The sequence below is a fragment of the Gracilimonas halophila genome (genome assembly GCF_042684365.1).
Lineage (GTDB): Bacteria > Bacteroidota > Rhodothermia > Balneolales > Balneolaceae > Gracilimonas > Gracilimonas halophila.
In genome coordinates this window covers 230,687-277,831 of record NZ_JBHULI010000022.1, presented here as the reverse complement: position 1 = coordinate 277,831, position 47,145 = coordinate 230,687, and the positions used below count along the sequence as shown (strand labels likewise).

Annotated in this window: 38 protein-coding genes (1 of these 38 running past the window's edge); 24 read left to right on the top strand and 14 right to left on the bottom strand. The window is 43.1% G+C overall.

Going from position 1 to position 47,145, the window contains the following annotated elements; genetic code table 11:
* The 4 genes from ACFSVN_RS06255 to ACFSVN_RS06240 form a co-directional block, all read left to right on the top strand.
* A partial coding sequence (locus tag ACFSVN_RS06255; protein ID WP_390300128.1) for a hypothetical protein occupies positions 1–217 on the top strand: 217 nt, incomplete at its 5' end.
* Between the two features lie 723 nt (positions 218–940).
* On the top strand, positions 941–3,844 hold the full coding sequence (locus ACFSVN_RS06250) for a TonB-dependent receptor domain-containing protein (protein ID WP_390300126.1): 2,904 nt from the start codon (positions 941–943) through the stop codon (positions 3,842–3,844).
* 27 nt (positions 3,845–3,871) lie between these two features.
* Positions 3,872–5,308, top strand: coding sequence for a tetratricopeptide repeat protein (locus ACFSVN_RS06245; protein WP_390300124.1), 1,437 nt, complete (start codon positions 3,872–3,874; stop codon positions 5,306–5,308).
* Positions 5,309–5,374: 66 nt separating this feature from the next.
* Complete coding sequence (locus tag ACFSVN_RS06240) at positions 5,375–6,946, top strand: calcineurin-like phosphoesterase C-terminal domain-containing protein (RefSeq protein WP_390300122.1); 1,572 nt, start codon at positions 5,375–5,377, stop codon at positions 6,944–6,946.
* Positions 6,947–8,500: 1,554 nt separating this feature from the next.
* On the opposite strand, the gene hemN is transcribed toward ACFSVN_RS06240, so the two are convergent.
* Both hemN and ACFSVN_RS06230 read right to left on the bottom strand, forming a co-directional pair.
* A complete protein-coding gene (gene hemN / locus ACFSVN_RS06235) occupies positions 8,501–9,853 on the bottom strand; it encodes an oxygen-independent coproporphyrinogen III oxidase (protein WP_390300160.1) in 1,353 nt (450 codons plus the stop codon).
* A 1,264-nt stretch (positions 9,854–11,117) separates the two neighbouring features.
* Positions 11,118–11,687, bottom strand: a complete 570-nt coding sequence (locus ACFSVN_RS06230; RefSeq protein ID WP_390300120.1) for a DUF420 domain-containing protein — start codon at positions 11,685–11,687, stop codon at positions 11,118–11,120.
* Between the two features lie 282 nt (positions 11,688–11,969).
* Between ACFSVN_RS06230 and ACFSVN_RS06225 the strand changes: the two genes are divergently transcribed.
* The 14 genes from ACFSVN_RS06225 (at position 11,970) to ACFSVN_RS06160 (ending at position 29,529) form a co-directional block, all read left to right on the top strand.
* Positions 11,970–12,614 (top strand): cytochrome c3 family protein, encoded by a 645-nt coding sequence (locus tag ACFSVN_RS06225; RefSeq protein WP_390300118.1) that lies wholly within the window; start codon positions 11,970–11,972, stop codon positions 12,612–12,614.
* A gap of 2 nt (positions 12,615–12,616) precedes the next feature.
* On the top strand, positions 12,617–15,697 hold the full coding sequence (locus tag ACFSVN_RS06220) for a TAT-variant-translocated molybdopterin oxidoreductase (protein ID WP_390300116.1): 3,081 nt from the start codon (positions 12,617–12,619) through the stop codon (positions 15,695–15,697).
* Positions 15,698–15,724: 27 nt separating this feature from the next.
* Positions 15,725–17,152, top strand: coding sequence for an NrfD/PsrC family molybdoenzyme membrane anchor subunit (nrfD, locus tag ACFSVN_RS06215; protein ID WP_390300114.1), 1,428 nt, complete (start codon positions 15,725–15,727; stop codon positions 17,150–17,152).
* A 5-nt stretch (positions 17,153–17,157) separates the two neighbouring features.
* Positions 17,158–17,703 (top strand): DUF3341 domain-containing protein, encoded by a 546-nt coding sequence (locus tag ACFSVN_RS06210; RefSeq protein WP_390300112.1) that lies wholly within the window; start codon positions 17,158–17,160, stop codon positions 17,701–17,703.
* 43 nt (positions 17,704–17,746) lie between these two features.
* The gene (locus ACFSVN_RS06205; RefSeq protein ID WP_390300110.1) at positions 17,747–18,736 is read left to right on the top strand and encodes a c-type cytochrome; all 990 of its coding nucleotides are present in this window, start codon (positions 17,747–17,749) and stop codon (positions 18,734–18,736) included.
* 25 nt (positions 18,737–18,761) lie between these two features.
* Positions 18,762–19,973 carry a hypothetical protein gene (locus tag ACFSVN_RS06200; RefSeq protein ID WP_390300108.1) on the top strand — a complete coding sequence of 404 codons (1,212 nt, stop codon included), beginning with the start codon at positions 18,762–18,764 and terminating at the stop codon, positions 19,971–19,973.
* An 11-nt stretch (positions 19,974–19,984) separates the two neighbouring features.
* A complete protein-coding gene (locus tag ACFSVN_RS06195; RefSeq protein ID WP_390300106.1) occupies positions 19,985–20,518 on the top strand; it encodes a transposase in 534 nt (177 codons plus the stop codon).
* Between the two features lie 7 nt (positions 20,519–20,525).
* On the top strand, positions 20,526–21,356 hold the full coding sequence (locus ACFSVN_RS06190) for an SCO family protein (protein ID WP_390300104.1): 831 nt from the start codon (positions 20,526–20,528) through the stop codon (positions 21,354–21,356).
* A complete protein-coding gene (gene coxB, locus ACFSVN_RS06185) occupies positions 21,356–22,300 on the top strand; it encodes a cytochrome c oxidase subunit II (protein WP_390300102.1) in 945 nt (314 codons plus the stop codon). The genes ACFSVN_RS06190 and coxB overlap by 1 nt, the downstream gene beginning before the upstream one ends.
* Position 22,301: 1 nt before the next feature.
* On the top strand, positions 22,302–24,005 hold the full coding sequence (ctaD, locus tag ACFSVN_RS06180; RefSeq protein WP_390300100.1) for a cytochrome c oxidase subunit I: 1,704 nt from the start codon (positions 22,302–22,304) through the stop codon (positions 24,003–24,005).
* Positions 24,006–24,075: 70 nt separating this feature from the next.
* Entirely contained in the window at positions 24,076–24,726 is a 651-nt protein-coding gene (locus ACFSVN_RS06175) for a cytochrome c oxidase subunit 3 family protein (RefSeq protein ID WP_390300098.1), read from the top strand.
* A gap of 28 nt (positions 24,727–24,754) precedes the next feature.
* Positions 24,755–25,072: a cytochrome C oxidase subunit IV family protein gene (locus ACFSVN_RS06170; protein ID WP_390300096.1), complete on the top strand. Its 318-nt coding sequence runs from the start codon at positions 24,755–24,757 to the stop codon at positions 25,070–25,072.
* A 131-nt stretch (positions 25,073–25,203) separates the two neighbouring features.
* On the top strand, positions 25,204–26,079 hold the full coding sequence (locus ACFSVN_RS06165; RefSeq protein ID WP_390300094.1) for an MBL fold metallo-hydrolase: 876 nt from the start codon (positions 25,204–25,206) through the stop codon (positions 26,077–26,079).
* A gap of 60 nt (positions 26,080–26,139) precedes the next feature.
* The gene (locus ACFSVN_RS06160; RefSeq protein WP_390300092.1) at positions 26,140–29,529 is read left to right on the top strand and encodes a DUF4175 family protein; all 3,390 of its coding nucleotides are present in this window, start codon (positions 26,140–26,142) and stop codon (positions 29,527–29,529) included.
* Between the two features lie 68 nt (positions 29,530–29,597).
* Here ACFSVN_RS06160 and ACFSVN_RS06155 read toward each other — a convergent pair whose 3' ends face one another.
* From ACFSVN_RS06155 to ACFSVN_RS06110, 10 genes are all read right to left on the bottom strand, one after another.
* A complete protein-coding gene (locus ACFSVN_RS06155) occupies positions 29,598–30,347 on the bottom strand; it encodes an HAD hydrolase family protein (RefSeq protein ID WP_390300090.1) in 750 nt (249 codons plus the stop codon).
* 52 nt (positions 30,348–30,399) lie between these two features.
* Positions 30,400–30,894: a cupin domain-containing protein gene (locus ACFSVN_RS06150; protein WP_390300088.1), complete on the bottom strand. Its 495-nt coding sequence runs from the start codon at positions 30,892–30,894 to the stop codon at positions 30,400–30,402.
* Positions 30,895–30,940: 46 nt separating this feature from the next.
* Positions 30,941–31,963, bottom strand: coding sequence for a vWA domain-containing protein (locus tag ACFSVN_RS06145; protein WP_390300086.1), 1,023 nt, complete (start codon positions 31,961–31,963; stop codon positions 30,941–30,943).
* An 87-nt stretch (positions 31,964–32,050) separates the two neighbouring features.
* A complete protein-coding gene (locus tag ACFSVN_RS06140) occupies positions 32,051–33,274 on the bottom strand; it encodes a DegT/DnrJ/EryC1/StrS family aminotransferase (protein ID WP_390300084.1) in 1,224 nt (407 codons plus the stop codon).
* A 59-nt stretch (positions 33,275–33,333) separates the two neighbouring features.
* Positions 33,334–34,356 carry a Gfo/Idh/MocA family protein gene (locus tag ACFSVN_RS06135; protein ID WP_390300082.1) on the bottom strand — a complete coding sequence of 341 codons (1,023 nt, stop codon included), beginning with the start codon at positions 34,354–34,356 and terminating at the stop codon, positions 33,334–33,336.
* A gap of 97 nt (positions 34,357–34,453) precedes the next feature.
* Positions 34,454–35,416 carry an alpha/beta hydrolase family protein gene (locus ACFSVN_RS06130; protein WP_390300080.1) on the bottom strand — a complete coding sequence of 321 codons (963 nt, stop codon included), beginning with the start codon at positions 35,414–35,416 and terminating at the stop codon, positions 34,454–34,456.
* Positions 35,417–35,458: 42 nt separating this feature from the next.
* Complete coding sequence (locus ACFSVN_RS06125) at positions 35,459–35,959, bottom strand: DinB family protein (RefSeq protein WP_390300078.1); 501 nt, start codon at positions 35,957–35,959, stop codon at positions 35,459–35,461.
* A gap of 79 nt (positions 35,960–36,038) precedes the next feature.
* Complete coding sequence (locus ACFSVN_RS06120) at positions 36,039–37,247, bottom strand: acyl-CoA dehydrogenase (protein ID WP_390300076.1); 1,209 nt, start codon at positions 37,245–37,247, stop codon at positions 36,039–36,041.
* Positions 37,248–37,583: 336 nt separating this feature from the next.
* Positions 37,584–38,756: an acyl-CoA dehydrogenase family protein gene (locus tag ACFSVN_RS06115; protein WP_390300074.1), complete on the bottom strand. Its 1,173-nt coding sequence runs from the start codon at positions 38,754–38,756 to the stop codon at positions 37,584–37,586.
* 136 nt (positions 38,757–38,892) lie between these two features.
* Positions 38,893–40,896, bottom strand: a complete 2,004-nt coding sequence (locus ACFSVN_RS06110; RefSeq protein WP_390300072.1) for a peptidylprolyl isomerase — start codon at positions 40,894–40,896, stop codon at positions 38,893–38,895.
* Positions 40,897–40,976: 80 nt separating this feature from the next.
* Between ACFSVN_RS06110 and lexA the strand changes: the two genes are divergently transcribed.
* Positions 40,977–41,633, top strand: coding sequence for a transcriptional repressor LexA (gene lexA, locus ACFSVN_RS06105; RefSeq protein ID WP_390300070.1), 657 nt, complete (start codon positions 40,977–40,979; stop codon positions 41,631–41,633).
* A gap of 21 nt (positions 41,634–41,654) precedes the next feature.
* Here the strand turns inward: lexA and ACFSVN_RS06100 are convergent, their stop codons facing one another.
* Complete coding sequence (locus ACFSVN_RS06100) at positions 41,655–41,891, bottom strand: hypothetical protein (protein ID WP_390300068.1); 237 nt, start codon at positions 41,889–41,891, stop codon at positions 41,655–41,657.
* 137 nt (positions 41,892–42,028) lie between these two features.
* Here ACFSVN_RS06100 and rplU point away from each other — a divergent pair, with 137 nt between their 5' ends.
* The 4 genes from rplU (at position 42,029) to ACFSVN_RS06080 (ending at position 45,380) form a co-directional block, all read left to right on the top strand.
* Entirely contained in the window at positions 42,029–42,547 is a 519-nt protein-coding gene (gene rplU / locus ACFSVN_RS06095; RefSeq protein WP_390300066.1) for a 50S ribosomal protein L21, read from the top strand.
* Positions 42,548–42,573: 26 nt separating this feature from the next.
* Complete coding sequence (gene rpmA / locus ACFSVN_RS06090; RefSeq protein ID WP_390300064.1) at positions 42,574–42,831, top strand: 50S ribosomal protein L27; 258 nt, start codon at positions 42,574–42,576, stop codon at positions 42,829–42,831.
* A gap of 70 nt (positions 42,832–42,901) precedes the next feature.
* The gene (locus ACFSVN_RS06085; protein ID WP_390300062.1) at positions 42,902–43,555 is read left to right on the top strand and encodes a fumarylacetoacetate hydrolase family protein; all 654 of its coding nucleotides are present in this window, start codon (positions 42,902–42,904) and stop codon (positions 43,553–43,555) included.
* A 1-nt stretch (position 43,556) separates the two neighbouring features.
* On the top strand, positions 43,557–45,380 hold the full coding sequence (locus tag ACFSVN_RS06080; RefSeq protein ID WP_390300060.1) for a M23 family metallopeptidase: 1,824 nt from the start codon (positions 43,557–43,559) through the stop codon (positions 45,378–45,380).
* Between the two features lie 7 nt (positions 45,381–45,387).
* Here the strand turns inward: ACFSVN_RS06080 and ACFSVN_RS06075 are convergent, their stop codons facing one another.
* Entirely contained in the window at positions 45,388–45,765 is a 378-nt protein-coding gene (locus ACFSVN_RS06075) for a RidA family protein (RefSeq protein WP_390300058.1), read from the bottom strand.
* Between the two features lie 137 nt (positions 45,766–45,902).
* On the opposite strand from ACFSVN_RS06075, the gene ACFSVN_RS06070 reads away from it, so the two are divergent.
* A protein-coding gene (locus tag ACFSVN_RS06070; RefSeq protein WP_390300056.1) for a tetratricopeptide repeat protein crosses the window boundary here: on the top strand, positions 45,903–47,145 show its 5' portion. Its footprint extends 74 nt past the window's final position; 1,243 of the gene's 1,317 nt are visible here — the first part of the coding sequence; its start codon is at positions 45,903–45,905; its stop codon lies beyond the right edge, outside the window.

The window sequence follows — 47,145 nt, the reverse complement described above, 5'->3', positions numbered from 1 at the left end:
TACCCTGCGGCGGCGCCATAACATCTCCATTTGTATCGACGAGCCGGAGGGCAAGGGACAGGGATTGGGATTGGGTTTTGTTGATACGGGCAACCAAGCCTGCCTCGCCCATCCATCAGACGGCTCCTTGCAAGATTGGATTACCCGGCCTTTAGATCAGCCGTCGGATGGGGTTGTGGATTCAGGCTATGCAAGATCCTTCAGGTTTACAGGATGACGACCTAAGGTGGGGTGTTCAATATTCAATATCCAACACGGAATAATGAATATCCAAGGGGGTTATCTATCCGCGTGATCCATTCATCCGTTCAATCCGCGATTCTCAAATGAGGAAGCCACCACTACCATCTAGGTCTTAATTATCTCCCAAACTCAATATCGTCGTCATCCCGAGTGCGTACCGGTTTGCTAAGGACCGGAGTATTGAACACGAGGGATCTCAAAGTGTAAGCTTGCAGCCAGTTCCAGCATTGAGATCCTTCGCAGTAAACTTCCCAAGCTTACATTAAACCCCTCTTCGCTCAGTCCGGCACCTCCCTCAAGGGAGGACTTTGGGGGGTGATTTTTAGTACCGAGTCCTTATAAACTACCTGTTGAATGGAGCCTCAATAAAATTCTCCCCTTGCGCTGGCGTCCCGACCATCGGGGAGGGGAGTTCAATCCAAAAAGTTGTTCCTTTTTTGGATTTCGTGGGGTGTGCGGATACGGGCAACCAAGCTCACTCATCCCCGGATCATGAGCATTGTCTTTATTCATAGAGCTTAAAGCTTTACCCATCGAAACCAGTCAGTTAACAGACACAGATTACTATTCATGAGCTTATGGGAGATTGGTAACAGGCAGGTCTTATTAAGGCAAAGCTTTCATAAAGGCCAGTTAATCTGTGCATAACAAGAGTAGGATAGTTTGGCAACCTATTACTTCAAACCAAACTTAATAAATGATGTCAAAACTATCTTACTTACTCTTGTGTTGTGTATTTCTCTTTACACAACCTGATCTCCTCGCATTTAACAATCCGGTAACCGGTACCATAACCGATGCTACAAATGGTGATCCTTTAGTGGGGGCAACCATTGGTATCCAAGGTACAAATATAGGTACTTCCACAGATATTGACGGAAACTTCTCTCTCGATATTCCTGCTTCCTTTTCCGATGAATCCATACAGTTAGTGGTACGATATGTGGGATATAAAACTCAGTATATCTCTCTTGATGAATCCTCCCGGAATACTTTTTCCATCCAAATGGAGCCCGATTTCGTGGGTGGTGATGAATTGGTTGTCACCGGACAGGGAATGAATATGGAAAAGCGTCGGCTGTCTACCAATATAACTTCTATCAGTGAGAGTGAGATTCAAGCCGCTCCCGCTAATCGCATCGACCAGATCCTGCAATCCAAGATCCCGAATGCCCAGTTTAATATGACAAACGGACAGCCGGGTTCGTCCTCAATTATCAGGGCTCGCGGGGTGGTTTCAGCTTTTAATAATTCCACTCCCATAGTCTATATAGATGGGGTCCGTATTGATAACCTGAATACGGCAGCAACCCTTGGAGGCGGCTCTTCCAGTGGAGCAGCAACCAGTGCTCTCGCTGATATCCCCATTGAAAATATTGAACGCATTGAGTTCATCAACGGTGGTGCCGCTACTACTCTTTATGGTTCTGATGCCGCCAACGGCGTAATCCAGATCTTCACCAAGAAAACAGGATATGGCCGACCTCAGGTCACATTCAGCTCACAAGTGGGCAGCACTACTCCAACCGAAGATTTCCTTCACTTTGATCGCACTTCTGATCTGCTGTATCAGAATGGACTATTCCAGAAATACAATGTTGCTGTAAATGGCGGTGACGATAATTTTGGGTATAGCTTTGCCGGTGGTATTACAGACGACGAAGGCTTCCGCATCAATAATCAAAATGCCAGCCGAAAAGTGGACTTCCGTTCCGGTTTCCAGGCCAAACTTTCTGATGCTTTTACCTATCGTAGTTCTCTCGGTTATGCCCGAAACGACTTCAACCGTGTTCGCAACGGAAACGCCGGCGGTTATACCGGGCTGTGGTTTGCTGAATCAGGGGCTTCTCTTTTTACCGGGCCCGGATTCAATCCGGTACTCAATGAACTTTCTGACACCGAATTCGAAGATATGCAAGCTTTCGTACAGTTAGCTGAAGACCTGCAGCAAAATGAAACATCGATCAACCGGTTCCAGACTTCTCAGATCTTTGAGTATCAGCCCTTGCAAAATCTTGCCATCAAATCTACGGTGGGCCTTGATTATCGTGTGCAGGATGAGAATATCATTACCACCAATGAATACTTGAATCACGTTGATGCACTGGCACCCGAAAACGGACTGTACGACCGTGGCAGTATCCGTAAATTCAACCGTACTTTCCTGGGATTAACGGCTGAGATTACCGGTCAGCATAATCTCGAGGTCGACGACTTCTCTTTTGTTACCACTGTAGGCGGGCAGTTTTTTAGAGATGAAGATCATCAGGTGCTTTACACCGGAACCAATGTCCGGGATGGTGCCACTTCGATCTCTCAGGCTGCTACCACCGAAAGCAATGAATACCTATCCGAGGTGGTCAACTTTGGATTTTATCTGCAAGAGAATGTAGGGTTCAAAAATCGATATTTTGTAGAATTCGGACTTCGTGGCGACGGGAACACCGCTTTTGGTGAAAATGTTGGTATGCAGTTTTATCCCAAAGCCGGACTTTCTTACCTGGTCAGTGCAGAGCCTTTCTTCCTTGACCTGTTTGATAACTCTGTATTCTCTTATATGAAACTGAAAGCCAATTATGGAGTGGCAGGTAACTTCCCGCAACCTTTTGCCCACGAACGAACCATTGCATTTGATGGATTTCTGGGAGAGCAATCAGCTACTTTTGGTCAACAGGGCAACGATGATCTCAGCCCGGAGAAAACCTACACCTATGAAGCCGGTGCTGACTTTGGCTTTGTGAAAGACCGCATCCAGTTCAATGTAAACTACTACTACACCGAAACCAGGGATGCTCTTTTTTATGTACCCATTTCGCCAAGTCAGGGTGAAGGAACTCAACTTCGCAATGTGGGCACGATAGAAAATAAAGGCCTTGAACTGGCAATGACTGTCATACCGGTGATCAATCAAGACTGGGATGTACGCGTTAAAGCAGCATTCAACACCCTGCATAATGAGGTGACCGATGCCGGTGGAGCCGGTGCATTCAACATCAATGGATTCAGCTCCCGAACCATCCAAACTGTAGTAGAGGAAGGGTATTCGATCGGGTACTTGCGCGGCAACAAAGGTACTTTTGAGAACGGCGTCATGACCTCAACTGAAGCTCTTGCTTTCCTTGGGTCAACCATCCCCGATTATTTTGGAAGTGTATCTCTTGATGTGAGCTACCGAAACCTGAACTTTTTTACGAACGGTGATTTCCAGCTTGGTGCCTATGCTCATTCCTTCGACCGTCAATTCCGTTTCAATTATGGTGTTGGCAACGAAGGTATTCCTGATGCCGAGATCCAGGCTAACGGTACATCTAACTGGCTGAACTTTACGGATCAGTTTGTTGAGAAGACCGATTTCTTCAAGGTCAGAACCATCGGACTCAATTACACTTTTGGATCTGAACTGCTTGGGAACCTGGCCAATAGTGCTACCCTCGGTTTTACCGTGCTCAACCCGTTGAATTTTGCCGGCTCCAGCTTCGATCCCGAGGCTACACAAAGTGGTGCCGATCAGGGACAGAACAGTGCCACCACCGGTGGTATCGCTTATGCAGCGGAATCAGCTCCCCGACAGTTTCTCGGTACGTTCAAAATCAATTTCTAAACACATTTTAAATCTACTTCCAATATTATGAAAACTACTCAATTTATTATCGCCGGTTTGCTTGCATTTACGTTACAGGGATGCGGGTTAGATGCCATCGAAAATCCAAACGTTACAGAAGACAAGTTCGTAGAAACACCTCAAGCCTCAGCTACCTGGGTGAACGGTGCCCGCGCTGAAATGGCCTCCAGCCTCAGTGTGATCGTGGAGCTCACCGAACTTACCTCTGACAACTATTTCAACAACCGAACACTGAGCAGTAAGGTATTCGATATCCCACAGATTGTCTATACCGACCTGGATGTAAACCGTATTCAAACTGCTGTTCACAATCTGCGCCGAACAGCTGAATTCGGGCTTGAGACTGTCATTCCTCAAGACAACAGCGCCACCGACGAACAGCGCGCTGAGCTTTATTTCTATCTCGGAGTATCTCACCTTTTTGCAGGTGAATACTTCGTAGGTTTACCGGAAGAAGCATACGGCACTGTGCTGGAACCTTCCGCTCATTTTGATGCAGCGATCGAGGCTTTTGATGAAGTAACTTCCCTTTCCGGTGATACCGACTTGGTTCAGGCTGCAAATCTGGCCAAGGCTCGCATCTCATTTCATGAGGGCGATGTAACTTCATTACGTACCCAGGCTGAAGCGGTGATCAATGCTGCTCCGGCACTGAACTATCAAGTGGAGTATGACGGCATCAACGGCCCTTCCAATGGATTTCAAAACTTCCTGTACAATTCTTCTCAGGATGAATTCGCGCCATTACCGCGACTCGACTTCCTGGATCCAAAATATTACAGTGAAGACGGTGCTGGACAAGATCAAAAACCGATCAGTTTGTTTAAGATCGAAGAGGCTTATCTGATGCTGGCCGAGGCTGATCTCGCTGATGGTGACCTACCCGGCACGCGCACCCGGCTTAAAGACCTGCTTTCTGATGTGATCGCCAATCGCCCGGTAGCTTCTTTTGATGATTCCCGCGAGACCCGCTCCGGAGGTAACCGTGATGACTATCCATTAAGCGATACCGTTCAGGTTCGCTTTGCTCCCGGAGCTCCTGCCGTTTCCGGATTGATCCTCGATCGACAGGATGGCCTCGTTCAGGTGCCTGTGGTTTCAGGAACCAGCGTTACTGCGCAGGATATTGACAATGCAGCTACAGAAGATGAACTGCTTGAACTGATTTACCTTATGCGACAAGAGATTTTCATCTCTGAAGGCCGGCGTGTCGTTGACCTCGGTATTCGGTATCCGGTTTCTGAACAAGAAATGACCGGAAATAACAATATCGATTCCAATAGCCCGTACCTGCAGGCGCAAATCCCCGGTTTCATTCCTTTAGGTATGCAAATGGATGATTTTTCAGTAAATGAAGCTCAAGGCATCGTCACTATCGATGTAAACATAAACCGTGTGCTGGTTCAAAACAAAACAAATGATGCCATCCTCCCACTTTGGTAAACAACTTTCTAACGAGCGACAGTACTACACTGTCGCTTTTCTTTTTACCCTAAATTTATTTTCACTATGAAATTTACAACCATTTTTGGCCTGATCGGACTCTTTGGTCTGTTCAGTTTTTCCGTAAACGCCCAGGATGCTTCCATCAAAGTTTCCGGAACCGTGTTTCACGACACTAATAATAATGGTGTCTTTGATACTTCCGAGGAAGGGATCTCAGGGATAATGATCTCCAACCAAAAAGATGTAACACTCTCAGACTCAGAAGGAGCCTATACCCTGTCGCTTTCTCCCGGACAATCCCTGATGGTCGTCAAACCCTCCGGCTATAACGTACCCTTGGATGAATTCAACATTCCTCAATTCAGTCATGCCTATGCCCCGGAAGGCTCTCCGGATTCACTCTCTTTCGGCGGACTTCCGGCAACAAATGACTTCCCCTCCACTGTCAATTTTCCTCTAACCAAGGCTGAAGATGAATCCACATTCAACGCGTTGGCTTTTGGTGATCCCCAACCGCGAAATGATCAGGAATTGGATTATGTGCGGGATGAATTTGTGAATCAAGCGGCCGGGGAAGATGCTGACTTCATGATGATCCTCGGCGACATCATGTATAACGACCTGTCCCTGTTTGATCGCCACAAAGAGCTGATGGCGCAAACCGACATTCCCATATGGCATGTGATCGGAAATCATGACCTCAATTTTGATACCGATGATAATACTAATGCCCGGGATACTTATAAAAGACAACTCGGAGCAAATTATTATGCTTTTCAATATGGCAAGGTCACCTTCATTGCCCTTGATAATATTGACTATCAGGGTGAAGGAAATCGTCCGAGCTATATCGGTAACATTTGGGGTGATCAATTGACCTGGCTAGAGAACCTACTTCCGAATATCCCCGAAGATCACCTTATAGTATTGGGTACACATATTCCAATCTATTCCTGGGGAGGAGAAACGCCAAATGTTAACACCCTGAATCGTGAATCTCTGTTTGAGCTGCTGGAAGATCGTGAACGGGTGCTGTCGCTGGCGGGACATCTTCACATGACCTATCATCACTTTTTAGATGAAAAAGCAGGATGGACCAATGATGGAACATTTCATCATTTGATTACCACAGCTGTGTCAGGAACCTGGTGGGGCGGGCCAAAAGATGAGCACAATGTCCCTATTACCACCCAGCGTGACGGTAATCCCAATGGATACCATCGTTTTACTTTTAAAAACAATGAATATGAAGAACAACTCATTGGGCTGAACGAAGATGAAGACACTCAACTTCGTATCGAAACACCAATGCATGATGTAACTGCAGCAGATTCTCTGCAAGAGTTGGTTGTGAATGTTTTTAATGGGAACATGTATAATAAGGTATGGTACCGGGTCAATAATTCGGACTGGACTGCCATGAGACAGGAAAACCGCCCTTCTCCATATTACAAGTACTTATTAGCAGAATTTTCGGGTGACTGGAACTCTTCCCTTTCGGCCATCCCAACCAATCATATCTGGGTTGCAGACCTGTCTGACCTACCGAATTCGGATCTTTATCGATTTGAAGTCAAAACCACAGATATATATGGTAAAGAATGGCGCATCACGAAAGTGATAGAAATAAAGTAGTACAAATATTTTTTTAGCTAGAGGATCGGTCTATTGAAAGGGGCCGGTCTTTTTTTTACTCACCAAAGAGTTCCTTCCCCCTTGGTAAGGGGAAGACAGATGGGGTCGTGGATAGAGCAGCAAAGCTTAATTTAACCGTTGGGAACGAGTTAGAATGGGTAGGGGTGATAAATATTGGTAAACGAGGTATTTCTGATCCGGTGGCCCCAAAGGGTCCTCTCCCTCGTTCCAAACGAGTTCGGAACATTCCCTCTCCAAAGAGGGATAGGTTTTTGCTTGCTTAGAGAGCATATACCCTGGCTATGTAATAACCATTTCCCGTAACCCTGTGTCCCTTTGGAGGGACAGCAAGAACAGCTCGACTGTTGCTTTCGGGGAGGACCGGAGGTTAGCCAGAGAAAACCAAGCCTACCCCGCCCATTCATCAGACGGCTCTTGATAAGATTGGATTGCCCGGCCTTTGGATCAGCCGTCGGATGGGGTTCTGAATTCGGAATTTGCAGGATCCTTCTCCCGAATCTTCGGGACAGGATGACTTCGGTTTAAATTGATGCAGTCCACAGCAACCACCCAGACTTAATTCACCTCTTTCCGTTTTGAACCATGATTTACAGGATTATGGGATATTCTTGATTTTTCCATACCCATCATGCTAACCCTTGAATCAGGAAAATCATGGTTCATAGGATGCAGCCACAAACACCCATGCCTTCCATTACCCAAGCGAAGGGTTTACCACTAACAAATCTGCAATGGGATGCACTCGATCAACCCTTCGCAGATACGGGCAACCACGCCTGCCTCGCTCATCCATCAGACGGCTCTTGGCAAGATTGAATTAACTGGCCTTTAGGTCAGCCGTCGGATGGGGCTTATAACCGAACAGGTCTACTTTTGATGCCTTGGCACCTTTGACCCACCCCTTGATCCCCGCCCGAGCGGGGAAGCTCTTTGGGGAGTACTTGTATTGAATTATAGATTTCAGCCAATGGTAACACAGCTTTTACTCTATATCCAAACCCACCACAGCGTCTTCCTCTCCCGGGAGAGGAAACAAAGGTGAGGGTGGGTGGCAAAAGCAACATAACCAAGCCATGGCAACCTCTCACACCCTCCGCCCGACTTCGCATTCGCTCAGACCGGCACCTCCCTCAAGGGAGGACTTTGCGGAGTTGTTAAAGCCGACTGGTTTACCATAGATACCTTTATTGAATTCAATATCCGAAAGTCTCCCCTTGAGGGGAGAGGGCCAATCAGTTCACTGATTTGACCGTGGGGTGTCCGTTTAGGACTCGTTAGTTTTGTTTACGAAGGGATCAGGATCATCCGCGCAATCCCTCAATCCGCCCAATCCGCGATTCTCAAATGATACAGCCACCACAACCTCCCATGTCTTAACTATCTCCTAAACTAACCAAGGAGTCTTCTCCCCTAAGTTTAGGGGAGAAACAAAGAGGGGGTGCAGATACGGGTAACTAAGCTCGAATCCAACACCGGGCGTATGCGATACGCTCTTACTTGATAGTGAGGCGTGAAACGAGTTTTGTATTTGAATCAAACCGTCTGGGAAAACAACTTTTCTTTTGGCTTGTTCTTATGCAGCTTCAGGTCAAAAGCCATGCATACATTTCTTACAAATGGAATGCCGGTTTCGGTTACCCTGATGGTTCTTCCGGAAATCCGGATCAGTTCATCTTCTTCAAGTTCTGACAAACGGGTTTTGATCTGCCTGAATTGGTGTTCGCTTCCGTCAAATTCAGTTTCGAAGCGACACATAACATTCAGGATCTGACGGCGGATCATAAGATCGGTTTCGTTCAGTATATGTCCCCTGAATATGGGGATCTCTCCCCTCTCAACCCGTTGCTCATAGTCTTTGATGTTCTTTTCATTTTGAGCGAAACTGTACCAGCTGTCACTGATGGCTGACATCCCCAGCCCGATCATCACCTTGGTGGCCCCGGCGGTGTAGCCCATGAAATTCCGGTGGAGGTTTCCGTACTGCATGGCTTCATATAATCCGTCAGACCTCAGCGCAAAGTGGTCCATCCCGATCTCCACATATTCATTCTCATAGAACATGTGCTTACCCAATTCATAGAGCCCCCGTTTTTCGTCATCTTTGGGAAGGTCCTCATCATTGAATCCGCGCTGACCGTTGCCTTTGATCCACGGCACATGCGCATAGCTGTAGAAAGCGATACGGTCGGGGCGTAATTCATTGGTCTTTTCGATGGTATCCCGGATGCTCTCTTTGATTTGATGCGGAAGCCCAAATACCAGGTCATGATTGACCGAGGTATACCCGATCTCTTTTGACCATTCGTGTACACGCTTCACAGTATCAAATGGCTGAATCCGATTGATGGCAAACTGTACATGAGGATCATAATCCTGAACGCCATAGGAAACCCGGCGAAAGCCCAGATCATATAAAGCCTGCAAATGCTCTTTCGTGGTATTATTGGGATGACCTTCAAAACTGAACTCAACCTGTTCTGCTGTCTCAGCCTCATCCAGTATTCCATAGATGAGTCGCTTCAGGTTGTCGGGACTAAAGAAAGTCGGAGTCCCTCCTCCCAGATGTATTTCTTTTATGATCGGAGTTATAGGAAGGAGTTCAGTGTACAGCTTCCATTCCTTCAGTACGGTTTTGATGTAAGGGTCTTCTACCGAATGTCGCTTGGTGATCTTTTTATGACATCCGCAAAAGGTGCACAGGCTCTCACAAAATGGAAGGTGTATATATAAGGAGATGCCATCATCGTAAGACTCAGCAAATGCTTTGATCAACGTCGACTCCCAATCCCCGGGATCCAAGCCGGTTTCATCCCAATAAGGGACAGTCGGGTAGCTGGTGTATCGCGGCCCGGGAACATTATATTTTCGTATCAATTGGGTATTCATCATGCCTCATAGTTTTGGGTGAGGATGATACCGGATGTTTGTTAAGATTTGGTGAAAAGGAAATTTTGAATGCTGAATGAGGGAATGTTAAATGGAGGATTAATAAGGGCAGTTGTTTTTTTCTGATCCGGTTGCCCAAAGGGTCCTCTCCCTCGTCCCGAACAAGTTCGGAACTTTCCCTCTCCAAAGAGGGACAGCAAGAACAGCTCGCCTGTTGCTTGCGGGGAGGACCGTAAAGTCAGCCATCGGATGGCGTTCGGGATTCGGAATATCCAATATCCAAGGGGTTTTGATCATCCTGATAATCCTTTAATTCAAGAAAATCATGGCTCATAGGATGCAGCTGCCACAACCACCAATGCCTTCCATTACCCAAGCGAAGGGTTTACCAAATCACAAATCTGCAATGGGATGCACTCGATCAACCCTTCGCAGATGCGGGCAACCAAGCCTACCCCGTCCATCCATCAGACGGCTCTCGGCAAGATTGGATTGCCAGGCCTTTAGGTCAGCCGTCGGATGGGGACTCATGATCGAACAAGTTTACTTTTGATGCCTTGGCCACTTTGACCCACCCCTTAATCCCCGCCCGAGCGGGGAAACTCTTTGGGGAGTACTTGTATTGAATTATAGATTTCAGCGAAGGGGAAGACAGATGGGGTCGTGGAAACGAGTTACCAAGCCTTATCCAACCACCGGGACCGGGTGGTCCCGAACAGCGTTACCAACGTGGTCGTTGGGAACGAGCTTGAGATTGGATTACCAGGCCTTTAGGTCAGCCGTCGGATGGGGTTTTAGAATCTTTTCAGGCAAGTCTGGATAGCAGTAAGCCACATAAGCTCTTTCAACTCCGCAGATCTCTCAGCTTCATGCGTTCATATCCATTCACGCATTCCGTTCGAGATGACAAGCTTGGGGGTTTGGTTATTCCCGGATCATCCTGATAATCCCTTAATCATGTAAATCATGGTTCAATAATGATGCACCCACCACAACCACTAAAACATTAACCACCTCCAAACTAACCAGGGAGTTCCCTTACCCTGCGGCGGTGCCATAACATCTCCATTTGTATCGACGAGCCGGAGGGCAAGGGACAGGGATTGGGTTTTGTTGATACAGGCATCCATGCCTAACTCAACCACTGGGGCCGGGTGGTCTTGTAAGACGTTACCAACGGGGTCGTTGGGAACGATGTGGGGCGGAACAACGAGCACTTCAATATTGGATATTCGATATTGAATATTCAATATTCCCTTGTTCATCACCCCCAGATCTTAAGCATAAAGAATACCACCACTCCAGTTACTGAAACATAGAGCCAGATGGGGAATGTCCAACGGGAGATTTTTTTATGAGTTTTGAATTTCCCGCTCAATGAATAGTAAAAACTGGCGAGCACCAGGGGCACCACAAAAATGGATAGCACGATGTGCGTAATGAGAATGAAAAAATATACGGGGCGCACAAATCCCTCTCCCATGAATTTGGTGTCTCCTACAAAATGATGATACACCACATAGCTGACCAGGAATAAGGAGGAAGTCACAAAAGCCGCCAGATTGAAACGCATGTGCTTTTGGAAATCGCGGCGTTTGATCTCTCTGAAAGCGAGCAACAGAAATATGGTACTTAATGAATTCAGACCGGCATTAACGGCCGAAAGGTTTTTAACCCAGGGCGCAGGTGTTTCGGCTCCTTCATTGAAATAGATCAGCCAGAACAGGAACAGCACAGCTGCAGCACTGAGCCCAATTATTAAGGTCAACGCTTTCTTCGCACTGATCTGCTCTAAAATGTTGGAAGATTCCGGAAGTGTAAATTTTTCGTTCATAAATAAATGCTTCTATATAGTTATCTGCCAAAGGTAAGACTTGCTAAACAAATTCGTGAAATTTTTCCGTTCCTTTTCGGCATTTTTGTGAAATGTATACTATCTTTTCAGCCATTCAATCCTAAACGGATTCCGGAGTCATCGTTAATTTATTTAGAACAGTTTTAAATAGAAGACTGTTCTTTCTTTTAGTTCAATTTCCATTGAAAAAATTGATAGATTTGCGCGGCTTCTGAACGGGAGCAATTTTGCTCTATACGAAAACTTAAATCAGCAATCTTTATGGCGCAGATTTTCCCCAAGTGGACAAATCAGGTTCCCCGAAAAATTTTAATTGGATTAATCGTTGTACTGAACGCACTCGTTTTTGGTGTTTGGTATTTCTTTTCCCCTGAATATACTGATGTTGGCTATGCTCCGGAACAACCTGTTCCTTACAGTCACAAACTTCACGTAGATCAGCTTGGGCTTGATTGTCAATATTGTCACACCAGTGTTACCGAATCTAAGCAGGCAAACATTCCTGCAACTCAAACCTGTATGAACTGTCACAATCAAATTCAGACAGACAGTGAAAATCTCGCATTGGTTCGCGAAAGTTGGGAGACCGGAAAGTCCATTGAGTGGATCCGGGTTCACAATCTTGCTGATTATGCATATTTCAATCACTCTGCGCACGTAAGCGTTGGTGTTGGCTGTGAAAGCTGCCACGGCCGGGTCGATAAGATGGAAGTTGTATATCAGGCTGAACCACTCAGTATGAGTTGGTGCCTTGATTGCCACAGAGAACCGGAAAAATATATACGTCCCGTTGACGAAGTTACCACCATGGGATATGAAGTTGAAAATCAGTTAGAGCTTGGAAGAGCATTGGTAGATAAACAAAACATTCATGCTCCAACCTACTGCCAGGGTTGTCATTATTAATAATGAAGGATTCAGAAATTACAGATCAACAGATGAGCGAAGAAGTTAAAAAAACCACGTATTGGAAGAGCTTAGGCGAATTAGCTAATAATAAAGAGTATCAAAAATTCGCTGAGCGTGAATTCCCGGAAAATGCTACTGAACTGACCGACGGTGTTTCCCGCCGAGGATTCCTCCGTGTTATGGGAGCTTCCGTAGCTTTAGCAGGATTGGCAGCATGCCGCCGCCCGGTTCAAAAAATATTACCATACTCCAGACAACCTGAGAATGTGGTTGCAGGAGTTCCTTTGTTTTATGCAACGGCCATGCCGGTTCAGGGCAATTTAGTTGGATTGGTTGCTGAAAATCATGAAGGCCGCCCGACCAAGCTTGAAGGAAATAACCTTCACCCGGCCAGTAAAGGCGGAACCAGTATTTACAACCAGGCGGCTATTCTCGGACTTTATGATCCTGACCGCTCCCGTTCTCCTTTAAATAATGGAAACAAAGCTTCCGTTGAAGATTTTGAGACCTTCGCAAGTTCTCATTTTGCAAACACCGGTCAGCGTATCGCTTTTATTTCCGAAGCAAATTCCTCTCCTACATATAATGGTATAAAGGAGCAGGCGCTTTCGAAATTCAACAATGCCACCTGGGTTACTTACGAGCCTTTCGGCGAAGATAATGTGCTTGAAGGAAATCGTATTGCTTTCGGAGGCCGATTGCGTTCTCACTATAATTTTGAAAATGCAGACGTCATCGTTTCTTTGAATGATGACTTCATGAGTTCTACACATCCTAATAATGTAGAGTATGCCAAGCAGGTTTCGGCTCGCAGAAAAGTAACCGACACCAATGGTGAAATGAACCGCATCTATTCGGTAGAAGATTCTTTCTCCCTGACCGGCTCTTTTGCGGATCACCGCCTGCGACTTAAAGCCAGCCAAATGGAGGCATTTACTTATGCCCTGGCTGCAGCACTTTCAACCCGGGTTAATGGATTGAGTGCTTTTAGCGGATACTCAAATGAATTTTCTGACCATCAGTGGATCACTGTTCTTGCTGATGACCTGGCAGCCAATGCCGGAAATTCGGCTTTAACGGCTGGAGCTCAGCACAAACCTGAAGTTCATGCCGCAGTTGCAGCCATCAATCAGGCCTTAGGCAATGCAGGAAGCACGGTCAATTACCTTGAAGTGCCTCACGCAGATGATGAATACAGTACGGCTGCTTTTGCCGATGTTGTTGGCGAAATGAAAGCCGGCAATATTGATACGGTTGTCATGGTTGGGGTGAATCCGGTATTCACCGCTTCTGCCCTTGATTTTGAAAACGCCCTCTCCAATGTTGAAACCGTAGTCAACCTTTCTGATTACGTTGATGAGACTTCCAAGAAAACAACCTGGCACGTAAACCGTGCACATTTTCTCGAAGCCTGGGGCGACGGTTTTTCTTATGGCGGTGCACGTTCTGTGATCCAGCCGCAAATTCAGCCTTTACATAATGGACTGAGTGAAATTGAGTTTTTGAATATCATTGTTTCCGGTGAAATGACATCCGGCTATGATATGGTTCAGGATACCTTCCGTGGATTTTACAGCTCCGGCTTCAATAATCGCTGGACCAACATACTCCATGATGGTATTGACACCACCGATAATTTTAATGCCGTTAATGTGGGATTAAGTTCCGGTTTTGCTTCTGCAATGAATCGGGCTACATCAAATGTATCTACAACTTCAGGTATTGAAGTGGTGATACGCCCCGATGCTACTTTATATGACGGGCGTTACGCAAACTTAGGCTGGCTTCAGGAGCTTCCTGACCCAATGACCAAGATCACCTGGGATAATGTGGCTCTTATGAGTCCTGCCACAGCAGAGAATTTAGGTATTGAAGAGCCGCGCCCCGGAAGTGATGACTATGATGTTGTTGAAATCACAGTAAACGGAAAAAGCATTGAAATTACAGCCTGGATACAACCCGGGCATGTGGACGATGCCATCACCCTGACTACCGGTTACGGCAGAAAAGGACTTGGCCGTGTTGCCACTTCTTATATTGACTATACGGTTGGCGGTGTGGATGTGTATCCATTGCGAGGCACTTCAGATATGCTTTTTGCATCTGCAGATGTTTCCAAAACCGGCAACACTTACGAAATTGCCTGTGTTCAGGGTCATCATGACCTGGAAGGCCGCGATATGTATCGACAGGCTTCCCTTTCTGAATACAAAGAAAAGCCGGATTTCGCTTCTTTTGAATCAGTTCACACCTATCCTGTACCGGGAATGGCAGAAATGAGAGAAAATGGAGACGATGACGGACCTATTTCTCTTTTTGACGAGCAAACTTATCCCGACTATGAACCACAATGGGGAATGGCTATTGACCTGAACTCTTGTTTTGGTTGCGGTGTGTGTGTGATCGCTTGTCAGTCTGAGAACAACATTCCGGTGATCGGCAAGAAGGAAGTTAAGAACGGCCGTGAGATGCACTGGATCAGAAATGACCGCTATTTTGTGGGCGATGATCCGGATTCACCGCAAGCTGTTCACCAGCCGGTTCCATGTATGCATTGTGAGTTAGCTCCGTGTGAGCAGGTTTGTCCTGTTGCGGCAACTACCCATAGTGCAGACGGAATGAACCAAATGACGTATAACCGCTGTATCGGAACCCGGTATTGCGCGAATAACTGTCCGTACAAAGTTCGTCGTTTCAACTTCTTCAACTATCCAAAAGAATATTTAACCACCGGTGACGATCCCGATATCATCCAAATGGCGATGAATCCGGAAGTTACCGTTCGTTTCCGCGGTGTGATGGAAAAATGTACGTATTGCGTGCAGCGTGTTAATCGTGCCAAGATCGAAGCCAAAAAAGAGACCGGTTCTCCGAAGCCGGCTGATGGTACCGTGAAGACCGCTTGTCAGCAAGCTTGTCCTGCCGATGCCATTTACTTTGGCGACTTGACCGACGATAACAGCGAAGTTGCCCGAATGAAGCGCAACGAAAGAAATTTCCAGATGCTCGAGGAACTGAATACACGTCCGAGAACATCCTACATGGCTAAACTTACGAACCCAAACCCAGCTTTGGCTTAAGATATTAATCAGGAATACATCCAAAACATGAGTAAATACCAATACGTACCGGAACCCGCTCTTGTAAAAGGCGATCACGATTTTGCGAGCCTTACACGACTGGTTACTGATATAAATTTACGACCCACTCCAAAAATATGGTACTTGTGCATGATCGGGGCCAATGCCCTGCTTATGGTTATGGTTGCTGCCATTGGGTACCTAATTTGGGAAGGAACCGGAATCTGGGGGCTTAACAATCCTGTTGGTTGGGGTTGGGCTATCATTAACTTTGTATGGTGGGTTGGTATTGGCCACGCCGGAACGTTGATCTCAGCGATCCTTTTCCTATTCCGGCAGGACTGGCGTACCGCCATTAACCGTTTTGCGGAAGCGATGACCATCTTTGCCGTTATGTGTGCCGGGGTATTTCCGGCCATCCACGTTGGTCGTATCTGGGCTATCTACTGGGTATTCCCGATCCCGAACCAAATGGCGATGTGGCCAAACTTCAACTCTCCCCTTCTCTGGGATGTGTTTGCAGTTTCAACCTACTTCACCGTTTCCCTCCTTTTCTGGTACGTTGGCCTGGTTCCTGATCTCGCAACGATTCGCGACCGCGCTACGGACAAGATCAGAAAGGTTACTTACGGAATTTTCTCTCTGGGATGGACCGGCTCAAACCGCCACTGGTGGAATTATGAGAAGGCGTATATGATCCTTGCCGGATTGGCTACGCCGCTGGTACTTTCGGTTCACACCATTGTATCCTTTGACTTTGCCGTTTCCATGATTCCCGGATGGCACACCACCATTTTCCCTCCATACTTTGTTGCCGGTGCTATTTTCTCCGGTTTCGCCATGGTGCTTACGCTGATGCTCGTTGCCCGTAAGATCTACGGCATGAAAGATATTATGACTGATGATCACATGGAGAAGATGAATATTGTGATCCTGGTTACCGGCTCTATGGTAGGCTTTGCCTATATGATGGAATTCTTCATTGCCTGGTACAGTGGCGTTGAATATGAAAAAGCTATTTTTATACTGAGGGCAACCGGTCCTTATGCATGGGCATACTGGGCTATGATGACTTGTAATGTACTTTCTCCTCAGTTCTTCTGGTCTAAGAAATTACGAACCAGCGTTGGCTTCACCTTCTTTATTTCTATTGTGGTGAACATCGGTATGTGGTTTGAACGATTTGTAATTACGGTTACTTCACTGGCAAACGATTACTTGCCATCAAGTTGGGATTATTACTCTCCAACTATCTGGGACGTTTTGACTTACGTTGGAACATTCGGTCTCTTTTTCACCATGTTCCTGCTCTTCCTGCGCTTCCTTCCAATGGTTGCTCTTGCAGAGATCAAAGCGGTAATACCACAAGCCGACCCTCATAACTATGATGAGGAAACCGGCGAATTCCATAAGCCAAAAGTAGAAGTACCTAAACCTCAATCTGAGAAGGTTTAAAGATCATGAGTACTACAGAAAAACAAAATTTATACGGCATACTCGCTGAGTTTAGAAACCCTAAGGAACTGACGGATGTGGCCAAAACCATGTCAAAGTCCGGATTCAGTAAGTTTGATACCTTTAGCCCTTTTCCTATTCATGGAATGGATAAGGCTATGAAACTGAAGAAGTCTAAGCTTGGCTGGATCGTTTTTGGCCACGCCATTCTCGGATTTACCGGTGCTATTGCCATGATGTATTACATGTCGGTTATAGATTACCCGATCAACATCAGCGGAAAACCTTTTTTCAACGCACCCGCCTGGGTTCCCATCACTTTTGAACTGACCGTATTACTGTCATCTTTTGGTGCTGTATTCGGGATGTTTTACCTGAATGGGCTTCCAAAGCTTAATAATCCTCTTTTTAATGTAGAACGCTTTAAAAAAGCAACTGATGATGGGTTCTTTGCCTGCATCGAAGCTGAAGATGACAAATTTGATGCTGATGAAGTAAAGAAACTGTTTAAGGAAGCCGGAGCTACCCACATCGAGGAAGTTTATGAATAAAACGAACACGCAAATATCATTTCCAGGAATGAATTTTAAAGGAATGTTTAAGATTGCGGGCATTTTTGCGCTCGGAGTCTCTCTCTCGGCTTGTCAAGGCCAGCTTTCTGAAAAGCCGCCTATCCACCCCAATATGAATATGGATCAGCAGCCCCGAAAAGAGGCTCAGGAGGTTAACAACTTCTTTGCTGATGGACGATCCATGCGCCAGCCTGTTGAAGGAACGGTAGCTCGGGGATTCGCTAAATTGGATACCGAATACTATGAAGGCGTTGATGAGAACGGAGACTTTATTGAGGAAATTCCTGTAGACCTTACCCGGTCCTTCTTATATCGTGGAAAAGAACGCTACGAAATTTTTTGTACTCCTTGTCACGGCTCAACAGGAGCAGGTAACGGAATTATTATGGAAGGAAATTATGGCTATGTGCCCGCTCCTTCCTATCACGATCAGCGTGTAAGAGATCTTTCTGATGGTGAACTTTATTCAGCTATTTATAATGGCGTTCGAACCATGCCTTCATATGCTACCCAGATACCCGTTGAAGACCGATGGGCTATCGTAGCTTATATTCGTGCACTTCAGGAAAGTCAAATTATCTCTGAAGAGGAATTACAACAGTACGATGTTGATATTTCTGCTCTGAATTCACAAGCTGCTGCGGAACAAGCTAAAGCTGATTCTATTGCGGCAGCCCGGGAAGCAAGTTCAGAAGGCCAGGAGCCTACTATTGCCTTAGGGCAAGAGGCTATCACTGCCAATGCATGCGGAACTTGTCATAATGAAGATGGTTCTGCAGGCGGGATCGGGCCAACCTGGGCCGGATTATTCGGAAGCGAAGGTGAAGTGATCACCGAAGCCGGTGAAACTATTACGGTAACAAAAGATGAAGACTACATTCGTGAGTCTATTGTGCAGCCTAATGCTAAAAAACCTGTTGATTATGCTCAGGGCGTGATGGCTTCTTACAGTTACCTCTCAGATGTTGAGATCGAATCCATTATCCTGTACATCAAAAATCTCGAAAACTAAGAACTTTGCTTAATTCACTTACACAATGAGTCATAAGCCTACTATAACAGATTCTTTACAATTTCCAGCCGACAGCAAAGTTCCTCGTGCTTTATTTGGGATCGGTGCCGTTGGCCTTATTGCCACTATCATCGGTTACTTCTTTGATGCCGACCAGTTTTTCTTCTCTTACTTAGTCAGCTTTACCTTTTTTACCGGAATTGCATTGGCGGCTTTGATCATGGTGATGTTACACCATATTACCCGTTCAAGCTGGGGAGTTGTATTCAGACGAATTGCAGAAACTTTTTCTTCAAACTTGTGGATATGGGCTATCTTTATCCTTCCGATCCTGCTTGGTATCCATAACCTGTACCACTGGAGTCACCCGGAACTGCTTGATTATGGAAGTGCTGATTATGACAAGATCGTAGCAGGTAAATCTGCATATCTTAACTCAACCTTTTTCATCATTCGTCAGGTTATATATTTTGTGATCTGGGGATATTTGGGCTATAAGCTTCATAAAGTATCTGTTGAAATGGATAAAACCGGAGACTGGGGTTTAACCTCCCTCCTTCGAAAAGTGAGTGCACCGGGAATTCCGCTTTTCGCACTTACTGTAGCCTTTGCAAGTTTCGACTGGTTGATGTCGCTTGATCCTCACTGGTTCTCCACCATGTTCGGAGTGTATTTCTTTGCAATCAGCTTCCAGGCATTCTGGCCTGTAATGATCTTGCTCGTATTTTATATGCAACGAAAAGGAATGTTCACCAATACTATCCGTCAGGTGCACATTTATGACCTGGGCGCCTGGTTTTTTGCTTTCACTGTTTTTTACGCATATATCGCTTTTAGTCAGTTTTTACTTATTTATTATGCCAACCTTCCGGAGGAAACACTATGGTATTTCCACAGACTGGAAGGCGGATGGGAGTTCATAGCCTACAGCTTATTGATCTTCCGTTTTGCAGTTCCATTTTTGATCTTGCTGAATCGTGAAGCCAAAAAGAACAGAACCGTTCTAACCGGTGTTTCGATCTTAGTACTCATCATTCACTTTGCAGAAATTTATTGGATAGCAATGCCGGTCTTATCAGACCATGGTATCATCTTTAGTTGGATGGATATTACCGCTTTCATTGGCTTGGGAGGCTTGTTCTTTGGACTGTTCTTCCACACGCTTAAGAAGCATGATATGATTCCTAAAAATGATCCAAAACTGGATGACTGTCTCTCTAAATCGTATCACCAATAATCGAATTACCGATGTCAGAAAAGTATAGTTCAGAATTTAAAGCTAAAGTAGCACTCGAAGCCGTTTCACAGAGTCGTTCTGTAATTCAGCAGATCGCTGAAAAGCATGACCTGTCTGAAGAAGAGGTGATCTCATGGGCAGCACAATTAAATCAGGACGCTGCAAGTTTATTTGGAGCCGAACAAGCCCCTGTTGATGACGGAAGCGAAGTGGAAGATGTTGACATCACCACGGAAGATGAGGAGTTTGCTGCAGCTGTTTCTCACGGAGTGATGAGTGATAACATGAATTACGGTAAACTCATTTTCTGGTCTACGTTGGGAGCTTCTCTTGTTATAATTTTTGTTATCGGATTGGTTTATTTTTCCCAGTACAGCTTGTTTGAAGCACAGAAAGAAGCCTCTTCAAGAGTAACGTATTCTGATTTCAGTGCTTTGACAGCTGAACAGGAAGAAGAGTTAAACAGTTTTGGTGTAGTTGACCTCGAAGAAGGTATTTACAGAATTCCTATTGACAGTGCTATTAGCAGAATAGCCATAGACTAACATAATCATGAGACGTTTTACACTGTTAGCACATATGCTGCTTGCAGTGTTTCTGACTTCACAGGCTGCTCAAGCGCAGCTAAATCGTGAACAACCGGACGCGCTGCAAAATCTTGGCGTAGATGAACATTTGGGAGATTATATCCCTTTGGATGCCAAATTTGCAACTTCGAACGGAGATAGTGTACTTTTAGGTGATCTGCTTGAAGAAGGAAAGCCTGTTTTATTGAACCCTTTATACTACGAATGTCCTATGTTATGTGGGTTGGTTCTGGACGGAACCATAAATGTAGTTGAAGAACTCCAGTGGAAACCTGGAAAAGATTTTATTGTTTTATCGATCAGTATTGATCCTGAGGAAGATGCTGAACTGGCTGCAAGGTCGAAAAAAAATTATCTCAGCCAAATGGACTCGACCACGAGAAATGGCTGGTATTTTTTGACCGGTAATAAAAGTCAGATCGATAAGGTTGTTGAAGCCGTTGGGTTTCGATACAAAGAAATTGAAGGAACCGGAGAATATGCCCACAGTGCGGCAATAATGCTCCTGAGTCCTGATGGGAAGATAACCCGTTATTTGTACGGCATCTCCTATGATGAATTTAATGTTCGCAGCGCTCTGTACGAGGCCGCAGATGGAAAGATTGGCAACACCATAGACAAAGTTGTTATGTACTGTTACCAATATGATCCTGATTCCGGTAGTTATACACCGGTAGCAATTAATATTATGAAGCTTGGTGGCTTGGCTACACTGATAATTCTCGGTATATTCTTAGGCTCGCTTTGGCTTCGCGAAAAACGCAAAAAACAAACCTCAAAAACTGAATTTAACTAATGGGCAGTTTATTCGATTTTATGCTCCCGGAGCTTAAATCTCCAATGACAGGAGCAAGTACCGATGCGTTGATGGCTTTCATCCACATCGCAAGCTTCATTATTCTTGCCGGTGTAACGATCGCAATGATCTATTTTGCGATCAAATATAAGCGCAAGTCAGAAGACGACGAAACACCACTAATCACCCACGACAATAAGCTCGAGATCACCTGGTCGGTAATACCTCTTCTTTTGGTATTCATCGTATTTGGATGGGGATACAAAGGATGGTTAAACCTCCAAACCCCGCCGGATAACGCTTATGAGATACAGGTTTCTGCCTACAAGTGGGGATGGACCTTCAGCTATGAAAATGGAGCTCAGGTTGGAAATGAAGTTCATGTACCCGCAGGGCGTCCCGTTAAATTAGTGATGCAGTCTCAGGATGTATTGCACTCCTTCTTTGTACCGGACTACCGTATCAAGCAGGATGTACTCCCTAACCGCTATACCACCGTATGGTTTCAGGCAGAGGAAGAAGGCGAGTCTCAGGTTTTTTGTACTGAATATTGCGGAACTTCCCACTCTGATATGTTAGCTACTGTAGTTGTTCACACTCAAGAGGATTTTGAGAACTGGTTAGCTGAGCAAAATACAGGAGGAGGCGGAACTCCCGTTGAAAGAGGTGAAAATCTCGTTACACTTCAAGGATGTGTCACTTGTCATTCTGTAGATGGCTCAGCAAAGATCGGTCCTACTTTCCAGGGACTATTTGGCCGTGAAGAAACAATGACCGATGGAACCACTCTTACTGCTGATGAAAACTACATCAGAGAATCTATTTTGGATCCCGGAGCAAAAATTGTTGAAGGATATCAGAATCAGATGGTTAGCTATGAGGGTCGCCTAAGCGACGAAGACATCTCCGATATTATTGAATACATTAAAACTTTAGAAGATTAATATGTCAACAGCTGAAGTAACACCGGCATCTACCGGCACTAAAAAGACATTAAAGGTAAAACGGTTTAAGCCGTCCGAAGATCCCAAAAACACGTATCTAACGGATGAGAAAGGGCTTTGGGCCTGGATGACCACCGTTGATCACAAAAAGATCGGACTCATGTATCTGGGTTCCGTTACGTTCTTTTTCTTATTGGGAGGTATCTTAGCTCTTCTTCTGAGAACTGAGCTTTTAACTCCGGCAAAAACATTCATCGAAGCGGATACATACAATCAGTTCTTTACGCTGCACGGAGCTATTATGGTATTCTTCGTGTTGATCCCTTCTATCCCTGCCGCACTTGGAAACTTTGTGCTGCCTATGCAACTTGGAGCAAAGGATGTTGCGTTTCCGAGGCTTAACCTTGCCAGTTTTTATATCTATGTGATCGGAGCGATCTTTACATTCATAGCTCTTGCAAATAATGGATTGGATACCGGCTGGACCTTCTACACCCCTTACAGTACCGAATCCTCATCCAGTGTGATTTGGGTTACCTTAGGGGTCTTTATACTTGGATTTTCATCCATTTTAACCGGTACCAACTTCATTGCTACCATTCACAAGTTACGGGCTCCCGGTATTACTTGGGGTAAACTACCTCTGAACTTATGGGCATTATACGCCACAAGTATTATTCAGGTTTTAGCAACGCCTGTGCTTGCAATCACATTGTTACTGCTTACAATGGAGCGTTTTCTTGGGATAGGAATTTTTGATCCTGCCCTTGGCGGTGACCCGGTTTTATTTCAGCACTTCTTTTGGTTCTATTCCCACCCGGCGGTATATATTATGATCGTACCAGCTTTTGGAATTATCTCTGAAGTGATCACCACTTTCTCCAAAAAACACATTTTTGGATACTGGGCTATCGCACTTTCATCATTAGCCATTGCTTTTATTGGCTTCCTGGTATGGGGACACCATATGTTTACCTCAGGACAGTCTGCCGTAGCAACCACTGTGTTTTCGTTCCTCACGTTCTTAGTGGGAATTCCTACCGGTATCAAGATCCTGAACTGGGTGGCAACATTGTATAAAGGCTCTATTGAAATGAAGACACCGATGATCTATGTGTTCAGCTTCCTGTTCATATTCTCCATCGGAGGTTTTACGGGGATCATGCTTGGAGCCCTTTCAGCCGATATTCACCTTCATGATACGTACTATGTGGTAGCTCACTTTCACTATGTGATGATGGGAGGTACCCTCATCGCCTTCCTTGCCGGACTCCACTACTGGTGGCCAAAAATGACAGGCAAGATGTACAACGAATTTCAGGCTAAGATTGGAGCTGCTTTAATTTTTATCGGCTTTAACACAACCTTCCTTCCTCAGTTTATTATGGGATCGCAGGGAATGCCGCGTCGATATTATAACTACATCGATCAGTTTACCATATTCCACCAAACTTCAACTATAGGTTCTTATATACTTGGAGTAGGATTCCTACTGATCGCTTACTACTTAGCAAAATCATTAATGAGTGGTGAAAAAGCCGGTTCTAACCCGTGGGGAAGCCGTGGTTTGGAATGGCAGGCAACTTCACCGCCTGATTTCCACAACTTCGATCACACTCCGGTGATCATTAATGGTCCTTATGATTATCACAAGCCTATGGAAGAATTCCAGCTTGGCTTGGCTAATGAAGGTAATGATCACTGATAGAATTAAAGCTCGAAGAAGAGTAGAGATCAAAAAAATGCAAACCAACAAAACACAACTCGGGAAGTAAATGGCGAATCATTCGACTTCACACCCTACGCATGTGCATCATCATTTTGTTGATTCCGATCAGCAATTTGATACCGCAAAATTGGGTATGTGGGTGTTCTTAGTAAACGAAATCTTATTTTTTGGCGGATTATTTTGTGCCTATATCGTCTATAGGGCATGGTATCCGGAACTATTCCAAATGGCTGCACTTGAGCTTAACACCTTTTGGGGAGCAGTAAATACTGTAGTCCTAATCGGTAGTAGTTTAACAGTAGCTATGGCCATTCGATCTGCCCAAAAAGATCAAATGAAAGGCTTGAAGATCAACCTGCTAATTACCATTGGACTCGCCATAGTTTTCATGGTCATTAAGGGATTTGAATATGCTCATAAGTTTGAGCTTGGTATTTTCCCGGGTGAGTATTATACCTATGAGGGGCTTGACCACCCTCAGGCAGCTATATTCTTCAGTATTTATTATATGCTGACCGGAGTTCACGCTTTGCACGTTCTGATAGGTATCGGACTTATATACTGGATCTATCTGAGAGCAAAGAAAGGAGAATTCAGCAGCGAATACTATACCCCTGTTGAGATCACAGGCCTTTACTGGCACTTGGTTGACCTTATCTGGATCTTCCTCTTTCCGCTACTTTACCTCATTGAATGACCCAATTTATCCTAAACGATTTTAGACTATGAGCGCACATAATCACGAACATCATATTTCTACAGCAGGCCAGCTTTGGGCCGTTGGAACCGCATTATTGATACTGACCATCATTACGGTGGTAGTCGCAAAATTTGTTGCGATTCCCCCTCCTTTTGATGTGGTCACCGCTATATCCATTGCTTTAGTGAAAGCATTTTTAGTAGCAGCATTCTTCATGAATCTATACTGGGATGTTAAATTTAATGCAATGCTATTGATCATGGCTGTCATCTTCTTTCTCCTGATGATCTCCATTACATTACTTGATACCATGTATCGTAATGATGTAGTTCCATCGTTCTGATCTCAGCCAAATAACAGTTTTTATATCAAAGCCCCTCATTGTTGAGGGGCTTTTTTTATGCCTTTTAATACCCTCTGTTCTGAATCCTGTCTGCTGATTGTTATATTCTAAGTGAACCAAATTTATCGTGTATGAGCTTATCAAAAACAACCTTAGGACCTTTTGAATTATTTACCATTGAAACCGGAGACTTCCGCCTTGATGGAGGGGCCATGTTCGGTGTAGTGCCAAAAACACTATGGTCGAGAAGCCTCCCCGCTGATGAAAAGAACAGGATCCCTATGACCATGAGATGCCTGCTTATCAAATCAAACAATACCGGAAAACTGTATCTGATAGATAATGGAGCCGGCTCCAAGTTCAATGAAAAGATGCAGGGTATATACCAGCTCGATCAAAGCTCAAAGAATCTTGAACATTCATTCGCTGAACATGGATTCAGGTTTGAGGATGTAACTGATGTCATCTTCACTCATCTGCATTTTGACCATTGCGGAGGAACCAGTTTTTATAACGACAATGATGAACTTGAACTCACCTTCCCAAAAGCTGCATACCATGTGGTAGGCAGTCATTGGGAAAATGCGAATGATCCTAACGCCCGGGAGAAAGCGAGTTTCTTTCCGGAAAACATAGATCCCATCAAGGATTCCGGTAATCTGAATTTAGTAGAGGAAGATCATGAATATGAACCGGGACTTTCAGCCATCAGCGTAAACGGACATACTATCGGACAACAGCTACCAAAGATAGAAGCGGATGGAAAAACCATGGTCTTTGTTGCAGACCTGCTCCCAACACATGTACACGTTCCCCTGCCCTGGGTTATGGGTTACGATATGTATCCGGTACAAACGTTAGATGAAAAAGATGCGTTTCTGAAAGAAGCAGCCGATAAAAAGTGGAACCTGTACCTGGAGCATGATGCTGATCACGAAATGATCCGAGTTGAGTATGAAAACCATCGTTTTTCAGTCTCCAAAAAGTTCAGCCTGAATGACCTTTAATGAGTAATAAATAAGTGGTATCTAAGTTTTATAACAGCCACATCTTCCTTATTGTGATCTATGGAAAATTCCGGAATACATAACTCAACCCAAGAAGTTCAGAAGCACTTGCATTCTGCCTTCAGTTCCCTCGTTTCGAAAAGGAAGGGTATTCTATTGCTCCGGTCTTTCCTTATCCTCTTTGCCGGATTTACGGCTTTGATCATTGCCGAACATGTTGTTTACTTATCCATCCCAACCAAACTGATTCTGATTCTGTCAGTACTGATATCTTCCGTAGTGACTTTTTGGAAAGGCTATAAAAATGCTGGGTCGGAATCCTTTACCCATTTTTATCGTGAGTTCAGCCGAAAAAGCAAGCTCCCTGAACTCAAAGATACCCTTGATCTTGAAAAGTCAGGAGAAGGAAACCGCGCTCTTATTGATGCCGCGATCTTCCAGAATTTAAGTAAGATCGATTCTGAAAGACTTTCTGATTCACTCGATGATCACATACGTTCTTCTCAGAATTATACGGCATACAAGCGGTTGATGAACCTGAATATTGCTGTACTAGTGGTATTTGTTGCGACATCATTCAACTTTAGTGATGCTACCTTCCGTACTTTTTCATTTTGGAAAACTTTTGAGAAGCCCAATCCATATAGTTTCACCATATCTCCCGGGAACGTAACGCAGGAACAGGGAAGTCCTTTTGAAGTGACTATTGATTTTGAGGGAGATCTGATACCTGACGAAGTGGAATTGAAAATCAAGACTTCGGTAGAGGAAGAGTACCGAACAAGGGCAATGGAAGTTTCGGGTTCAACATTCAGCTCTATCACCCAAGACCTAAATAATGACCTCCAATATTATGTTGAGATGGATGGCTATCAAAGCCAAACCTACAATGCAGATGTACAACTTCGTCCTCGTTTTTCTGAACTTAGGGCAACGGTGATCCCACCTGATTATACCGGGCTTGACTCAACCGTCAACACTTACCCCATATCACAGATCCGCGCATATGAAGGTTCTAGATTGGAACTTTCAGGTACCATGAATAAAGCAGTCACATCCCTGCAGTTATACACCAAAAAAAACTCTTCAGGACTGCCGGTTCAAACAGACAGTACTTTCATTTACGATCTTGAAGTAACTGAAGACGATACTTTGCGTTTTTACATTGAAGATGAGAATGGGCTTACCAACCGCAACCCATTTCAGATCGTGATATCTCCTCAAAACGATGAGTACCCGTTGGCAGAGATCATAGAACCTGAGAATAACATTCGGGAGGTCAACCCTTCCGACATCGATATTCTATACAGAGCGTCAGATGACTTTGGGCTAACCGGTGCATCACTCAACTACGAGTTAAGGAGAGCATATGTCGAAGAACCAATTACAGGCAGTATTTCCTTTGAACCGCCAACTCAAGGTAACCTGAATTCTTATGTATGGGATCTTGCTGAATTTGAATTAAGTCCTCAGGATATACTCACCTTTTGGGTCACTGTTCAGGACAATGACGGATACAATGGCTATAAATCCTCCGATTCCAGGATCATTACCCTGGAGGTTCCCTCACTGGTGGAATATTTTGATGACATCGATAAAAAAGAAGATGAAGTTGAAACGGATCTGAGTGATATCTCGGAAGCTTTTGAGCAAACAAGGGAACAATATGAACGCTTTAAAGAGCAAATGAAGGATAATCCTGAAAATCCGGGATATGAAGAAAAAAGGGAGTTAGAACAAGTTCAGAAACAACAAGAAGAAGTACAAAGCAGGATCGATGAGCTCAATGAAAAATTCGAGGAGTTGAAGAATGAGCTGAGTGAAGACAATATGCTTTCAGAAGAAACTCAAAAGGCCTATGAAGAACTCCAGAAACTTTTGGAGGAGATCGACGATCCTGCTTACCGGGAGGCTTTGGAGAAACTTCAGGAGCAGTTTGAGCAGATGACACCCGAGCAGATGCGGCAAGCCATGCAGAACCTGGAGTTTAACGAAGAACTTTATAAAGAACGCCTGGAGAGAACCATTGAGTTGTTCAAACAAATAAAACTAAATTCTGATCTCGACAAGCTTGCCAGATCTTTTGAGGATATGGCCCGCCGGGAAGGGGAAAGAGATTCCCAGGAAGCAGATAAAACGGATCAGGCTAAAAATGAGCAGCTTCAGAAAACTCTTGAAGAAAATGAAGATCTGAAGCAAAAGATCGAATCACTTTCAGAGAATACTTCTTCTAAGAACGAACAAGAAATAGGTGATTTTCAAGAGGAAACAAAAGAAGAGCTTGATGAACTCTCCGAAGAAATTGAAGAAGAGATAAGTAACCCAGACGAATCAAAAGAAGAGAACGAGCAGGGTAATGAAAATGAACAGGATTCTTCAGGACAGGGTGAATCTAGTTCTCAGGGTCGCCAGCAAAAATATCAGCAACTTGCGGAGCAAACGAAAGAAATGATGTCCCAAATGGGGCAAAACCAAATGCAGCTTAATATAGCCGGCCTTCAGTATGTGCTTTATTCTCTGCTTAACATCTCCCTTGAACAAGAAAATCTAACAACACTGGCTTCTAATACAGAAAACAGAAGTCAGGCTTTTGTTACCTATGCCCGGAATCAAAGCAATGTTGAAGGTATCTTTAGTTCTATCTCTGACTCCCTGTTTCAACTATCTACGGAAATTCCACAGTTTTCCAATGAGATCAACAAAAAGAAACTTGAGGTACAGGAAAGACTTCAACGTTCATTGGAACAAATGTCAGAACGTAACCGGGAGCAATCTTCTGTAGCGTCACGACAGGCATTGGGCGGTATCAATGATATTTCATTTATGGTTGCCAATTTACTTGAAGAGCTCCAAAATTCAGAGGGAGGAGGGTCAGGCGGAAGTGGTATGTCGATGCAGCAGATGATAGAACAGATGCAGCAATCCGGAGAGAACCAGCAACAACTGAATAAAATGCTCCAGGAAATGATCAATGACATGCAGGGAGAACGATTGTCCCAGGATCAAATGGAAAGATTGGATCAGATCGCCAGGCAGCAAAATGAGATCCGAAAACAGCTTCAGGAACTTCAGCAGAGCGGTGAGTTAGACGGCGACAGGCTTGGAAGTGAAATCCAGCGTATGATCGAAGATATGGAAGATACCATCAATGACCTCCGTGGTGGAGCAGCTGACCCAACGCTGATAGAACGACAACAAAATATATTATCCCGAATGCTCGAAGCTGAACAGGCCATGCAAGAGCAAGGGGAAGAAGATGAAAGAGAAGGTTCTAATCCTGATCAATTTAACCGGGCAACTCCCCCGGAACTAACACTTGAGGAACTTGAAAAAGAAATCCAAAATCGGCTCAATGATCCCAATTTCACCAAGTATTCTCCTGATTATCAACGGCTGATCGAAAATTATTTTGAGCTATTGAAGCAGCTTCAAAAGAGAGAAATTCAGTAATATTCAAACTGAATCTTTTTGTTAATCCAGAGGAACCGTACCCTTCAGTGTTTTATAACATCTGCGATTTACTGCTCTTTGTTCTGCTGAATTAAAAACTCATAGGCTTCCAAAACGCCTTCGGTTGCAGTTTTTTGAGTTACATTATCAACCACATCTTTCACAAAATGCTTGGCATTACTTGGCGCAAATGATCTGCCAACGATCTGTAAGCCGGGGATGTCTCCACTGCTATCCCCAATGTATGCCACTTCTTCCAAATCCATCTTCAGCTTCTCACATAAGAAACGAATACCCTCTCCTTTGTTGGCTTTCTTGAGGATTATATTAACAGAAACATCCGTAGCATGTACTTCAAACATGGGATAGTTCCCATTTACATGATTCAGAACTTCCTCATGCATCAATGCAATTTTAGCTGAATCGGGATTCACCAAACCTGCATCTGTATATTTTGCGAACTCAGGGTAGGTTCCTTTATAATTCTTGATGAGTGTTTTCTCAAGCCACTCTTTTATCTCAGTAACCGCTTTTTTTGCTTCATCACCGAATTGGGGATTCCAGGTGATCTCGTTGGTTTGTATATCATACATCCCGCCCCCACTTTCAAAAAGCATCGGAAGATCTACATCAAGCCACTGTCCAACAGCTTCTACATATGGAAACGGTCTTCCTGAACAGATCGTCAATGCAGGAATCTGAGCATCATCCTTACTTTTAATGTTCAATGTTTTAATGCGTGACAAAGCTTCCCAATCGGGACTCAGAAAAGGGTGGGCTACACAACCGTCCAGATCTGTGATAAATAACTTGATCATAGAATGCTATACTATAAATTCTTAAAAAGATAGAAGTTAACTGGAACGGGTACTAACGTCCAAAATCATCTTCAAGGCGAACAATGTCTTTTTCGTTCGAAAGATGATCAGAATATACATGCTGCCATATTTCAGCTACTACCCCCCAGTTTTCCAATCCAACAAGCCGGTGCCGCTCTCCCTGTTTAAGGATCACCTTCTCTCCTTTCTTGTACTCTTTTATTGGTTTTTGCTCATCGCTGATACTCTTGACTACACCAACGGGGCCATCAATGATCTGCCAGATCTCGGCACGACGATGGTGATATTGCCATGAAAGTCTTTTTCCGGGTTCAACTAACAGGATCTTCGGGCTTAGTCTTCCTGATATATTGATCTCATTTATGTCAACATCATCAAAATAAGCCTGAATAAATTCTTTCGACTGATCTTCTTCAATCACAAAAAAGCCTCCCCATGGCCGCTCAAGGTCTTGTTCTTTGATCTTAAATCCTTGCTCGATCAGGTTTTCTTCTACCTCTTTAAAGCGTTGTTCTTTATCTGACATTAATTAATTATTAAAAGTGAATGATTTTTAAAATGTGATCGGGTGATCAAGCCTTTCGGATTGAATAGGATGGGATCATCACGGAACCTACAATAAACAAAAGTGCCAACACCCCCATCCATTGATACTGATTTTTATAGTCGGCATACTCCTGACTGGCGAATTCTCCTTTCTCAAGTTCGTCCATACGGGCTAAAAAAGCATCGATGCCTTCATTTCCCCTTTCAATGGAATAGTATTCCCCATCAGCAGTTCTGGCAATATTCCTCAAAGTCTGACTTTGCAATTTTGTTGTTACTACCTGACCGTTATTATCACGCTTGTAACCTACTAATCTATCTGTCCCTTCTTCATACAAAGGAATGGTAGTTCCTTCATTGGTACCAACTCCAAGGGTATAAACCAATATGTTTTCCTCTATAAGTTCATTGAGAGCTTCATTATATGACTGTCCATGATCTTCCCCATCAGAAATAATAAGCAAGACTTTTGCTGCATCACTGTCATTATCCTCAAGAGCCTGAAATGCCCCCAGGGCAGTTTCCATAGCTGATTTAAAGTCAGTGGCAGAACTTGGCATCTGCTCGGTATCTGCTATATCAAGAAAAAGACGTAAGGCAGAATAATCGAGAGTCATGGGGCTTTGTACATACGGCTCTCCGGTAAATACAACCAAACCGACACGATCACCCTGAAGCCGTTCGATCAGCCTGTTAATTTCAAATTTCGCTTTTTCAAGCCGGCTGGGACGTACATCTTCTGCATTCATGCTGGCAGAAAGATCCAATGCCACAAGCATATCAACACCCTGACGCTTAATTTCCCGAACTTCGGTTCCGATCTTTGGTCCTGCTAAAGCAACCGTCAAAAAAAAGAGACCGGTTAACATAAAAATATTTTTAAGCCGCTTCCCCAGAGGCCAAAATCCTTTTCTCAAAGATTTAAAAAGCTCAGGACTGAAATATTTTTCCTGTATGGCCCTGGCCTGATAGCTTCGCCACCAAAGCAACACAACGGCTGCAGGAATAAATGCAAGCAACCAAAGATATAAAGAGTTTTCCCAGATCATATTCTATCGTTTAATATTGCTTCTAAAATAGAGATTTCAGTGCCTTAGTTGCAGTAATAAATTATAAAGTTATCAGACTTCCGAAAATTAAGAAGTATGTACTGAAATTACTGTATCTGCCACTTTTTGGATTTCTGCCTCCTTTAGTTCAGGATAGATGGGTAATGAAATTACCTGACGGCTTGCACAATGAGCATTGGGACAATCCGAAGCTTTATATCCTAAGTAGGAAAAACATTCTTGTTCATGGAGCGGAACGGGATAGTAAACGGAATGCCCAATATTCTCAGCATTCAAAACCCTGGCCAGGGCATCTCTTTTCTTTGTTCTGATGGTATATTGATGATAAATATGTCTTCCACTCCGATCAGAAGCGCCGGTAGTTTCGGTTGGAGTGATGATCGAATTGGTCTCCAAACCACAATTTTCTGAACAACCATCTTTGCATTGGTTCAGATCCCCAACTATTCCGGCTTTTCTGAAAAGCTCATTATATGTGTGAGCAATTTCTTTTCGTTTTTCGGACCATTCATCCAGATACCTGAGCTTAACCGATAGTATAGCGGCCTGAATGGAATCAAGTCGGCTGTTTATCCCAACTATGCTGTGGTGATATTTGGGTTTTGCACCGTGAAGTCGCAGAATGTCCGTTTTTTCTGCCAAGATCGGATCTTTCACGGTGATCAATCCCGCATCACCATAGGCTCCAAGATTTTTACTTGGGAAGAAGCTAAAGCATCCAAAATCTCCCATGCTTCCAGCCTTTTGACCTTTGTAAGTTGCTCCAATGGCCTGGGCTGCATCTTCTATCACTTTCAAGCCGTGTTCATTGGCGATCTCCATGATCGGGTCCATGTCCGCCATTTGGCCATATAAGTGAACAGGGATTACAGCTTTAATTCTTTCCGGATCGGGATCCAGTTTCTTATATACCGGATGCTCTTTTTTCAAAAATAACTCAACCTGTTTCGGGTCGAGATTATAGGAATCTTTTTCAATATCCAGGAAAACTGGAATGGCGTTCAATCTTGAAATTGCTCCTGCCGTAGCAAAAAATGTGAACGGACTTGTGATAACATAATCACCGGGATTAATATCCATTGCCATTAAGGCGAGTAAAAGTGCATCTGAACCGGAAGCACAACCATAAGCATGTTTGGTTTCGCAATATGTACCTGCCTCACCCTCGAACTGCTCAACGTTATCTCCCATTATGAAATACTGACTTTCAAGGACCTCATCAATGACATCCCGAATTTCTTCCTTTATCGTATCATACTGCCGGTTAAGGTCAAGTAAAGGTATGGACATAGTTCTACGTTTAAATAAATTTTTTATGAATGAAGGATAAAAAGAAGTGGCCTCTAAAACTACTTTTTGGCTGCATTGTAGATCTGTTCAATAATGCTCACCACTTTCATTCCCTCAAAAGCATTTGCTGTAGGCTCGCTTATTCCGTTTAACGTTTCCACGATATTTTCTATCACATAATGATGATTGGCAGCACTTCCCTTAAATGGCCCGTAATCATTCGGTGGGTTTGTCTGTGGCAGCGTCGGCATTTCATAATTTTGGATATGGCAGTATTCCACTTCATTCATATACTGCCCCCCTACTTTAAAACTGCCTTTGGAACCGATCACAGTAATACTGCTTTCCATGTTCTTATCCCAGCATGAAATAGAATAATTAATACTCCCTATTCCCCCATTCAAAAATTCAAACTGTGCAAAACCTGAGTCATCAAAATCAACCAGATTTGGATGGGTAAAATTTTTGATGGTTGATGTTGGATTTTTTATATCACCGAATACCCAATACATCAGGTCAACAAAATGACTGAATTGTGTGAATAAAGCACCTCCATCCAGGTCATTGGTTCCCCGCCAGGTGCTGTCCTTATAGTACCTTTCGTCTCTGTTCCAGTAGCAATTTACCTGTACCATCAATACATCCCCGATCAATCCTTCTGTAATTACTTTCTTCATCCATTCGGATGGGGGACTGTATCTGTTTTGCTTAACTACAAAAACCCTGTTTCCAGTGGCTTCCTGTGCTCCTATCACTTCTAAACAGGATTCTTTGGACAACCCCATTGGTTTTTCGATCACTACATGATAGCCGGCATTTAACAATTTTACTGCGTACTCGGTATGAAAACCATTGGGAGTACAAATTGATACCACATCACTTGTGTTCTTATCCTTAGCTATAAAATCCTGAAGTGAACTATAGGTGTGGCCTTCGATCATTAACTCACCGATCGCCGAAAATTGATCTGAATCTATATCGGTAACAGACTGCAATGAACTGTGTTCAAATTCATGAATGATCTTAGCATGTCTCTTCCCGATCCGTCCAAACCCAATTACTGAAAACTTTATAGGATCCATTTAGTAAAATTATCACTTTTAATATTTACAATAGCTTTTACCGTGTCACTAATTTAACACTTTGAGATAAGAATACGCGAGTTAATATGGCTTTAGTTTATAAATGTTCAAAGATCCATTCCCGAAGAACTTCCTTAAACCTAAAAGAAAAGTTTTTTCTAATCGTCTCACTGTCATCCTCATAATTATAACATGGAGATACTACATGAAAATAGTGGTTAGCCCCGGCAATACTGAAGGTGCTGAAATTTGATGGGAGTGAATCAGGAAACACTTCATTCATTTCCTCCAAAGCCCACGATGGATATACCTGTCCGTCATTCTCTCCAAAAACAAATAATGCCGGAATCGTTATGTCCTTAAGATACTTAGCAGATTCATGATCCATTTTCATCCTCATATGGCGCCATCGTTTCGTTATGGCAATCATGGACACCCAGTTTTGATGAGATTGTGCTTTTTGAACCGCTTTATTGTAAGCGGCTGTACTATCTTCACCGTTACAAACATATTCACTGTGATATTCATTAATGAGCTGCCTGGTTGCATCAAAAGTGGGCCCTGCCAATGAAGCCATAAATTTAACTTCCTGAGGAGCTGTTGCTGCCACAATCTGTGCAACCCATCCATCTTCGCCATGCCCCACGATCCCGATCCTTTCAGAATCTACTTCTTTTCGTTGCTGCAAAAATGATATAGCCGCCAAGGCATCATCAGCAAAATCATTTAAAGTAGCTCTGCCCCATCTTCCTTCAGAGTCACCAACGCCTCTGGGATCATAATAAAAAACTCCTACGCCTGCTTCCGGGAATATAGCTTCCAGGTTTTCTTCTATAAAGCTCTGCCGCTGTGAGTGAAAATCTCCCCATTCATACATACCTCCCAGGAACAAAATTACCGGTACATTCTCGGCTGAGTCCGGGAGTACCAATGTTCCACTCAAAACATTATCCCCACTTATAAATACTACTTCCTCCCGTACTATATCCTGGGCATTTATCCCCATAGAGAGAAGGGGGACCATGCTTAATGCCAACAAAATATAAACTGCCTTTTTCATTTGATAAATAGTCCTTTTCATTTATTCAACAACCCGGCACATTTAATTTAGCTGAGTTAGAATTCTTTGTATCTGTCCCAGGTGCCTCTGGGTATGGATGATATTAAAATGTGCCCACTCCTGCCTCGTTAAATATCCGAACAATGGATGTTCGAAAGAAAGGCATAATTCATCAGTATCCAGTTTTTCGATCAGTTCAATGACCGCTCTACGGTTCTGTTGAAATTTTGCAATGAGTTCCTCTTTTGATTTTTCTTCATCCGATGGAAGGATGACACCTGATGCTTTCATTTTTCGGTCAGATTGCAAAAATCGCTTTTCCATTTTCTCTACAAAAGCATCCGGTGCGCGATCAATTTCCTTTTGAGTCTCTCCCTGAAACAACTTTGGAATGCCGAATTCAGAGCGATACAAATGTTCGACCACATCAGCGACCGACCAGTCTTCTTCTTTCGGCTTGAGATTAAATTTTGACTCAGGGACCTCAGAAACGGTCTCGATCAGTAATTCTGTATTTTCTTCAAGCTTAATTTTTAGATCCATGCATCCTTATATGGAAAGTGCCTGCTCAAGGTAAATGAATGAAAAGATAATTTCAGTAAATAAATTCTCAACTTAGCGACTAATCATTCCCTTTAGGAGTAAATGACTGTATACCTGTGATCTCACGACCTAAGATAAGTCCGTGAATATCATAGGTGCCTTCATAGGTATTAACAGACTCCAGGTTCATAACATGATGTATCACACGGTATTCACCAACAATACCATTCCCACCGTGCATATCACGAGATATCCTGGCGATCTCAAGGGCTTTTCCACAGTTGTTTCGTTTGGCAAGAGATGTCATAGAAGGATGATCACGTCCCTCATCTTTTAGATTTCCAAGTCGAAGTACCAACATCTGCATCGCGGTTATGTCGGTAAGCATATTTGCAAGTTTGGTCTGTATCAACTGATTTGCAGCCAACGGTTTGCCAAACTGCTTTCGGTCTAATACGTATTGACGTGCTCTTTGATAACAAAACTCAGCAGCTCCAACAGTTCCCCATGCAATTCCATATCGGGCTGAGTTTAAGCACATGAACGGACCTTTCAATCCTTTTATATCAGGAAATACATTTTCATCCGGAACAAATACATCATCAAAAACCAATTCTCCGGTTTCGGAGGCACGAAGACTCATTTTGTATTTGGTATGAGGAGCCGAGAAACCTTTCATTCCCTTCTCAACCAGAAATCCACGAATTACCCCTTCTTCTTTAGGATCCTCTTTCGCCTTTGCCCAGACTACTGCAAGATCCGCAATAGGAGAATTGGTGATCCACATTTTGGCTCCGTTCAATTTCCATCCGCCATCTGTTTTAACAGCCGTGGTAACCATAGAACCGGGATCAGAACCATGGTCAGGCTCAGTCAATCCAAAGCAACCTATCATTTCCCCGCTCGCAAGCTTGGGAAGAAATTTTTCCTTTTGTTCTTCAGTTCCAAACTCTGAAATGGGGTACATCACCAATGACGATTGGACACTCATGAACGATCGGTAGCCTGAGTCTACTCTTTCCACTTCCCTGGCGATCAAGCCATAAGCCGTATAGCTTGCTTCTGATCCACCGTATTCTTCCAGAATCGTAACACCAAGTAATCCCATTTCTCCCATTTCACGGGCTATACTTTGATCAAAGTATTCTTCGGTATTTCCTTTTAGTGCACGGGGCTCGAGCTTGCTTTGCGCATAATCTCGAGCCGTTTCCATAATGAGGCGGTCTTCCTCATTTAATTCCGATTCAAAGAGATATGCATCGTCGATATTAAATAGATTTTTTGCCATGACTGAAACTAATTTTCTGAATTTATTTTGATGAATAGTACGGAAAATGAATTAAGAGAGAAATGAAATTATCAGATGAATCTGATCTTCTTCATTCCTGAAATGTAACTTTTATTGTTTTAAGATGAGTATGGATCAAGGGAATCGCAAGTAAATACATCCTCTGTAAAAACAAGCACCAGAAAAAGTATGCTACTTTATGATCCTTCTTTAAAAATCATCATCATTCCTGAACCTTGTAATATTCTAAATAAATAAAAAACGGATATAATAAAAAAGTCTGCAACTCAATGAGTTACAGACTTTCGGGTTTCCAACAATAAAATATATTATCAATTACACAAGATTCTTTTTTAGCTCTCGTGCAATGATTAGTCGCTGTACTTCAGTAGTTCCTTCACCAATGGTCATTAACTTGGAATCTCGTAAAAATCTTTCAACGTGATATTCCTTAGTATAACCGTAACCGCCGTGAATTTGAATAGCATCGAGTGCAGCCCGAACAGAAAGTTCAGAGGCAAACAATTTAGCCATAGAGGCTTCGGTAGTGTAAGGCTTTCCATTATCCTTGAGCCAGGCTGCCCTGAGTACGAGTAATCGGGCCGCATCAATTTCAGTTGCCATATCCACCATTTTCCCTTCCATATACTGAAAATTACCGATTGCAGTACCAAACTGTTTCCTTTCCATGGAATATTTCAGGGATTCTTCCAGTGCACCCCTTGCTATCCCAACTGAAAGAGCTGCAATACCAACACGGCCACCATCCAATACCTTCATGGTATCTACAAATCCCTTTCCTTCATCTCCGAGTAAATTTTCGACCGGCACTTCCACATTCTCAAAAACGACTTCGGTAGTGTCCGAAGAATTCATCCCCAGTTTATGCATTCCCGGACCTGGTTTTACCCCATCCCATTCGCGTTCTACAATAAAGGCTGAAATTCCTTTGGTGCCTAGCTCCGGATCTGTTTTGGCAAGTACTACATAGGTATCTCCCACTGAGCCCTGAGTAATGAAGATCTTGGACCCGTTCAAAATATATTTATCACCATCTTTGATAGCGGTTGTTTTCATCCCTGAAGCGTCACTTCCTGAACCGGGCTCTGTTAAACACCACGCTGCCAATTTTTCTCCTGAAGTTAATTCAGGCATGTATTTTAATTTCTGTTCATGGTTCCCGGCCAAAGCAATATGTCCGGTTCCAAGTGAAGTATGTGAGGCTACTGTCAACGCCAATGAAGCATCCCAACGTGCGATCTCTTCAAGTACGAGACAGAAACTGACCACATCAAAACCACCGCCGCCATATTGTTCTTCATGATAAATTCCCAGCATGCCCAAATCCCCAAGCTGCTTTACGATCTCGTGCGGAAATTCTTTAGTATTGTCTCTCTCCATGACGGTAGGTGCCACGTTACGTTCTACAAATTCTTTAACGCTGTCACGGATCATTTTTTGATCGTCCGTAAGCTCAAATGATAATTCTCGGTCTAAAACAGTATCCATCTTAGTAATGCTATGTATTTAAAATTCTTTGTTGGAAACGCTTCCAAGATAACGGTTTGTTTATTTAATATCGTTCATAAGTGTGTAAAAATTGCCTACACAATTAGAACATCTATGTCAGATGAAAAATAACACCCTACTCAGTTTCCAGCCAATAACCTCTCAAAACCTTGTCCCCGTACAATATCCGGTCCACAACCTCCATCCCCGCGACTACTTCTCCTATAATAGTATATCCGGCATTTAAGTGAGGCTTCCATTGGTGCATAACAAAAAACTGACTTCCTTCAGTATCAATATTGGTTCTTGCCATTCCTGCCATTCCTCTTCTATACTCTTTCTCAGAAGCTTCGGTAGGAACGGTGTAGTCCGGACCGCCCCAACCAAGTCCGGTATCAATATCCCCACCCTGAATCACGAAATTAGGCACAACACGGTGAAACGCAACGCTATCGAATGCACCGGCCCGGGTAAGACTGTCTAATCCCGAAATGGTAGCAGGCGCTGCCAAAACATCCATTTTGATTCTGATATCTCCTTTTTCAGTTTCAAGTACCCAGACAGGTTCATATCCCATTGCCCCAAGTCGTTCCCAGTTTGGAGCCCTGAATTCCTTGGGTTGCTCCTGCACGTCAACTTCCCAACCCTGATCTCGGAAAGCATTATTCAACTCATAATTGCCGTTCTGAGCCAACTCCGTTACTACACTTTTTCCCTCTTCCTTAAAATATTCCATAAGCAGATCTCCTAACACCTGAAATACTTCTGTATCCTTTAACGGATCATAGTCTGAAACCAGACTCAAAAACTCTTCAAGGTCTTCTGATTCAAGAAGGCCGGTGGTTGAAAACACCCTTAGGGTTTGATAGGTAAGCACAGGATCCTGACGCTCAAGAATATCAAATAGTAATGATCGAATGCGCTCAATTTGTTCAGCGTTTTTTTGGTCTTCGCCTAAATCGGACCACCAGCCGGATAACGCTTGTATAGATAGTGCTGAAATAATGGTATTCGCTGAAGAAACATGGTCTTCCAAGACTCTCAGATATTCATCAGCTTCCATTTCCCGCTGATAGATGTTCAATTTTTTTGCAGATAAATATTCATTACCGTCTGCAAGTGAGCTACCCAATTCCAGAAATTCGGAAGAGCTGCTCAGGGATTGAATACCTGATAACCGAATCGACGCTTCTTTTTCTTCATTATTGATGATCTTTTCTATGATCTTTTTATCAAATGATCCCGGTTTTTCTGAATGATTCTCAATTTCATTTAGAGCTGCTTCATTCACCATTGTGTTCTTATGCTCAAGAAGCTTGCTGTAGAAGTCACTAAGCTTCTCGTTCCAATCAATCATACCGGAATGTTGGGCTAATTCGATAGCTAATTGGGGATTCATGGTATCAACAGGTTCTATATCAAGGCGGTTGAAGAACCATTCTGAATCGGTATTAAACAGAATTCTTGCCGAATATTGCTTTATGGCCGAATGAGCAGTCCACTCATAGGTTTCCCAGAGTATGTTTCTCATTTCATCACTTTCAACACCTGAACGGGACCGGTATATCCCGTAAAAATAGGCCTGAAATAAATCCGGTTCATCAAGGACGGCCGCATATCTCAATAGACTTCTCTTTGTAGTTTCTCTTAACTCATAATTCATCATTAACCTGGAAATAGTCAAAGCGGTTTCATACTCATGACTTGAGTCCATGAATCCTTCAAAATTGCGTACCAGGTAATCCAACGAACTTTGATTCCCCTGCTTTCCCAAAACCAAACTGATCCCATTTCTCATTATTGACCTTGTATCCCACAGATCATGTAATCGCGAGAGTTGTCCGTCATTCAGTTGTTGGTTACTTAAAGCAGTCCATGCCTGACTTGAATTATCATACTGAACCTTGGTGATCATCTCATCAATATTCTGCACCCGGGTACTTATCAGCCCTCTCCAGGCTTGTTGTCTGATAAATGAATTGGAATGTTCCGTATATGATAAAAGGGAATCGGCATTTCGTTCGAATACAAAAGTATAAAGTTCGGGATACTCATCCGTAAGTAATTTAGAATAGGCTGTTTCTCTGTTGCAGGAAACAACGACTAATAAGAGTGTACCGGCAATAATTAGCTTGTACATATCTTTTACACATTTACTATTGAACTTCATTCACAAACTCCTTTTATTACACATATATTTTACATTAAATAGATACTGCCATGGATAATGCACATTTAACACGTAAACAGCACGAATTTTTCACCTACATCGTGGACTACAAAAAAGAACATGAAGTATGGCCAACTTATCGTGAGATCGCAGACCATTTTGGGTATGCATCGCCCAACAGCGTAACCCAAAATATACAGGCGTTACTTAAAAAAGGCTATTTAGTGAAACGTGATGATGAAGAATATGACCTTCCTGCTGAGAAAAAAAGCTTACTTGGCGAAACTGAAGAAACCGAAGGTATTCCAATTCGCGGTCTAATTGCAGCAGGCTCTCTTCAGGAAGCCATTGAAGCCAACCTTGGCAGTATTACAATGGATACATTGTTTCCTGATCTTGATGATCTGTTTGCCCTGAGGGTTACAGGATTCAGTATGAAGGATGTAGGTATCTACGATGGTGATTTCGTTCTGTTAATGGATACAGACGTAAAAAATGGAGATATCGGCGCAGTATTATATGATGGGGAAACAAGTCTTAAAAAGATCTATTGGGACGATAATGGATTAAGACTTGAACCTGCCAATCCCGAATATGATGATATATTCATTGAGCCGGACGTTTTCGAAGAAGTCCGCATAATTGGCAAATACATTGGACATGTAAACCGACAAGGATTTCAACGGGCTGTGCCGAAAGTGGCTTAAATCACCCCTTCCAAATACCTGTTAGGGTAATGGTGAATTATCAGGAAGATGAGACGGCAAGTCTTTGTCGGAAGAGATCGTTGTTTTCTTGAGCGGTACTTTTAGCTCATTTGCTATCGTCAAAAAACGTCCGTTTGCATCTTTTCTGGCCTCATGAAGCTGAGAATCTTTGATCCAGGCACGGCCACCGTCATGCTGTAGTCTCTTGGTATTTTTATATTTGAATGCTTGTTCGTGTAAAGATGGTAATTTTTTCATGATCTCCGATAAATTTGCTTTCCCTTAATTTAAGTGAAGTTTCTGAATTAATCAGTACATATTTGCTTTGTTTTGTACGAAGTAACCCTTATCTTTTCAAGCTCTGAATTAAACGCAAAAGAAAGAAATTAACAATTATGTACGCTATAGTTGAAATCGGCGGACACCAATACAAAGTAGCAGAAAACGACGTGCTGTTTGTTGACAAACAAAACGCCGAAGATAATAAGCTTACATTTGATAAAGTGTTGCTGATAAAAGATGAGAACGGAAATGTGAATGTTGGGACTCCGGTTGTTGAAGGAGCAGAAGTTTCCGCCACTATTCTGGACACTGTGAAAGCTGATAAAGTATTAGTGTTTAAGAAAAAACGTCGCAAAGGTTATCAAAAATTGAACGGACATCGCCAGGTGATGTCTCAAATTCAAATTGAAGGCATTTCTGCCTCCGGTTCTTCTTCCAAGAAGAAAGCTGCTAAAAAAGAGGATACTTCAGCCAAAAAAACTGAAGAGAAAAAAGCAGTTGCTAAAAAAGAAGAAGCAACCACAGATCTAAATTCAATGACAGTTGCTGAACTTAAAGACCTTGCAAAAGAAAAAGGTCTTACCGGCTACTCCAGCTTGAGAAAAGCTGAACTAATTGACGCTTTAAAATAATTTTTCATTACTAAACCCTTACTGTTATGGCACATAAGAAAGGTCAAGGTTCTACAAGAAACGGTCGCGATTCAAACCCAAAAATGTTGGGAGTTAAAAAGTTCGGTGGTGAATTTGTTCGCGCCGGAGGAATCATTGTTCGCCAGCGTGGTACTAAATTCCACCCTGGACTCAATGTAAAACGCGGTGGTGACGATACCCTTTTTGCAACAGCCGATGGTACCGTAAATTTTGCAGTACGCTCAGGCGGTCGTAAGCACGTAAATGTAGATCCTGTAAACTGATCCACTTTTATTTAAGAAATTAAAGCCCCGCACATAGTTTATGTGCGGGGCTTTTTTTATATCTTTCATTATGCGTAACCCACAGATTCCCGGACTTGAACTCCCTGTTCGCAATATTTATTGCATAGGCAGGAATTATGCCCAACATGCAAAAGAGATGGGGAGCCCGATCCCTAAAATGCCACTTGTCTTTTTAAAACCACTTGGCACTATCTGCTATAGTGATTCAACGATATCAATCCCGTCTCAAAGCAATGATGTTCATTTTGAAGGTGAGATCGTGGTTGCCATATCAAAATCCGGTAAGAATATTTCACAAAGTAATGCTGAAGACCACATTGCAGGGTATGGAGTTGGCATAGATTTTACGGCTCGAGATATTCAGGCTATTGCAAAGAAACAAGGTCATCCGTGGTCTATAGCAAAGGGTTTTGATGATTTTGCACCCATAAGTGAATTCCTTCCTTCATCTGAAATTGAGGATATAAACAATATGGATCTTAAACTTTTCCAGAATGGTTTTGTGAAGCAACATGGAAATTCTTCAGAAATGATCTTCCCGATCCCAAATCTGATTACATTTTTATCCCAAATCTATACTCTTCATCCAGGTGACCTGATTTTTACCGGTACTCCTGAAGGTGTCGGAGCAGTTCAGTCCGGAGATAAACTCGAAGTTCTCCTGAATAACGGAATTAAATCATTAACCGTGAACATCAAGTAATTTGCGGCTTTTTTTACTTATAGCATTTTCATTAACCTTCCTTCCTCAAACTCTTCAGGCCCAGGAATATCTATGGCCAACTGATTCCGGTCAATACCTCAGCTCTACCTTTGGAGAGACCAGATCCGCTCATTTCCATGCAGGATTGGATATCAAAACCTGGGGACGAGAAGGATATCGGGTTTTCGCCTCAAGAGAAGGGAAACTTTATCGATTATTGATAACGGAACGAGGATATGGGAAAGCTATATATCTGAAACATCCGGACAATACATATACCGTTTATGCACATCTTCAGCGCTTTAATGATAAATTTCAGGCTCTTGCAGATTCCATAAGAATGACTGATCATTCATTTGAAATGGATGAAACCTTTGAAGATCATGCTATTGAAGTTAAACAAGGAGATATAATTGGCTATACAGGTTCAACCGGAATTGGGCCACCCCATCTGCACTTTGAAGTGCGTGATTCTTTACAGAATCCTGTCAATGCCCTAACAACGAATTTAGAAGTCAAAGACAATATTCCGCCTGTTTTTTCAACACTCATTGTTGAACCGCTTTCTAAAAAAAGCCGGATAAACGGTAAACCGGTTTCAAAACAAGTCAGGTCTCAAAGAAAAGATGGCATATATGACTTTGGTGAAATAAAATTAACAGGAGAAGCGGGACTTGCCGTAAACGTTTACGATCAGGCAAACGATGTTTATAATGCATATGCAGTGTATTCCCTGGCCCTTCTACATGAAGCAGATACTTTATTTTATCAAGAATTAAGGAAATTTACCTTTAAGAATGAGCAGGAAATGTTCTTAGATAGAATAGCTCCTTTCGGTTCAGACAGACGAGGTCATCAGCGACTTTATGGGAAAGAAGGGAACAGCAATCCTTTTTATCTAATTCAAAAGCCGGATGCTCAAATAAAAGCTCCTGAGAGCTCGCAGGAATACACAATTGTTGCTACAGATTTTTTTGGGAACACGGCAACCGCAACTCTTACAATCACTCCTGATACCCTGTCAAAGTCAACGCTCAAAACACAGCGTCTGCCCTTACAAGAATGGTATTGGCATGAAGACTGGGCGTCTCCGGACCTGAACAGTACGATTGACCTGACTAAAGATCTCAATGGTATTAAGTGGACTGAGTCTCAAATAATTTTGAGAAATGACTCAATGCCCGATACTCATTTTTCACGCATAGTGACGGCGAAATCTGAGAAAATTGACACTCCAAACAGACAATTATCACTTCGGTTTAAAGAATATGGTTTTTTCGATACGCTAACTGTGGCTTCATCCTTTTCTATTATTGATGAGCAAGTACATCTGTCCATTCAACCTGAAATGCTTGCTATGCGCTCAAATTTCCATCTGAGTTTTTATTTGGATGAAATTTTCGAGCCTGATAATAATTATCGCCTTTTCAGAAAAAACAGATCGCGGGAAAAACTATCCTACGTAGATTCTGAGTTAAGAGGTCGTACAGTTCATGCCTACCCTTCTGAATTGGGAGAATTTGTAATAAAGCCCGACAATGAAGCCCCAAAAATTTCTGATTTGAGTTTTTACAAAACAGATTACGGTAAGTGGCTGGCAAAATTACACTTAAAAGATGATCTCACCGGAATACAATCCAGTTCAGCTCTTTTTGTCATAAACGGAATTCGGGGAATTGCTGAATATGATTATGAAGAAGAATTGCTCATCTACTATCACCCGGATTTTATCCCGGAAGAAATAAATACTGTTGAAATAAAAGTAGAAGATAAAGCCGGAAACAGCACATCGTTCTCAGAAGAACATCGAATTCCCGGCTTTTAAAATTTATTTACAAGTAAGCTATACAGCTAATTTCAACAAGTACATTCTTGGGCAGAGTTTTAACAGCCACTGTTTCTCTGGCAGGAGGATCATTTTCGAATCGAGCTCCATATACTTCATTTACAGCTGCAAAATCTGCCATATCCTGTAGAAATATGGTGCATTTCAGAACATTAGAAAAGCCAATTCCGGACTCAACCAATACAGCCTCCAGGTTTTTCATTACTTGCTCAGCTTGCTCAGCGGCATTCTCCCCAACCATCTCCATGGTCTCGGGATCTAAAGGAATTTGGCCTGAACAATAAAGTATACCGTTATGTGATGTTGCCTGGCTATAAGGCCCTATTGCAGCAGGAGCTTTACTTGTAGAGTGTATTTTTTTCATGAAATTCTCTTTACGTTAGTTTTAAATTAGGATGCAATTGCAAGTATTCTAATAAATTGCAGAAAGCAACACATATGTTTATTTTCGATAACATATAAATTTGTTCTGATTACAACCAAATTCAATCTATATACAAAATGAAAAAGCTACTTAGAAATTTGATTCCCGTTTTCCTTTTCTTTGGGATTTTAACAGGGTGTGAAACCACCGATCCTGTCATAGATGAGGCACAACTAAATATTTACGCGCAAAACTTTGACAGTGCATACGCCAGTCTGGATAGATACATTGCACAAAACCCCGAGAGTGGAGTTGGCCATTATTATATGGCGCTTGCTTACTCTCAGGAAGGTCGCACTGTACAGCCTGTAAGTGACAGAAAGCCGGTTTACCGAAATTTCAGAGAATCAATTCTTACTTCCAGAGAACTTTTTGCTAATGCAGAAGAAAAACCTGCTGAAGCCGGTCAGGTTAACGATCTGGTACTCAATACCTGGGGTTATGAGCATAATGCCTCTTTAGATTATGCGACAAATGACAGTGTAATGGCTTCCGTGGATGAACCACTTAAAATTGCTGTTGCACACCTGGAGAATGCAATCATCATCAACCCTGACAGTACACTCTCTTATGATGTACTTTCTCAGATCCATTTCATGGATAATAATTTTGAGCAAGCTGCGGAAGTTCTCACACAGTCAATGGAGCTTAAAGACCCTGCTCCTGCTGAAGATTATGACAGAGCAGGCTACTACTATTCTCAGGCTCAGGACACTGAAAATGCGATAGAAATTTTAAAAGAAGGCCTAGAAATTTACCCTGACACAATAAGCCTGGTTCAAAAATTAGCGGATGGCTATATGATCTCCGGTAATACTGAGATGGCTATCTCTACTCTAAATGACCTCGTAGACAGAGATCCGCAAAACCCTCAATACCACCTTGTGTTGGGAACTGCTTTACTATCTGAAACCGAAGAAATGACCGTTGCGGTTTCTGACCTGTATGATGACATTTATGATCTTAGAGATGATCTAAGAAATGCATCCGGAAGTGAAGCAAGTGAGATCGAAAGTCAAATAGAAGAACTAGAGAGCCAAATTCAGGCCAATATTGAAGAAATTGATGAGCTAAATTCACTTGCGGAAAGTGAACTGAAAACTACGATCGAACTCAGACCTAATGATGAAAATGCTTACAATGCATTAGGCGTACTATATCAGAATAAGGGCGCTATCCTTTTTAGCCAAAGAAATTATTCTGATGATATGGATGAGGTAAATCGTCTTGACCAGCAGGCCAAAGAGTTATACAGAATGGCGATGGAAAATTATGAAAAAACGGTTGAGTTAAATCCCGAAAATAGAAATGCATGGCAAA

What these genes read in the sequence shown, in the direction of transcription:
- ACFSVN_RS06250 (WP_390300126.1), top strand. Translation starts at nt 941, where the DNA reads ATGATGTCAAAACTATCTTACTTACTCTTGTGTTGTGTATTTCTCTTT.
- ACFSVN_RS06245 (WP_390300124.1), top strand. Translation starts at nt 3,872, where the DNA reads ATGAAAACTACTCAATTTATTATCGCCGGTTTGCTTGCATTTACGTTA.
- ACFSVN_RS06240 (WP_390300122.1), top strand. Translation starts at nt 5,375, where the DNA reads ATGAAATTTACAACCATTTTTGGCCTGATCGGACTCTTTGGTCTGTTC.
- hemN (WP_390300160.1), bottom strand. Translation starts at nt 9,853, where the DNA reads ATGAATACCCAATTGATACGAAAATATAATGTTCCCGGGCCGCGATAC.
- ACFSVN_RS06230 (WP_390300120.1), bottom strand. Translation starts at nt 11,687, where the DNA reads ATGAACGAAAAATTTACACTTCCGGAATCTTCCAACATTTTAGAGCAG.
- ACFSVN_RS06225 (WP_390300118.1), top strand. Translation starts at nt 11,970, where the DNA reads ATGGCGCAGATTTTCCCCAAGTGGACAAATCAGGTTCCCCGAAAAATT.
- ACFSVN_RS06220 (WP_390300116.1), top strand. Translation starts at nt 12,617, where the DNA reads ATGAAGGATTCAGAAATTACAGATCAACAGATGAGCGAAGAAGTTAAA.
- nrfD (WP_390300114.1), top strand. Translation starts at nt 15,725, where the DNA reads ATGAGTAAATACCAATACGTACCGGAACCCGCTCTTGTAAAAGGCGAT.
- ACFSVN_RS06210 (WP_390300112.1), top strand. Translation starts at nt 17,158, where the DNA reads ATGAGTACTACAGAAAAACAAAATTTATACGGCATACTCGCTGAGTTT.
- ACFSVN_RS06205 (WP_390300110.1), top strand. Translation starts at nt 17,747, where the DNA reads ATGTTTAAGATTGCGGGCATTTTTGCGCTCGGAGTCTCTCTCTCGGCT.
- ACFSVN_RS06200 (WP_390300108.1), top strand. Translation starts at nt 18,762, where the DNA reads ATGAGTCATAAGCCTACTATAACAGATTCTTTACAATTTCCAGCCGAC.
- ACFSVN_RS06195 (WP_390300106.1), top strand. Translation starts at nt 19,985, where the DNA reads ATGTCAGAAAAGTATAGTTCAGAATTTAAAGCTAAAGTAGCACTCGAA.
- ACFSVN_RS06190 (WP_390300104.1), top strand. Translation starts at nt 20,526, where the DNA reads ATGAGACGTTTTACACTGTTAGCACATATGCTGCTTGCAGTGTTTCTG.
- coxB (WP_390300102.1), top strand. Translation starts at nt 21,356, where the DNA reads ATGGGCAGTTTATTCGATTTTATGCTCCCGGAGCTTAAATCTCCAATG.
- ctaD (WP_390300100.1), top strand. Translation starts at nt 22,302, where the DNA reads ATGTCAACAGCTGAAGTAACACCGGCATCTACCGGCACTAAAAAGACA.
- ACFSVN_RS06175 (WP_390300098.1), top strand. Translation starts at nt 24,076, where the DNA reads ATGGCGAATCATTCGACTTCACACCCTACGCATGTGCATCATCATTTT.
- ACFSVN_RS06170 (WP_390300096.1), top strand. Translation starts at nt 24,755, where the DNA reads ATGAGCGCACATAATCACGAACATCATATTTCTACAGCAGGCCAGCTT.
- ACFSVN_RS06165 (WP_390300094.1), top strand. Translation starts at nt 25,204, where the DNA reads ATGAGCTTATCAAAAACAACCTTAGGACCTTTTGAATTATTTACCATT.
- ACFSVN_RS06160 (WP_390300092.1), top strand. Translation starts at nt 26,140, where the DNA reads ATGGAAAATTCCGGAATACATAACTCAACCCAAGAAGTTCAGAAGCAC.
- ACFSVN_RS06155 (WP_390300090.1), bottom strand. Translation starts at nt 30,347, where the DNA reads ATGATCAAGTTATTTATCACAGATCTGGACGGTTGTGTAGCCCACCCT.
- ACFSVN_RS06150 (WP_390300088.1), bottom strand. Translation starts at nt 30,894, where the DNA reads ATGTCAGATAAAGAACAACGCTTTAAAGAGGTAGAAGAAAACCTGATC.
- ACFSVN_RS06145 (WP_390300086.1), bottom strand. Translation starts at nt 31,963, where the DNA reads ATGATCTGGGAAAACTCTTTATATCTTTGGTTGCTTGCATTTATTCCT.
- ACFSVN_RS06140 (WP_390300084.1), bottom strand. Translation starts at nt 33,274, where the DNA reads ATGTCCATACCTTTACTTGACCTTAACCGGCAGTATGATACGATAAAG.
- ACFSVN_RS06135 (WP_390300082.1), bottom strand. Translation starts at nt 34,356, where the DNA reads ATGGATCCTATAAAGTTTTCAGTAATTGGGTTTGGACGGATCGGGAAG.
- ACFSVN_RS06130 (WP_390300080.1), bottom strand. Translation starts at nt 35,416, where the DNA reads ATGAAAAAGGCAGTTTATATTTTGTTGGCATTAAGCATGGTCCCCCTT.
- ACFSVN_RS06125 (WP_390300078.1), bottom strand. Translation starts at nt 35,959, where the DNA reads ATGGATCTAAAAATTAAGCTTGAAGAAAATACAGAATTACTGATCGAG.
- ACFSVN_RS06120 (WP_390300076.1), bottom strand. Translation starts at nt 37,247, where the DNA reads ATGGCAAAAAATCTATTTAATATCGACGATGCATATCTCTTTGAATCG.
- ACFSVN_RS06115 (WP_390300074.1), bottom strand. Translation starts at nt 38,756, where the DNA reads ATGGATACTGTTTTAGACCGAGAATTATCATTTGAGCTTACGGACGAT.
- ACFSVN_RS06110 (WP_390300072.1), bottom strand. Translation starts at nt 40,896, where the DNA reads ATGTACAAGCTAATTATTGCCGGTACACTCTTATTAGTCGTTGTTTCC.
- lexA (WP_390300070.1), top strand. Translation starts at nt 40,977, where the DNA reads ATGGATAATGCACATTTAACACGTAAACAGCACGAATTTTTCACCTAC.
- ACFSVN_RS06100 (WP_390300068.1), bottom strand. Translation starts at nt 41,891, where the DNA reads ATGAAAAAATTACCATCTTTACACGAACAAGCATTCAAATATAAAAAT.
- rplU (WP_390300066.1), top strand. Translation starts at nt 42,029, where the DNA reads ATGTACGCTATAGTTGAAATCGGCGGACACCAATACAAAGTAGCAGAA.
- rpmA (WP_390300064.1), top strand. Translation starts at nt 42,574, where the DNA reads ATGGCACATAAGAAAGGTCAAGGTTCTACAAGAAACGGTCGCGATTCA.
- ACFSVN_RS06085 (WP_390300062.1), top strand. Translation starts at nt 42,902, where the DNA reads ATGCGTAACCCACAGATTCCCGGACTTGAACTCCCTGTTCGCAATATT.
- ACFSVN_RS06075 (WP_390300058.1), bottom strand. Translation starts at nt 45,765, where the DNA reads ATGAAAAAAATACACTCTACAAGTAAAGCTCCTGCTGCAATAGGGCCT.